This window comes from Citrobacter sp. S-77, assembly GCF_963864895.1.
Lineage (GTDB): Bacteria > Pseudomonadota > Gammaproteobacteria > Enterobacterales > Enterobacteriaceae > Citrobacter > Citrobacter murliniae.
The window spans coordinates 3,495,767-3,553,437 of record NZ_CAWLWU010000002.1; the positions used below are offsets into that span (position 1 = coordinate 3,495,767).

47 protein-coding genes and 1 pseudogene (2 of these 48 running past the window's edge) are annotated in these 57,671 nt (G+C 52.6%); 11 read left to right on the plus strand and 37 right to left on the minus strand.

The genetic code is table 11. The features are described 5' to 3' along the window. The 14 genes from sinH to AACS05_RS17360 form a co-directional block, all read right to left on the minus strand. On the minus strand, positions 1–1,784 hold the 5' portion of the coding sequence (sinH, locus tag AACS05_RS17295; RefSeq protein WP_045446111.1) for an intimin-like inverse autotransporter SinH. The gene continues 403 nt to the left of window position 1, outside the view; 1,784 of the gene's 2,187 nt are visible here — the first part of the coding sequence; the start codon lies at positions 1,782–1,784; its stop codon lies beyond the left edge, outside the window. Between the two features lie 218 nt (positions 1,785–2,002). Beyond that, the gene (locus AACS05_RS17300) at positions 2,003–2,218 is read right to left on the minus strand and encodes a zinc ribbon domain-containing protein (RefSeq protein ID WP_045446115.1); all 216 of its coding nucleotides are present in this window, start codon (positions 2,216–2,218) and stop codon (positions 2,003–2,005) included. A 51-nt stretch (positions 2,219–2,269) separates the two neighbouring features. Beyond that, positions 2,270–3,352, minus strand: a complete 1,083-nt coding sequence (locus AACS05_RS17305; protein WP_045446118.1) for a Gfo/Idh/MocA family oxidoreductase — start codon at positions 3,350–3,352, stop codon at positions 2,270–2,272. Positions 3,353–3,415: 63 nt separating this feature from the next. After that, positions 3,416–4,957, minus strand: a complete 1,542-nt coding sequence (locus AACS05_RS17310) for a peptide MFS transporter (protein ID WP_045446122.1) — start codon at positions 4,955–4,957, stop codon at positions 3,416–3,418. A gap of 298 nt (positions 4,958–5,255) precedes the next feature. Then, positions 5,256–6,728: a ribosome biogenesis GTPase Der gene (der, locus tag AACS05_RS17315; RefSeq protein ID WP_045449743.1), complete on the minus strand. Its 1,473-nt coding sequence runs from the start codon at positions 6,726–6,728 to the stop codon at positions 5,256–5,258. A 117-nt stretch (positions 6,729–6,845) separates the two neighbouring features. Then, positions 6,846–8,024, minus strand: a complete 1,179-nt coding sequence (gene bamB, locus AACS05_RS17320) for an outer membrane protein assembly factor BamB (RefSeq protein WP_045446125.1) — start codon at positions 8,022–8,024, stop codon at positions 6,846–6,848. Positions 8,025–8,034: 10 nt separating this feature from the next. Further along, positions 8,035–8,655 carry a YfgM family protein gene (locus AACS05_RS17325; RefSeq protein WP_045446128.1) on the minus strand — a complete coding sequence of 207 codons (621 nt, stop codon included), beginning with the start codon at positions 8,653–8,655 and terminating at the stop codon, positions 8,035–8,037. Positions 8,656–8,668: 13 nt separating this feature from the next. Then, complete coding sequence (hisS, locus tag AACS05_RS17330) at positions 8,669–9,943, minus strand: histidine--tRNA ligase (protein WP_045446131.1); 1,275 nt, start codon at positions 9,941–9,943, stop codon at positions 8,669–8,671. A gap of 110 nt (positions 9,944–10,053) precedes the next feature. Then, entirely contained in the window at positions 10,054–11,172 is a 1,119-nt protein-coding gene (ispG, locus tag AACS05_RS17335) for a flavodoxin-dependent (E)-4-hydroxy-3-methylbut-2-enyl-diphosphate synthase (protein ID WP_045446134.1), read from the minus strand. 26 nt (positions 11,173–11,198) lie between these two features. Then, a complete protein-coding gene (rodZ, locus tag AACS05_RS17340; protein ID WP_045446137.1) occupies positions 11,199–12,197 on the minus strand; it encodes a cytoskeleton protein RodZ in 999 nt (332 codons plus the stop codon). Positions 12,198–12,480: 283 nt separating this feature from the next. After that, positions 12,481–13,647, minus strand: a complete 1,167-nt coding sequence (locus AACS05_RS17345) for a bifunctional tRNA (adenosine(37)-C2)-methyltransferase TrmG/ribosomal RNA large subunit methyltransferase RlmN (protein WP_045446140.1) — start codon at positions 13,645–13,647, stop codon at positions 12,481–12,483. A gap of 169 nt (positions 13,648–13,816) precedes the next feature. Further along, positions 13,817–14,248, minus strand: coding sequence for a nucleoside-diphosphate kinase (gene ndk / locus AACS05_RS17350; protein WP_045446143.1), 432 nt, complete (start codon positions 14,246–14,248; stop codon positions 13,817–13,819). Positions 14,249–14,386: 138 nt separating this feature from the next. Then, positions 14,387–16,699 (minus strand): peptidoglycan glycosyltransferase PbpC, encoded by a 2,313-nt coding sequence (gene pbpC / locus AACS05_RS17355; protein ID WP_045446146.1) that lies wholly within the window; start codon positions 16,697–16,699, stop codon positions 14,387–14,389. Continuing rightward, a complete protein-coding gene (locus AACS05_RS17360; protein WP_045446148.1) occupies positions 16,700–21,631 on the minus strand; it encodes an alpha-2-macroglobulin family protein in 4,932 nt (1,643 codons plus the stop codon). A 206-nt stretch (positions 21,632–21,837) separates the two neighbouring features. Between AACS05_RS17360 and sseA the strand changes: the two genes are divergently transcribed. Then, the gene (gene sseA, locus AACS05_RS17365) at positions 21,838–22,680 is read left to right on the plus strand and encodes a 3-mercaptopyruvate sulfurtransferase (RefSeq protein WP_045446151.1); all 843 of its coding nucleotides are present in this window, start codon (positions 21,838–21,840) and stop codon (positions 22,678–22,680) included. Between the two features lie 44 nt (positions 22,681–22,724). Here sseA and sseB read toward each other — a convergent pair whose 3' ends face one another. The 11 genes from sseB to trmJ form a co-directional block, all read right to left on the minus strand. Next, the gene (sseB, locus tag AACS05_RS17370; protein WP_045449745.1) at positions 22,725–23,501 is read right to left on the minus strand and encodes an enhanced serine sensitivity protein SseB; all 777 of its coding nucleotides are present in this window, start codon (positions 23,499–23,501) and stop codon (positions 22,725–22,727) included. Positions 23,502–23,571: 70 nt separating this feature from the next. Beyond that, on the minus strand, positions 23,572–24,855 hold the full coding sequence (gene pepB, locus AACS05_RS17375) for an aminopeptidase PepB (RefSeq protein WP_045446154.1): 1,284 nt from the start codon (positions 24,853–24,855) through the stop codon (positions 23,572–23,574). Between the two features lie 53 nt (positions 24,856–24,908). Continuing rightward, the gene (iscX, locus tag AACS05_RS17380) at positions 24,909–25,109 is read right to left on the minus strand and encodes a Fe-S cluster assembly protein IscX (protein WP_045446157.1); all 201 of its coding nucleotides are present in this window, start codon (positions 25,107–25,109) and stop codon (positions 24,909–24,911) included. A gap of 11 nt (positions 25,110–25,120) precedes the next feature. Next, a complete protein-coding gene (gene fdx / locus AACS05_RS17385) occupies positions 25,121–25,456 on the minus strand; it encodes an ISC system 2Fe-2S type ferredoxin (RefSeq protein WP_042317595.1) in 336 nt (111 codons plus the stop codon). A gap of 1 nt (position 25,457) precedes the next feature. Continuing rightward, positions 25,458–27,308 carry a Fe-S protein assembly chaperone HscA gene (gene hscA / locus AACS05_RS17390; RefSeq protein ID WP_045446162.1) on the minus strand — a complete coding sequence of 617 codons (1,851 nt, stop codon included), beginning with the start codon at positions 27,306–27,308 and terminating at the stop codon, positions 25,458–25,460. Positions 27,309–27,322: 14 nt separating this feature from the next. Then, positions 27,323–27,838, minus strand: a complete 516-nt coding sequence (hscB, locus tag AACS05_RS17395; protein WP_045446165.1) for a co-chaperone HscB — start codon at positions 27,836–27,838, stop codon at positions 27,323–27,325. 108 nt (positions 27,839–27,946) lie between these two features. Then, the gene (iscA, locus tag AACS05_RS17400; protein ID WP_003037681.1) at positions 27,947–28,270 is read right to left on the minus strand and encodes an iron-sulfur cluster assembly protein IscA; all 324 of its coding nucleotides are present in this window, start codon (positions 28,268–28,270) and stop codon (positions 27,947–27,949) included. Positions 28,271–28,290: 20 nt separating this feature from the next. Continuing rightward, positions 28,291–28,677, minus strand: a complete 387-nt coding sequence (gene iscU, locus AACS05_RS17405; protein WP_002913991.1) for a Fe-S cluster assembly scaffold IscU — start codon at positions 28,675–28,677, stop codon at positions 28,291–28,293. 23 nt (positions 28,678–28,700) lie between these two features. Beyond that, the gene (gene iscS, locus AACS05_RS17410) at positions 28,701–29,915 is read right to left on the minus strand and encodes a cysteine desulfurase (RefSeq protein ID WP_045446170.1); all 1,215 of its coding nucleotides are present in this window, start codon (positions 29,913–29,915) and stop codon (positions 28,701–28,703) included. Between the two features lie 112 nt (positions 29,916–30,027). After that, entirely contained in the window at positions 30,028–30,519 is a 492-nt protein-coding gene (gene iscR / locus AACS05_RS17415) for a Fe-S cluster assembly transcriptional regulator IscR (RefSeq protein ID WP_003037674.1), read from the minus strand. Between the two features lie 194 nt (positions 30,520–30,713). After that, positions 30,714–31,445 carry a tRNA (cytosine(32)/uridine(32)-2'-O)-methyltransferase TrmJ gene (gene trmJ / locus AACS05_RS17420; protein ID WP_045446173.1) on the minus strand — a complete coding sequence of 244 codons (732 nt, stop codon included), beginning with the start codon at positions 31,443–31,445 and terminating at the stop codon, positions 30,714–30,716. Between the two features lie 118 nt (positions 31,446–31,563). Between trmJ and suhB the strand changes: the two genes are divergently transcribed. After that, a complete protein-coding gene (gene suhB, locus AACS05_RS17425; protein WP_045446176.1) occupies positions 31,564–32,367 on the plus strand; it encodes an inositol-1-monophosphatase in 804 nt (267 codons plus the stop codon). Positions 32,368–32,425: 58 nt separating this feature from the next. Here suhB and AACS05_RS17430 read toward each other — a convergent pair whose 3' ends face one another. Then, positions 32,426–33,406, minus strand: a complete 981-nt coding sequence (locus AACS05_RS17430; protein WP_045446179.1) for a nickel/cobalt transporter — start codon at positions 33,404–33,406, stop codon at positions 32,426–32,428. Next, positions 33,397–34,035 carry a DUF1007 family protein gene (locus AACS05_RS17435; RefSeq protein ID WP_045446182.1) on the minus strand — a complete coding sequence of 213 codons (639 nt, stop codon included), beginning with the start codon at positions 34,033–34,035 and terminating at the stop codon, positions 33,397–33,399. The genes AACS05_RS17430 and AACS05_RS17435 overlap by 10 nt, the downstream gene beginning before the upstream one ends. A gap of 422 nt (positions 34,036–34,457) precedes the next feature. Here AACS05_RS17435 and AACS05_RS17440 point away from each other — a divergent pair, with 422 nt between their 5' ends. The 7 genes from AACS05_RS17440 to csiE all read left to right on the plus strand — a co-directional run bounded on the left by AACS05_RS17440 (position 34,458) and on the right by csiE (position 42,765). Continuing rightward, positions 34,458–35,441: an autoinducer 2 ABC transporter substrate-binding protein gene (locus AACS05_RS17440; protein ID WP_045446184.1), complete on the plus strand. Its 984-nt coding sequence runs from the start codon at positions 34,458–34,460 to the stop codon at positions 35,439–35,441. A gap of 102 nt (positions 35,442–35,543) precedes the next feature. Continuing rightward, a complete protein-coding gene (locus AACS05_RS17445; RefSeq protein ID WP_045446187.1) occupies positions 35,544–37,052 on the plus strand; it encodes a sugar ABC transporter ATP-binding protein in 1,509 nt (502 codons plus the stop codon). Continuing rightward, positions 37,045–38,034, plus strand: a complete 990-nt coding sequence (locus AACS05_RS17450) for an ABC transporter permease (RefSeq protein WP_045446190.1) — start codon at positions 37,045–37,047, stop codon at positions 38,032–38,034. Before AACS05_RS17445 ends, AACS05_RS17450 begins: the two co-directional genes overlap by 8 nt. Before the next feature lies 1 nt (position 38,035). Beyond that, positions 38,036–38,989, plus strand: a complete 954-nt coding sequence (locus AACS05_RS17455; RefSeq protein WP_045446193.1) for an ABC transporter permease — start codon at positions 38,036–38,038, stop codon at positions 38,987–38,989. A 17-nt stretch (positions 38,990–39,006) separates the two neighbouring features. After that, the gene (locus AACS05_RS17460) at positions 39,007–40,644 is read left to right on the plus strand and encodes an FGGY-family carbohydrate kinase (RefSeq protein WP_045446196.1); all 1,638 of its coding nucleotides are present in this window, start codon (positions 39,007–39,009) and stop codon (positions 40,642–40,644) included. Then, positions 40,641–41,246 (plus strand): KpsF/GutQ family sugar-phosphate isomerase, encoded by a 606-nt coding sequence (locus AACS05_RS17465; RefSeq protein WP_045446199.1) that lies wholly within the window; start codon positions 40,641–40,643, stop codon positions 41,244–41,246. The genes AACS05_RS17460 and AACS05_RS17465 overlap by 4 nt, the downstream gene beginning before the upstream one ends. A gap of 241 nt (positions 41,247–41,487) precedes the next feature. Further along, positions 41,488–42,765 (plus strand): stationary phase inducible protein CsiE, encoded by a 1,278-nt coding sequence (gene csiE, locus AACS05_RS17470; RefSeq protein WP_045446202.1) that lies wholly within the window; start codon positions 41,488–41,490, stop codon positions 42,763–42,765. Here csiE and AACS05_RS17475 read toward each other — a convergent pair. The 4 genes from AACS05_RS17475 to AACS05_RS17490 form a co-directional block, all read right to left on the minus strand. Continuing rightward, the gene (locus AACS05_RS17475) at positions 42,760–43,908 is read right to left on the minus strand and encodes a 3-phenylpropionate MFS transporter (RefSeq protein WP_045446205.1); all 1,149 of its coding nucleotides are present in this window, start codon (positions 43,906–43,908) and stop codon (positions 42,760–42,762) included. The two genes, csiE and AACS05_RS17475, sit on opposite strands and share 6 nt — an antisense overlap. Before the next feature lie 88 nt (positions 43,909–43,996). Then, the gene (locus tag AACS05_RS17480; protein WP_045446208.1) at positions 43,997–44,839 is read right to left on the minus strand and encodes an aldose 1-epimerase; all 843 of its coding nucleotides are present in this window, start codon (positions 44,837–44,839) and stop codon (positions 43,997–43,999) included. Next, a complete protein-coding gene (locus tag AACS05_RS17485; RefSeq protein WP_045446211.1) occupies positions 44,839–46,278 on the minus strand; it encodes a sugar porter family MFS transporter in 1,440 nt (479 codons plus the stop codon). Before AACS05_RS17485 ends, AACS05_RS17480 begins: the two co-directional genes overlap by 1 nt. 72 nt (positions 46,279–46,350) lie before the next feature. Further along, a complete protein-coding gene (locus AACS05_RS17490; RefSeq protein ID WP_045446216.1) occupies positions 46,351–49,617 on the minus strand; it encodes a DUF5107 domain-containing protein in 3,267 nt (1,088 codons plus the stop codon). A 114-nt stretch (positions 49,618–49,731) separates the two neighbouring features. Between AACS05_RS17490 and AACS05_RS17495 the strand changes: the two genes are divergently transcribed. After that, a complete protein-coding gene (locus AACS05_RS17495) occupies positions 49,732–50,925 on the plus strand; it encodes an ROK family transcriptional regulator (protein WP_045446219.1) in 1,194 nt (397 codons plus the stop codon). Positions 50,926–50,994: 69 nt separating this feature from the next. Here the strand turns inward: AACS05_RS17495 and AACS05_RS17500 are convergent. Together AACS05_RS17500 and glyA are read right to left on the minus strand one after the other, a co-directional pair. Next, a pseudogene (locus AACS05_RS17500) lies at positions 50,995–51,210 on the minus strand (transcriptional regulator); the annotation flags it as partial. A 150-nt stretch (positions 51,211–51,360) separates the two neighbouring features. Further along, positions 51,361–52,614 (minus strand): serine hydroxymethyltransferase, encoded by a 1,254-nt coding sequence (gene glyA / locus AACS05_RS17505; RefSeq protein WP_045446222.1) that lies wholly within the window; start codon positions 52,612–52,614, stop codon positions 51,361–51,363. A gap of 326 nt (positions 52,615–52,940) precedes the next feature. Here glyA and hmpA point away from each other — a divergent pair, with 326 nt between their 5' ends. Further along, a complete protein-coding gene (gene hmpA, locus AACS05_RS17510) occupies positions 52,941–54,131 on the plus strand; it encodes an NO-inducible flavohemoprotein (protein WP_045446225.1) in 1,191 nt (396 codons plus the stop codon). 59 nt (positions 54,132–54,190) lie between these two features. Here the strand turns inward: hmpA and glnB are convergent, their stop codons facing one another. The 4 genes from glnB to qseE all read right to left on the minus strand — a co-directional run. Further along, positions 54,191–54,529 carry a nitrogen regulatory protein P-II gene (gene glnB / locus AACS05_RS17515; protein ID WP_002914032.1) on the minus strand — a complete coding sequence of 113 codons (339 nt, stop codon included), beginning with the start codon at positions 54,527–54,529 and terminating at the stop codon, positions 54,191–54,193. Between the two features lie 112 nt (positions 54,530–54,641). Then, positions 54,642–55,976, minus strand: coding sequence for a two-component system response regulator GlrR (gene glrR, locus AACS05_RS17520; RefSeq protein WP_304413159.1), 1,335 nt, complete (start codon positions 55,974–55,976; stop codon positions 54,642–54,644). After that, positions 55,976–56,719 (minus strand): two-component system QseEF-associated lipoprotein QseG, encoded by a 744-nt coding sequence (gene qseG / locus AACS05_RS17525; protein ID WP_045446231.1) that lies wholly within the window; start codon positions 56,717–56,719, stop codon positions 55,976–55,978. The genes glrR and qseG overlap by 1 nt, the downstream gene beginning before the upstream one ends. A 22-nt stretch (positions 56,720–56,741) precedes the next feature. Further along, a protein-coding gene (gene qseE / locus AACS05_RS17530; protein ID WP_045446234.1) for a two component system sensor histidine kinase QseE/GlrK crosses the window boundary here: on the minus strand, positions 56,742–57,671 show its 3' portion. Its footprint extends 501 nt past the window's final position; 930 of the gene's 1,431 nt are visible here — the last part of the coding sequence; its start codon lies off the right edge, out of view; the stop codon is at positions 56,742–56,744.

Sequence of the window (57,671 nt, forward strand, 5' to 3'; positions counted from 1 at the left end):
TAAGGCTGTGCTTTAACTTTCCAGCGGAAAGTACCCGCCAGCGTACTGGCCAGCGTGAGAGTACCTTTCTCTTTATCTTGTGCCGCAATAAATACACAGGGCGTTTCACCTGGACAGGATTTCTTCGCCAGGCTGATTTTTTTATCGTTCGCGTCATACAGTTCCGGACTAAGGTTATCATCCGGCAAAGGATTCCCCTTGCTGTCAGTGCCATCACCAAAACTGTCGGTAACGTCAAGATCAACCACTACGCCATCGACACCATCTGCCTGAGCACGGGCATCATGGTTGTGATTGTTCTCATCCGGTACGCTGGAAATGTTATTGACGATAAGTTCGATTTTGCGATCCTGTTGAACGGTTATGTCAACCACGCCGGAGTTTTGTCGGTTGCCCTTTTCATCTTCCAGCGTCAACCGTACTCGCCAGGTATTGATCCTCTGCTGTTCCGCTTCGTCAGAACTGTACTGCCAGGCAGGCAGCGTCAAATTCCAGTGGTTATTGTTACCTTCGGTGATCGCCTCTTCTTTAATGACTGGCATAACCAACGTACGCGCGGCGTTGTTTTTCGCTTGCCAGGATGCAGCTATGATTTTGTAGTGATGGTTAATAAGCGCGTTGATCGTCCATTTGCATTTCTCCAGCCCGATGGCCTCTTCCGGGGAATCCTTAATCACACACTCCGGATGCGCATTAGTTGCATCAGCTTTCAGCCATAACGTGACGTCTAGTGGTGCTTTCTCACGATATTCCAGCACAATAAAATTGTTACGTTCGACAAAATCATGACGGCTCCCCTTTAGCGAATGCGATGCTTTTACATTGTCTGCATTGAGTTGATCTTTTAGAGGCACGCCGAACTGGTAGCTCAGTGCAGCATTGATGGCGAGATCGTTGTTGTCACCCGTACCGGCTTTGTAATCCGTACTGATGGTCAGTAATGGAACAGGTTGATAGTTCAGGCCCAGCGTAATAGCCTGAGGATCCTTTTCTAAATTGTCGCTCCCGAAAAGGGCAACTTCATTACCGTAGTACTGCTCATAAATAATATTGCCGCCAAACTGAGGATACGCGGGCAGCCAGGCTTCTGCGCGAACATCCCAGCCACGCGCCGGTCGCTCTTCATAGAAATCCAAATCTTCAGAATCTTTCCAGTCTGAAAGCGGGTGATAATAATTTCCGGAGAGTTTTAAATAATCTGCCCATGCTTCTGCGCCTAAACCAAGTCGACGATGCCCACGGGTAAAATCATAATCATAAAATATATTTGCACCCAGCAGCCATTCATTTAAATCATGTCTTACACCAAACCCCATATTTCCAATAGTACGATCATCTTTTCGCTGGGTTGAAAATTGACTGAAATAAACAGTACGCCGGGTCTCATACCAGGGAACGAAATAATCGATTGAAGAACCGTCCAGATCACCGCCTTCTCCAACAGACAAATTGGTTCGCACCTTACCATAAGGAGACATCAGCCCCTCAAGAGAGGATTGAGCCGTTGAGGTTATCTGCCCTTGCAGATAGCTTCTGGCCTGCGACTCCAGCGCTTCAGGAGTAAGGTTCGTAAATCCCTGTGTCGCAGACCCCATGACATAGTCGGCACTTTGCTCTTTAAGTGAACTTTTTTTGTGTTCTTGTTCTTCCTGCGTGGATTCACTTGCCAAATCGGGAAATGAATTATCAGAAGAGGACTCACCCTTGTTCGCAGATGTCTCCGGTACTGCATATGCCGCACCAGAAATGAGCATAAAAATAATAAAGCGCATCCATTGCACCATAATATATCCCTATGAATTAAGGCTTCCATTATTAATATGAAATTAATCAGCCTCATTAATATTATATTATGGAACTACGAAAACATGCACTTCAGAAAACCTAAATTAATTCTTAAAAATAACTAAACACGTTTTTTAAGATTATATTCATCCTTGTCCCGAAATATTCATAAAATGAATATTTCGGGACATAATGACATCTGATTAAAATCATTCAGTCAACGTGCAATAAACTCCACACGTTTTTTAGAGATGAGCCCATGGCCATTCTGGCAAAAATAATCCACTGCACCGCAGGCTTTTAGTACCTGGAGTGGCTGATGGCACTCCGGGCAATGCGCCTCCAGTTGGACATCTTTATTGCAGCGCTCACAGTGTGCCACACCGTTTTGTGGTTCCAGTTGAGCATGACAATCCGGGCAGTTAATCGACATGGAGACTCCTTACAGGGAATTCATTATTGCTTTGATATTAACACGATACACTTAATGTGGCCCACGCAACTGTTGCTGCAACGTTAGCAAGTGCTCGACTTCTTCAAGCCTGCGTTGTGTCGTGTGCCCCACCTCTTGCGGGCTGCGTTCAAACAGACTTTGCGCCCCCAGAATGTGCTCTGCCAGGCAATGAGCGTAAATCGTACCTGGAAGACTCCAGCGCAGCACAGTGTCACCATCAATAAGTTCAAGTACATCTTCTGCGCCACGTCGGTCATAGCTGATGATTCGTCCATCACTTAAATGAAGTCGCAAACCTTTTTGTCCACCAGCCGGACCCGCGTATTTGTTTAGCCAGATATCCAGCGCAATACCGCTAATTTGCCCCTGGATATGAGCCTCTCCCTCTGCGGTGTGCAGATCGCCCAGGCTGATATCACGTCCAGGACGGTCTTTGGCCTTCATAACTTGCAACGTGATGTCGTCATTTCCCCCCAGGTAACGCACTGTTTCACGCAGCATCGCCAGCACATGCGTACCAATATCCAGTATCACGCCATCCGGATGGCGAAGTTCGCGTGTATCCGGCTCACCAGTAGCAAAGTTGAGCGCTATTGGCTCCCCTGTTGCGTTAAATCCACTCGGCTCCTGCAAAAAACCTTCGATTCTGACGATGTCGGAAAAACGAGAGATAAGAGCCTGCGGGCGGTTATCACCGCGCCACTGCGGATCGAGTTTCCCCAATGCCAGTTGCATCGCGCCGGTGCGTGCCATCCAGTGATCGAGCGCCAACACACGAGACGCGACGCCGGGCACCGCAAGTAACGTTTTCAGTTTTTCTATTTGAGGAAGCGTAGCGACAATCGGTTTTTCGACCACTATGCGTGATATGGGTGAGGCCAGCGCCAGTTCAAGAACGTCAAGATGGTGAAGGGATGCGGTCGTGACAAACAACGTATCAAGAGGCTGGGTTAAAAGTTCAGCGAGTGACGAGCAACGTGTCACACCTTCTGGCTGCTTTACAGGTTGCAGATCAAATCCGAGACAACTGGCTGAATTCCCGAAGAGGTTTCGTATTGCGGGCAAATATGCCGTTTCAACCACTGCGCCAAGCCCAACAAACCCTAACAGCATGTACTCACCTCATCGATTGAATTGCCGGGGCATAACACCTGCCCCGACAAAGTTGAGGTTTTATCAGGTGTTGGTTGCCGGTTTAGTCTGCACATTCTCCAGCATGCGGCGTACCGGAACAATGAGAACAATCAGTACTGCGGCACAGATAAGCAGCGCAATGGAGCAGCGCGCAAACAGATCCGGCAGCATATCTAGCTGATCGGCCTTCACGTGACCACCAATCAGGCCCGCCGCCAGGTTACCCAGCGCACTGGCGCAGAACCACAGTCCCATCATCTGACCACGCATTCTTTCTGGTGCCAGCAGCGTCATAGTAGCCAGACCAATCGGACTCAGGCACAGTTCGCCGAGAGTCAGCATCAGGATACTGCCCACCAGCCAGAAAGGTGAAACGCCCGCACCGCCGTTACTCAGCACGTTTTCCGCCGCCATCATCATCAGACCAAAGCCCGCCGCAGCACAGAGAATGCCAATAACGAATTTGGTGATACTGCTCGGGCGAATGTTCATGCTGGCCAGCTTCGGCCACGCCCAGCTGAACACGGGTGCCAGCAGGATGATAAACAGCGCATTGATCGACTGGAACCAGACTGCCGGGATTTCAAAATCGCCAATCATACGGTTAGTGTAGTCGTTGGCGAACAGGTTGAATGAGGTTGGCTTTTGCTCGAACGCCGACCAGAAGAATGCAGCAGAAATCAGCAGAATAAAGCAAACCAGCAGTCTGGCACGCTCTTTACGGTTCAATCCGGCAAAGAAGAACAGGTAGATAAAGTAGAGGGCAACGGATGCCGCAATCACGTACACCAGCATGCTGGCTACTGCGACCGGGTTAATCACAATCACGCCCTGGGCGATCAACGTAACAACAATTGCCACACCTGCTGCCAGTGCCAGCAACCACGCGCCCACACCTTTTCTCTTCACCACCGGACTGTTCCAGGTGGAATCCAGTCCGACTTCACTGTCGTAACGTGTCATTGCTGGCACAGCAAAGATACGGAAGATGAGCAATGCTACCAGCATCCCTATCCCGCCAATACCAAAGCCCCAGTGCCAGCCATGGCTTTTAATCAGCCAGCCGGAGATCAATGGAGCAATGAAGGAGCCTATGTTGATGCCCATGTAGAACAGTGAAAAACCGCCGTCACGTCGCGCATCGCCTTTTTTGTACAGCGTACCGACCATAACAGAGATACAGGTCTTGAACAGGCCGGAGCCGAGCACGATGAACATCAGGCCGATAAAGAACAGGTTGTCACCCATTACGGCTGAGAGCGCAATCGACAGGTGGCCAAGCGCAATCAGGATAGAACCATACCAGACTGCTTTCTGCTGACCGAGCCAGTTGTCCGCCAGCCACCCGCCAGGCAACGCGGCGAGATACATGGTGCCGGCAAAGATACCGACAATCGCTGAGGCATTTTCACGTGCCAGCCCCATGCCGCCATCATAAACGGTGGCGGCCATAAACAGGATCAGTAGCGGACGAATACCGTAAAACGAAAAACGTTCCCACATCTCAGTGAAGAACAGTGAGCCGAGCGGATAAGGATGACCGAGGAACGTTCGGCTTTCTTTTTGATTAACAGAGGATTGCATAATTCTCCCGAAAAGGTATGTCGTTGTGCTTATAAACACCGCGATGTACGCCAGCCAGTTACTTATCTGGCCGATTTTTTACATGCGGTGAAGAATAATTTAACCATTTGATAACCTGATGCTAGTTTTGTCTAGTACCAACCCCAGGACTTTAAGATGAAAATTCGACAATTGTCTACTTTCTTAGATTTAAACTTGGCGAATGAAGAATAGTGTTTGACATCGCGTAGACAAAAATACGCTTTAAAAAAACAAAAAAAAACCGCGACGAGCGCGGTTTTTTCGAACTCAGCAAATATTATTTGCTTTTCTTAATGTGCTTAATCAAACGCTTACGTTTACGCATCTGGGTTGGGGTCAGTGTATTACGTTTGTTCGCAAACGGGTTTTCCCCTTCTTTGAACTGAATACGGATCGGCGTCCCCATCACTTCCAGTGACTTACGGAAGTAGTTCATCAGATAGCGTTTGTAAGAATCTGGCAGATCTTTCACCTGGTTGCCATGAATCACCACAATCGGCGGGTTATAACCACCGGCGTGAGCATATTTCAGCTTCACACGACGTCCACGTACCAGAGGTGGCTGATGATCTTCTGCCGCCATGGTCATGATGCGAGTCAGCATTGCGGTACTGACGCGACGCGTTGAGCTGTCATACGCTTCACGTACGGATTCAAACAGGTTACCCACACCGCTACCGTGTAGCGCAGAGATGAAGTGTACGCGCGCAAAATCGATAAAACCCAGACGGAAGTCCAGCGTCTCTTTTACCTGCTCTTTCACTTCCTGCGTCAGGCCGTCCCATTTGTTGACGACAATGACAAGTGAGCGCCCACTATTGAGGATAAAGCCGAGCAGCGACAAGTCCTGGTCAGAGATACCTTCGCGTGCGTCAATCACCAACATCACTACGTTGGCGTCTTCAATCGCCTGCAGCGTCTTGATAACGGAGAACTTTTCTACCGCTTCAGTAATTTTACCGCGCTTACGAACACCCGCGGTGTCAATCAGCACATATTCACGACCATCACGTTCCATCGGGATATAAATACTGTCGCGCGTCGTTCCCGGCATGTCGTAAACCACAACGCGGTCTTCGCCCAGAATACGGTTAGTAAGTGTGGACTTACCTACGTTAGGACGGCCAACAATCGCCAGTTTAATCGGCAAATCTTGCGGGTTGAAATCATCTTCTGGCTCCTCTTCACCGTTTTCTTCAGCTTCGAGTTTTGCCCAGTACTCCGCATCTTCATCGACTTCTTCCTGAGGAGCTACGTCATCCATCCACGGCAGCAGAACATGTTCCAGCAGACTGAGAACACCACGACCATGGGAAGCCGCGATCGGGTGGATTTCACCCAGGCCCAGCGAATAGAAATCGACAACCGCCTGGTCCGGATCGAGCCCGTCAGTCTTATTGGCGACGAGGAAAGTGGGTTTCTGGCGGGAACGCAGATGTTTGGCAATGGCTTCGTCTGCCGGCATCAGTCCAGCACGAGCATCCACCATGAACAGCACAACGTCAGCTTCTTCAATGGCTAACAATGACTGTTCAGCCATTCGGGTTTCGACACCGTCTTCAGTGCCGTCAATACCGCCGGTATCAATACAGATAAACTCGCGGCCTTCAATTTCCGCACGACCGTACTTACGGTCACGAGTCAGACCCGGGAAATCCGCAACCAGCGCATCTCGGGTGCGAGTTAGACGGTTAAATAACGTGGATTTGCCAACGTTAGGGCGCCCGACAAGCGCGACCACAGGTACCATGTTTAAAGCCTCATTTAAAAAATCATCAGACAACGGACGCATTTTTGCGCCGTTGTTAAAAACAGTAAAACGGCCCCTGCACCAGGAGCCGTTTTTCAAAGCGAGCGGCCGGGACGATTAACGCGTAATGGAATACAGCGTACCGTCTTTCGCCTGGATGAGCAGTTTACCATCAGCCGAAACAGGTTCGGTCAGGAAGCCTGAGCTATCAACTTTCTGCTGGGCCACAAAACGACCGTCATCAACGTTAATCCAGTGCAGATAGCCTTCGCTATCACCCACGACTAAGTTGCCATTGTACAGCACCGGAGACGTCAGCAGACGGTGCAGCAGATCGCTTTGCGTCCACAGCGTTACGCCGCCGTCAGTAGTTAACGCCAGCACGCGGTCATTCTGATCAACCAGATAGATACGGTTTCCATCAACGATGAAGTCATTCACTGACCCCAGTTCGCGTTTCCACATAATCTGACCGCTGCGCAGATCAAGCGCCGTCAGGTTACCATTATAAGCCAGGGCGTAAACAACGCCATTGACGATAACCGGCGTGGTATCAACGTCACTCAGACGATCGATTTCAGTTGGACCCGTTGCCTGAGAAATACGCTGCTGCCAAATCATCTGACCTTGCTGCATCAGCACGGCACTCACACGACCGTTATCCCCACCCACAATGGCTGCGCCAAAAGCGGTTGCTGGGGCTGACTCGCCGCGTAAAGAAAGGGAAGGCATGTCCAGGTTAACGGTCCATTTAATGGCACCATCCGCTTCATTTAACGCCTGTAGCTGACCATTACTGGTATGAATCAGCACCACGCCATCGCTGACAACCGGACGAGACAGGGCTTCACCGGCGACTTTCGTCTGCCACGCCGTAGTACCATCGCTGGTATTCAATGCGTAAACCTGTGCTTTTTCGCTACCGATATAAACATGACCACCGGATACCGTCACACCACCGGAAAGCTGTGCTGACGTTCTGGAGAACCAGCCGTCTTTCTCCGCCAGATTGACGGACCAGACTTCTTTACCATCGGCCGCGTTCAATGCTTTAACTACACCAGTACGATCGGCAGCATAAACGACGTCATCCGCCAGCGCAGGATGAAGATTAGAATAGAAATCACCAATACCGTTGCCTACAGAGGTACTCCAGGCTGTAGACGGAGTAAACTGATTTTCGACCACCGGTAATGGGGACATCTTAACGACATCTTCTTCGCCACTAAACAGTGAACAGCCGCTCAATAGGGTAACGGAAAGCAGCCCTGGCAGAAGTAATTTACGCAATTGCATCGGGTCCCTCTCAGATGGACAAATTATTGATTTTCATCTGCATCATTTCGCTCAGAGCAGGAGAGGCATCGCTTTTCACGCCAGCTTCCCATGCGCTACGCGCACCTTGTTTATCGCCTTTGCTCAGCAACGCTTCACCACGCAGATCGGCCACGATAGCCACCCACCCTTCGCCTTTAACAGCATCGAGTGTTTTCAGCGCAGTATCGGCTTGTTTAAGCTGAACCTGCACGCGTGCAAGACGCAGATTAATCACCGCTTTGAGATTCTCATCGCTGGTGGCCGCCAGTCCTTGTTGCAACTGGGTAGCGGCTTTCTCAAGTTCATTTTGGTCAACAAACTGCTGCGCAAGTTCCATTGAAGCTAACGCGCCGTATGTATTTTTGTTCTCCGCGGCAAATTTCTCTGCTGCAGGAATACTATCCGGTTTACCTGCGCTTACCGCAGTCACCGTATTTTGATATGCCAGAGAAGCAGAGCGTGCGGACTCCGTCTGATGGCTGGTCCAGTAACGCCAGCCGACCAGCGCGCCAACCCCTAAAATTACCCCAACAGCCAGTGCTTTGCCGTTTTCAGCAAAGAAGCGTTTAACCGCATCAACCTGGTCGTTTTCGTTCTCGTAAATTTCCACGCTGTCCTTCTCCTTAGCCCAGTAAAGTGCGCAAATGCGTGGCAACGCTATCCTGCGCTACTGCCGTTTGCTCACCAGAGCGCAAATCCTTCACTACAACAGTACCGTCAGCCACCTCGGACTCACCCAGTACCAGTGCAACGCGGGCGCCCCACTTATCGGCGCGGGCAAACTGTTTCTTAAAGTTGCCGCCACCGTGGTTGGTCATCAGTTTCACACCGGGAACTTCATCACGCAGACGTTCAGCCAGCGTCATTGCCGCCGACTGTGTATCCACGCCCGAAGCGACCAGGTATATATCGACAACAGGGGAAGCAATAAATTCCGGATTAACTGCCTGAACTAACAAAACAAGTCGTTCCAGACCCATGGCAAAACCCACTGCCGGAGTCGCACGTCCGCCAAGTTGCTCTACCAGGCCATCATAACGTCCACCCGCACACACGGTACCCTGCGAACCCAGGCTGCTGGTTACCCATTCAAACACGGTGCGGTTGTAGTAGTCGAGGCCACGAACCAGGCGCTGGTTAACGGTGTAGGCAATTCCAGCAGATTCAAGCAGCTTGCACAGACCCGCGAAATGCTCGCGAGAGTCGTCATCCAGGTAGTCACCCAGTGCAGGAGCATCATTAAGCAGGGCCTGTACTTCAGGGTTTTTAGAGTCCAGCACGCGCAGCGGATTGGTATACATGCGACGCTTACAGTCTTCGTCCAGCTTTTCTTTATGCTGCTCCAGGTAGGCCACCAGTGCATCGCGGTAATTTGCACGCGCTTCGAGTGAACCGATAGAGTTCAGCTCCAGGCTAACATGCTCGGATATACCCAGCGCGCGCCACCAGCGAGCTGTCAGCATAATCAGCTCTGCATCGATGTCCGGACCTTGCAGGCCAAACACTTCGACACCCAACTGATGGAATTGGCGATAGCGTCCTTTTTGCGGACGTTCGTGACGGAACATCGGCCCGATGTACCACAGACGCTGTTCCTGATTGTACAGGAGACCATGTTCGATGCCGGCGCGTACGCAGCCCGCGGTTCCTTCAGGACGCAGAGTCAGGCTGTCGCCATTACGGTCCTCAAAGGTATACATCTCTTTTTCAACCACGTCGGTAACTTCACCGATCGCGCGTTTGAATAACGGGGTCTGCTCTACAATCGGCAAGCGGATTTCACTGTAACCGTAGCTACCGAGCACGTTTTTGAGTGTGCCTTCAATGCGCTGCCAGATGGCGGTTTCGCCAGGCAGATAATCGTTCATGCCGCGAATGGCTTGAATGTTTTTTGCCACGTTTATTCTCTTTATGAATATAAAAATGAACCCTCAACGCTAACCCGAATACTACGGGCGCCATGCGGGTTCAATCATACACGGGAAGCACGCCGCTTCCCATCACGTTATTATTTTTCAACCTGCTGCACATCAATTCGACGCGTTTCATCCAGAATGCAGGCTTTGGCACGAATGCGGGCTTCAAGCTGCGTAATCATATCGTCGTTATCGATACGATCCTTACGCACGCCGTCTTCATACAGGCCGCTTTTCTTGTTGCCGCCGGTCACGCCCAGCGTCGAAACCAGTGCTTCACCAGGTCCATTTACCACACAACCGATAATCGAAACATCCATTGGCGTGATGATATCTTCCAGACGTTGCTCCAGCGCGTTAACCGTACCAATGACGTCAAATTCCTGACGGGAACAGGTTGGACAGGCGATAAAGTTGATCCCGCGCGCGCGGATGCGCAGCGATTTCAGAATATCGAATCCCACTTTGATCTCTTCGACCGGATCGGCTGCCAGAGAGACTCGCAGCGTGTCGCCGATCCCTTCGGACAACAACAATCCAAGTCCGATCGCAGATTTAACCGAACCACTGCGCGCGCCACCGGCTTCGGTGATCCCAAGATGCAACGGCTGATCGATCTGTTTCGCCAGCAGACGATAGGATTCTACCGCGAGGAAAACGTCCGAAGCTTTAACGCTGACCTTGAACTGGTCGAAGTTCAGACGATCGAGATGATCCACATGACGCATAGCTGATTCCAGCAACGCCTGCGGCGTAGGTTCGCCGTATTTTTCCTGTAGATCTTTTTCCAGCGATCCGGCATTTACGCCAATACGGATAGGAATATTTTTATCACGAGCGCAATCCACCACCATGCGGATACGCTCTTCGTTACCAATATTGCCAGGGTTGATACGCAAGCAATCGACGCCGTATTCCGCCACCTTCAGCGCAATGCGATAGTCGAAGTGAATATCGGCAACCAGCGGGACAGATACCTGCTGTTTGATGAGCTTGAACGCTTCGGCGGCATCCATTGTCGGTACTGAGACACGAACAATGTCAGCGCCTACGCGTTCCAGCGCTTTGATTTGATTGACCGTCGCCGCCACATCAGTGGTGCGTGTGTTCGTCATAGACTGTACGGCGATGGGTGCGCCATCGCCAATCGGCACATTCCCAACGTAAATGCGTGTCGATTTTCTACGTTGAATTGGAGCCTGGTTATGCATTAAAAAATCTCCCGCATTGCCGTCTGTTACTGAGCCGGTGATTGTTCGGCATTAACGGTCAGACGCGCAACCTGGTTAGTTCTGATAAAACGACTCAGGTCGACAGGTTTACCCTGATACTGAATCTGCACTGCTGCCGGAGCACCAATTTTCAGTTTGTACGGTGCCTGGCCAGTAAGATTTAAATTGCCATCTTTACGCTGCATGCCGCTAAACAGTTTTTTACCGGTCGCGTCCGTAACTTCCAGCCAGCAGTCGGCGGTAAAGTTCATTACCAGGGCATTAGCATCAGCAGCAGGTGTTGTGACACCCGCCTGATCAGTAGGCAACGGCGCAGCTGTATCTGGCGCAGCAGGGGCTGTGGTCGCAGTATCAACATTCGCCTGAGAAGGTGCCACAACAGCATTTTGCGAAGCATCTGTAGCAGGTGCTGGTGTCGTAGCAGCATCAGGCGTTTGCGCTGAACCGGCTACTGCACTCTCTTCCTGAACCGGGGTATTATCCTGGCTTGCTGCTGCGCTGGTATCCAGCGGCACGCTTTGTGCATTATCTTTACCGGCATTCAACTCAGCAGAAGACTGATCGGCCATCGTGGTGATCTCTTCCTGCTGCGCTTTATGGTTCTGCCACCACCAGGCACCTGTCAGTCCTACAACGACGAACAGCACCAGCCAGGTAAAGGTCATTAACCAGCCGTCACGTTTTTTACGACGTTTACCCAGCGAAAAGCTTTGCATCGGGGCAACTTTGGCTGGGCGAATCGGAGCCTGTTTTTCCAGCCCTGGCAACAGTTCTTCTTCAGGAATATGCACCAGACGCGCATAGGAACGGATATATCCACGCAGGAATGTTGAAGCAAGATCGGCTGGCGCCTTATCTTCTTCAATATCACGTACCGTGGAAACCTTCAGGCAAAGTCGCTCCGCGACTGCCTGCTGGCTGAATCCGAGTTGTTCACGGGCATTGCGCAGACGAACGCCGGTGGTTAGTGCTTCATTTTTGTCGTGCGTGGCTTCAGTATTCATTCGCTACAGCTGCGTAAATTGGGGTTCTGATGCCGGTGAGTCACAATGCTCACCCACACCGCGAAACATCTGGTCAGTTAACCTTAGTCTGACAGTATAAAACGGTCTGACTATCAATGACAAAACAGCGTAAACCTGAGGGCTAAACTCTTGTTGCGCCGCTACATACTGCCTTAAAGTCGACAAAAACGCACCGTTATTATTGTCGAGGCAGCGACAACAAAGAACCTCATGTACTTATATCGCACTACGGCACATTAATTATACCGTAGTGCGCTCAACATCAAACGGTCTTGATATCGATAGACTCACCCTGCATACGCTTACGCAGAGTACGCTTGGTGCGGTCAATAACATCACCCGCCAGCTGACCACAGGCTGCATCAATGTCGTCACCACGTGTTTTACGCACAATGGTCGTGAAACCATAGCTCATCAACACTTTGGAGAAACGATCGATACGGCTATTGGAGCTACGGCCATACGGCGCGCCAGGGAACGGGTTCCATGGGATCAGGTTGATCTTACACGGCGTATCTTTCAGCAATTCGGCAAGCTGATGGGCATGTTCGGTACCATCGTTGATGTGATCCAACATCACATACTCAATCGTAACGCGCCCCTGGTTCGCATTGGATTTCTCCAGATAACGACGCACAGCCCCCAGGAACGTTTCAATATTGTATTTTTTGTTGATCGGCACAATCTCGTCACGAATTTCATCGTTCGGCGCATGCAAAGAGATCGCCAGTGCAACGTCAATCATATCACCCAGCTTATCCAGCGCAGGTACAACGCCTGAAGTAGACAGCGTCACGCGGCGTTTTGACAGGCCAAAACCGAAGTCATCAAGCATGATTTCCATTGCCGGTACCACGTTAGTCAGATTGAGCAGCGGTTCACCCATGCCCATCATCACTACGTTGGTAATCGGGCGCACGCCCGTCGCTTTCACCGCCCCGACGATCTTCGCCGCGCGCCAGACCTGACCAATGATTTCCGATACTCGCAGGTTGCGGTTAAAGCCCTGCTGAGCCGTAGAGCAGAATTTGCACTCTAACGCACAACCAACCTGTGAAGAAACACACAGGGTAGCGCGGTCATCTTCCGGGATGTAGACCGTTTCAACGCGCTGATCGCCAACCGCGATGGCCCATTTGATGGTGCCATCAGACGAACGTTGTTCTTCAACAACTTCAGGCGCACGAATTTCAGCCACTTCTTTCAGCTTGTTACGCAGCACTTTATTGATGTCAGTCATATCATCAAAGTTGTCGCTGCAATAGTGGTACATCCATTTCATGACCTGATCGGCACGAAACGGCTTTTCGCCCATCTCTTTGAAGAATTCGCGCATCTGCTGACGGTTCAGATCCAGCAGGTTAATTTTTCCATTTTTATTTGGAACCGCAGCAATGGCGACTTCAGAGGTGTTAACTAATTCAGACATAATATTTTCCGGCCTCGTTGTTACACGTTATGGCCCGTGGAGGGTTAAAAAGAAACGCCCCGGCAAGCGGTCTGCTCTTCCGGGGCGTTGCATTGTACAAAGTCTGGCGCAGGGATGCCACGTTTGCACGAAGCATTAGCGAAAATAATATGTAAACGAACCCGTTAAATTAACGAGTACGAGCGCACACTTCGCCTTCACCGAAGAAATAGGCGATTTCGCGCGCGGCAGATTCTACCGAGTCGGAACCGTGAGTGCCGTTCTCGGTGAAACTGTCAGCGTAGTCCGCACGCAGGGTACCCGCCAGCGCATTCGCCGGATTGGTAGCGCCCAGCAGATCACGATGACGCTGAACGGCGTTCTCGCTTTCCAGCACGGAAACAACAATTGGACCAGAGGTCATGAATTCAACCAGACCGTCAAAGAACGGCTTACCGTCGTGCTCGGCATAGAAACCACGAGCCTGCTCAACGGTCAGGTGCAGCATTTTAGTACCGACAATTTTGAACCCTGCAGCTTCAAAGCGCGCAAAGATGTTCCCAATAACGTTTTTTGCCACCGCATTTGGTTTGATGATGGAAAAAGTACGTTCAATAGCCATGATTACCTCTGAAAAAAGATGTTTTGTTGTGGTTTACCTGGCGCGGATTATAAAGAGCATCCCGGCGGTTGACTATTGACGAAGGTAACATTTCTTTAAAATAAGATGAATTTTAGCAACAACCGCTATCAAACGAATCTATTGCAAAGAAAATCTCACCGCCGTAACCTGCCCGGCATCATCCATGACCAGCAACTGATATTCCCCTTTAACCGCCAACCGCAAGGTAAGAGAGCGTCCTCGCTCCTCCAGTCGCTCGCCGTTAAGAAACCACCAGCGCTCACCTGCTCCACCGCTGATATACACCGGTACTGAGACCTCCGGTGAACCGGGTAAGCGCTTCACAATCGCGCCATCACGCACACCTGTCAACTGGAGCGGTAACAAAGCGTCCTGTCCCAGCGGAGGACAAATTGATGAAACTGGCGGTAGCCGCGCAGTACGGCGTTCAGAAGGTGGTAGCCAGGATTCCAGTGGTAAAGGCCAGACGATTAACGTTTGTTCATGCGCCTGTTCGCAATCCGCAGCCACTCGTTTTCCCGCCTCATCTAACCAGACTGGAAAACGGATACCACTGACCCCTTCCTGCTCAGGTAATAACAGCGTGGGCGGTTGGCTGCCATCCAGTAGCCAGGTGGCTAAACGACGACGACAGTTGCTATCACCGGCTGGAAGCGATTGCCCCCCAGGCCAGCACACCACACCACGGCTGACAGAATCTGGACGTGGATCTTCAGGCTGATTCGCCCCGCGCGCCAGCAGCAGATTATTAACCTGATTCAGCAAAGGCACTGCACTGGCAAAACCGAATTGCCCGACCACCGGAGTACCATCCGGTCTGCCAGTCCAGATACCCATCACATATCGCGCGTTAACACCAATCGCCCACGCATCGCGATAGCCGTAGCTGGTACCGGTTTTCCATGCCAGCGGCACAACTCTGCTCAGGGCATTATCCGGTAACGGCTGGGCTTCATCCGCCATAATCCGACGAATGATCCATGCCGCCCCCGGTGACATCAGCGGACGTTCCAGCAGTGGGTCGTCTGGTTGCAAGCGCAATGTCCCCGCTTTGCCATGCCGGGCAAATGCGCTGTACGCCGCCGCCATGTCATCAAGCCTTGCACCTGCACCTCCCAGGATCAACGAAAGATTCGGCACCGCTCCGGTTGGTAAGTACAACGGTAAACCGACGTTACGCAATTTAGCGGCAAATCGCTTCGGGCCATAGGCTTCAAGCACCTGGACAGCAGGTAAATTCAGCGAACGTACCAACGCCTCGCTCATGCTCACTGGGCCATGAAAACCGCTGTCAAAATTACCGGGACGATAATCCCCTGTACGTCGCGGTACGTCCTGCAACAGGGAAGCCGGATGAATCAGTCCCTCATCCAACGCCAGACCATAGACAAAGGGTTTAAGCACCGAGCCTGGCGAGCGAATCGCATTCACCATATCCACATGACCAAAGCGGGCGTCGTCATTCATATCCACTGACCCCACCCAGCCACGGACGCTCATATCGGTATGATCAACGACAATCATTGCCAGCGAACTGCGCGCCGGAAGCCGTCCTTTCCAGTTTTGCGCCAGTTCTTCCAGTTGGCGTTGCAGTCCTGCATCCAGCGTGGTCACAATTTTGTCACGCTGACTTTTGCCCAACATCATGCGCGAGAATAATGGTGCTAATTGCGGCATCTGTCTTGGTGCCAGCCAGACCGGTTCTTCACGGGATTCCTGCACCTGCTTAGCTGACCAGATACCCTGCGTCGCCATGCGCTCGAGCACTTTATTGCGCGCGGCTTCGGCACGATCCGGCCAACGATCGGGGCGCAGACGACTTGGTGCCTGTGGCAGAACAGCCAGTAAAGCAGCGTCGGAGTAACTCAGTTGCGCAGGTGATTTGCCAAGATACGCCCAGCTTGCCGCGCCGACCCCCTGAAGCGTGCCGCCAAACGGCGCACGGTTCAGATACAGTGTCAGAATGTCATTTTTGGAGAGATGCCACTCAAGCTGGAGTGCGCGCCAGAGTTGGCGAAACTTGCCGCCAAAGGTGCGCGGATGAGGATCGAGCAGCCTGGCCACCTGCATGGTGAGCGTGCTGCCACCAGAAATCACTCGCCCCGACGAGAGATCTTGCCAGGCAGCGCGGAGCACTGATAACGGATTGACGCCGGGATGTTTCCAGAACCAGCGATCTTCATAGTTGATCAACGCCTCAAGGTAACGGGGCGATACTTCATCAATGGTTACCGGATAACGCCAGATACCCTCAGCGTCGGCAAAGCGCCACAGCGGCGTACCGTCATGCGCCACCACCACGCGTGCCGGGTTGACCTCAGTGAGCGGCAGTGGCCAGATTTTGTCTGCACCCCAGACAACTGCCGCCATCAAAAGCGGTGCGGCTGCCAGCCAAAGCCAGCGGCCGCGTTTACCAACCCAGCGCATCATTTACGGTCTGACAATCAGTGGTCCCTCTGCCGTACCGGTGGCTCGCCATTGCGGAACATACATCGATTCCACCTGCGGGACGGGAACCTGATACGTTCCCGGCGTTACCGCTCGCGCCAAATACACCAACGTGACCGGTTGCCCTTCGTTGACAGCCACTGCAGCGACAAAGCGATCGTCACGGAATTCAACGTGCTGGATATCCGCCTGCTGCATCTGATTAAGCAGATTCTGCACTTCGCTTGCGCTGTCCTGCAGACTCGCGCTGCCGTTAGCCAGATTCTGGTTTTCCAGCTCCAGTCCGGCAGGCAGTAAATCAACCACCAGTGCATCCGGTACATTCTGGTTAGCTTTCACCGTCAGCCATACCAGCACCAGTTCCCCACTACGCAATGTCGAGAGTGATTTACTTTGTCCATCCGTACCCAGCACCTGACGCTCAATACTCAGCACATTGCTTGCCGGCAGCGGTGAAGTTTGCGGATAACCACTCACATCCAGGCGCAGCCACAGCGGCAGATTCCCCGTATTGGTTACCGTCAGGGTGGATAACTGGTCGGCATCCAGATTATGGGTTTTCGATTTTTCACCTGCCAACGGTTGTTCAGAGAGCGAGGTCTGCGCCTGCCAGGTTCCCGGCAGATCCTGTAGGGTACGCGCGGCCAGGAACAGCGCGTTATTTTCCTGAGTTGAGAGCCAACGCTGACCAAAGGCCTGTTCCGACAACGTATTCAACAACGTGTTCTGCACATCAGGTTTAAGCTTGTTCTCTTCCAGCAATGCCAGCATCAGTGCATTATCACGAAGCTGACTGCCGTAATCCGCCATCCACTGTTGTGCATCGCGACGCGGAGTATTCAGCGCCAGCGTCAACGCCTGTTCACTGCGATTCGCATCACCCATGTTTTTCAGCGCAATCCCCAGTTGCAGCAACGGTAAACCGGAAGCGGCCTGAGCACGACGCTCCCAAATCTCACGCAGTGCGCCAAGCGGTGCTTTTTGCTGACGAGCCAGTACCAGCGCGGCGTATGCCTGCACGGCAAATTTGCTTGCCGGTGTATCGTCGGTGTAGCGAATCGACATCATGCCCGGATCCTGCAAATAGCGCAGCAGTCGTTCGTTACCCCGGTTAATCACTTCTGCCGGAACGCTGTAGCCTTGTTCGTTAGCGCGAACGAGGAAATCCATCACATACGCGCTCAGCCAGTACTCTTCAGGACCGTTCTTGTCCCACAGAGCAAAACCTCCGTTGTCACGCTGCATTTGCAGTAACCGGGAAATACCAATCTCAACCGCTGCACGACGCTTCTCATCACTATCGCCAGCAATCCCTAACGCCTTCAGTTGCGCGGCATTGGTATACAAAGACGGGAATAATCCGCTTGCCGTTTGCTCCAGGCAACCGTACGGATAGGCTTTTAGTTCACGGATGTAGCGTGCCAGATTTAGCGGCGGCTTACCGCTGAACAGTAGTTGCCCCTGCATGGTTACAGGGGAAAAATTGATCAGTTCCTCCCCTGGGATCTGCCACGTTTCACCAGGTTGCAGCGCCACGCCATTATTGATGGTCTGCGCCGGGAATGCCGGACGAACACCAATCTTCCACTGCTTATGCTGAGCCGGGAGCGTTTCTCCTGGCAACACCAGACCACTGATAACCGCCTGAATATCGCCATCGCCAAACCCTTCCAGCGCCCGCACCGGGATAAACAACGTAGTACGCACTCCCGGGGCAAGATTCACCGGCGCAGGGGCCTGACCAATCAGCTCCAGTAATCCACTGGCGGTAAGCTTGATATTCAGCGTCTGCGGCCTGTCAGTCAGGTTAGTCACATCCAGCGTCAGGCGCGAACTATCCCCTCCGGCTAAAAAGCGCGGCATATTCAGTTCGGCAATGACCGGCGCGGCGACAATCACTTTACTTTCGCTACTGCCAAAATCATCCGCCGTCCAGGCCTGGGCCATCACCCGCAGTTCACCGTTAAAATCACCAATCGGCAACGTCACCGTGCCTTCACCCTGATCGTTGAGTATTACCGGCAACGCCTGTTGTGCCACGATATTTATGTGATTGACCGGCGGTTTACCGCCACGTTTTAACTCATCGCCATCGCCACCAAAACGCAGCGCCGCCAGACGGCCCTGCCCTTCGATCACCTGACCATAAATATCGTAAATATCCGCCCCATAGCGTTTCTGCCCGAAAAACGCCTGCCATGGATCCGGCGTGGTGTAGTCCGTAATATTCAACACTCCGCTGTCCACCGCAGAAACCAGTACGTTAACTTGTTTTGGCACTGCACCGTTTTTAACACTGGCCTTCACTTTAACGGTCAGAGGCTGATTTGGACGCATTTTGGCAGGGTTATCCAGCGTCAAATCAAGACGGCGGTTTTCATCACCCAACGGCAGATGCAGCAATCCGACTGCGCGTTTGGGTGTTGCAGAACGCGATTTGTCACCAGGACGAATTACCAGTGCACTGAGATAAAGGTCGTGTCGATTCCAGGTTTTATCGACCGGGATAGAGAGATCCAGTCCATCAGCAGGTACATCTATCTCTTGCCACCACAGTGGCCCCTCGCTGGATTCCACCATCGCGTAGCCTTTGCCAGCGGTTGGCGCAGCGATGTGTAACTTCATGGTATCGCCAGGACGATAGTTGGGTTTATCCAGTTTCAGCGTTACGCGATCGGGACGCACCGCACCGCTACCATCGCTGTTATCCTGCCAGCTGTATCCGGCCCAGAAGCGCACGCTGCTCACCGTATCGTTCGGCGCTTTGACCTCCAGACGGTAAGCCCCCCACTCAACCGGGAAGCTAACCTTACCGGTTTCATCGGCCTTAAGATCCAGCGTCTGTTCACCTTCAACCAGATCCTTTTGATCAAATTGTGATTGCCACCCCTCGCCTTCTGACCAGTTCCAGTAGTAATCCCGGCGTTCACGAATCAAACGAACCTGTAAACCTGAAACGGCTTTTTTCGATCCCTGGGCATCAGCATACACAACATCAAAAGCTGCATTGCTGTCTTCATCAACAATGGGCTGATTAACGGTGGTATCCGTACGGTAGTCATATACAGATTTCGCTGCGAATTGTGGCCTGATGCCCGGCAGAATATCGGCAGGCCAGACAGACTGTTCGACCCGGCGCGTCACCGGACGACCGCCCGACTCCAGCAAACTCGCCTGCAAAATAACCTGTAGAGGGGAGTGCGCTTCTTGCCACTGGCTATTCGTTACCACTTCACCACGACCGTTTTCATCCAGCGTGAGCTGAACTTCATCCAGGCTGCGGGAGAGGTTTTCTTCGGCAATATTACCAAACTGGAATCCTGGCAATGCCGGCACCGCCTCACGCAGTGGCCGCAGGAAAAGCTGTCCCTGCAAGGCATTGCCATTCGCTGGCGCACCGTACAGATAGTAACCAACAACCGAGAACTTCACGTCGTCAGTCGGCGCTATCGGCATCTTGCTGGCGGTGAGATTGAGCGCCATCCGCTCTGGCATAAAATCTTCGACGTGGAAATCCCACATCCGCGCATGGTTATCCCCGGTGTTTGCCCGGATATGCCACATTCCGGTTGGCGCGCTACTGTCCAGCGGCCAGCTCAGACGGTAAAGACCGTTCTCTGGCTGGCTGACTACGGTGCGTAACACCTGTCCATCGGGTTTTATCACTTCCAGTTTAATCGGTTGATCGGGCAACGTTTTGCCGTCGCTGTCGCGCAGCAATCCATTAAGTATCACCGTTTCACCAGGACGATAAAGATCGCGCGGGCCGAACATGAAGAACTGTTTGCTGTATCCCGGCGCGCCCGCAATATCAAATTCAGCCAAATCCAGAGCGGGCAACTTCAGATCCAACAGCGTGGTTTGCCCGTCTTTGCGCGCCAGCAGTAACGCCGCTTCTTTATCGGTCTCAAGCTTAACGTGTCCCTGTACATCAGTGGTCGCCTGCGCCAGCGTCTGCCCTTTCTCATTCAGCAAGGTGACATCAATTCCCTCCTGGGAAGCTCCATTTTCCAGGCTCTGGGTAAAGACATCCAATTGGTTGTGGTAACGGTGTGCGGAAACACCAATGTCGCTGAGGGTGAACAGCGTGGCGGCATTGCTGTAGTTGTAATGCCCGGCCCGATTCATCACCGCAACGTAAACGCCTGCCTGCTGCAACGGTTTGATATCGCCCAGCGGCAACAACAGTTTCTCACGGGTATTGCGCGCAGGATTGAGGTCAAAGCGCCCGGTATAGACCAGTTCGGCCATCTTCAGAAGATTGTCTGACTCCCAGTTGGACAGGGAGTTGCGGTATTCCCACTGGCTGATAAACGCACCGAGCGACTCCGGCTTCACGCGAAAGAAGTTCACGTCCACACTATCGACATTCAGCGCCATCACCGGCAGCCCTTCGATAACTTTACCCGGCAACAGAGAACCACGACTGGCAAATCCTACGCTCGGCTGGACGTCGCGCGTGGTGATGTTTTTTTCATAATCGATGCCAAATGTTGCCTTATTCAGCGCCAGCAAATTACGCTCAATGGTCACCACCAGTTCGCGGTTAGGTTCCAGATGACGTAAACGTAATTCTTTCAGATTTGGCGCCAGTTCCCAGGCACCATCTACTTTGCCGTTTTTCTTATCAACAACGTGCACGACACGGGAAAAATCCTGCTCTGGATCGAGCGGAATGGAGAAGGTCAGCACCAACGTCGCCGCACCGTCTAACTGAACTTCAGAGGCATCGAGCAGCGTCAGCGCCTTACCCTGACTTTGCTGCGTCAGTTTCTGTAACTGGGCCTTATCTTTTGCCGGGGCGGTTTGCGGGGCTGGTGCATCATTTTTCCCGTCCGTCGGCGGCTTATCGTTATTATCACACCCCACCAGCGCCAACATCAGCATACAGGCCGCTACGCGTATATATTTCATTTTTCATCCCTGGCCGTAGTGGCCTGTTAGCTACGTAGAACAACTATTATGCGTGAGATTTCAGGTTGTGGAAGCCAGTAACTCGTCCGCGTAGTCTAAATTTTCGTGATTAATGTGGATCCGCCTGACAAATCAGCCTCTTTTACTTGTCCCTTTCAGGTAAACATCCGACAATTTGCCGAAACCTGGTAAAAATGGAGATGCCTATGACCACCGCCTTCTTTGTCGCTGCCGACTGGCTTATCGAACATATTGACGATCCGGAAATACAAATTCTTGATGCCCGTATGGCACCGCCAGGACAGGAAGATCGCGATGTTGGCGAAGAGTATCGTTCTGGCCATATTCCCGGCGCGATCTTTTTTGATATCGAAGCACTCTCCGACCATACATCACCGTTACCGCATATGATGCCGCGCCCGGAAGCTTTCGCCGTCGCCATGCGCGAGTCTGGTATTCATCAGGATAAACATTTGGTGATCTACGACGAAGGCAATCTGTTCTCTGCCCCGCGCGCATGGTGGATGCTGAGGACATTTGGCGTAGAAAATGTCTCTATTCTGGCGGGCGGGCTGGCGGGCTGGCAGCGTGATGAGCTACCGCTGCAGGAAGGAATCGTTGATTTACCAGAGGGTGAGTTTGACGTGGCGTTTACACCAGAAGCTGTAGTTAAGGTGACCGATGTCCTGTTGGCCAGCCATGAAAAAACGGCACAGATCGTGGATGCCCGTCCGGCTGCACGTTTTAATGCACAGATTGACGAACCGCGTCCTGGCCTGAAGCGCGGCCATGTTCCCGGTGCACTGAACGTACCGTGGACAGAACTGGTTCGTGACGGGGAATTAAAAACAACCGACGAGCTGGATGCCATTTTCTTTAGCCACGGCGTCAGTTTCGACAGACCAATCATTGCCAGTTGTGGTTCCGGCGTTACGGCTGCCGTGGTGGTGCTGGCACTTGCCACGCTGGGTGTCCCCAACGTCGCATTGTATGACGGCGCGTGGAGCGAATGGGGAGCGCGCAACGATTTACCAGTAGAACCGGCATAACGTTTGAAATGCCGGATAACACTTCGCTTATCCGGCAACATCTTTTAGATAATTCGATTCTGTTTAAAATCGCGCAGGAAACCGCCCCAGCGGCGCTCGTAGAACGGCGCGATGTGCTCGGTAATAAAGTGGCTGACCCCTTTTTCACCTTTCACCACCTGGCAGATATCAATCGGTTCATCACCCGGTAACGTATCCGTTGCTACACTGCCTGTGGCATGAATAATCTCTTCAATATCACCATCGGCTTCAATGCCAATCAGCAGGTTCGGCTGAGCATCAGGACTCTCTTTAATCGAGCAGATAAATGCCCGTTTAACGGGTTTAATGGTTTTAAACAGCGTGGTCAGTGAGTCAATCATCTGCGCAGGAGGCTCCGCGACTTCAGAGAGGATCAGCGATTCACCGCCTTCCAGTACTTCCTGGGTACTCAGTGGATTGCCTTCCTCTCCCATCAACAAGCTGATCTCGCGCGGCATAAACTCTTTGCCGGTTGGCAGTTTGGCGTTGAGAAACAGCGTCTCGCCCAGCGTCATTTCAAACAGTGTACGCACCGGCATGACGACAAACGCCTGCTCATCTTCAACGGCCTGTTGCAGCGCTTCAAGGGAGGTGAAAAACGGGATTACAGTAGTGCCGTCTTCTTTTTCCCAGTGCTGCAAATCCAGCGCACTGTCTTCAACCACCGCCTCACCTTCTGCGGCTGTACCCGGTACCCAGACGGTAGACTCCAGCAAAGTGCGAAAAAATGCCGGACGATGCGCAGGCTCTGTCGCGGCTTTTTCCAGCAACGTTTCTAATTCGTTTTTTGTTTCAGACATAAGAACCACAAATTGGATGAATACGTGCAAGCCGGATGCGCGAAACGCCATCCGGCAATACAGTCATAAGTTACGCGGTTAACAGGTTAGCAATCGTGCGTACACCCAGCCCGGTCGCACCCGCGGACCACTGCTCAACGGGCGCTTTGCGATAGGTTGCAGAGCAGTCGATATGCAGCCAGCCTTGCTGATAGTTTTCCACGAAGTGTGACAGGAACCCCGCAGCGGTACTCGCACCTGCTGGATAGGCAGCACTACCGGTATTATTCAGTTCCGCAAAATTAGACGGCAACTGACTCCGGTGGAATTCCGCCAGCGGCAGACGCCAGAACGGTTCGTTTTCCTCAGCAGCGCTTGCCAGCAGGCGAGCCGCTAACTTGTCATCAAAGCTGAATAGCGCGTGATAATCATTACCTAACGCCGTTTTCGCTGCACCTGTCAGGGTAGCGGCATCAATAATCAGCTCCGGCTTCTGCGCACTGGCGTCAATTAAACCATCCGCCAGTACCAGACGCCCTTCAGCGTCAGTGTTCATCACTTCAACATTTTTGCCGTTGCGATAGCGAATGATATCGCCCAGCTTGAACGCGTTACCGCTAATCAGGTTATCCGCACAGCACAGGTACAGCTTCACACGTTTGTTCAGACCACGGGTGATTGCAAACGCCAGCGCGCCGGTCACCGTTGCCGCACCGCCCATGTCAGACTTCATGGAGTCCATAAACGCGCTTTGTTTGATGCTGTAACCACCGGAGTCAAAGGTAATCCCTTTGCCTACCAGGCAGGCATAGACAGGCGCTTCTTTATCGCCTGTCGGGTTGTAGTCCAGCGCCAGCAGTACCGGCGGGCGTTCAGAACCCCGGCCAACCGTATGTAGTCCCATATAATTCTGTTCGCGCAGATCTTCACCTTTGGTGATGCGATAAGAAACGTTATCACACGCCACGCTGCACAGCAGGTCAACAGCACGCTGCGCCAGTTGTTCCGGGCCAAGCTCTTCTGCCGGGGCATTGATGGTGTCTCGTACCCAGTCAATGATTTTCAGGCGGCTGTCCAGCTCTTTGCGCTGCGCCTCATCCAGGGTTGCCCATTCAACTTTGCGGCTGCCTTTAGGCCCTTTGTAGCCTTGCCAGAATGCCCAGCTACGCTCGATATCCCAGCCTTCGCCGTCAAGTTGGGCATGTTTGATACCCAGACCATCAATTTTACGCGCGGCACGCTGAATAAGCCCCAGATCATCTTTTCCATTAAGGTGCAGGGTAATGCCGTCATTATTAATACTGTATGTCGCCTTTTCACCCCAGCGAGCATCGGCCGGTTGCGTGGAAAGCGTAATTTTCATGGCTTCTGTCATTTTATTTATCCTTATTAGCAAACGGGCCGCCATATGGCAGCCCGTTATGTGACTTACTCTGCTTCATCTAACCAGACTAGCAGAATCGCCTCCAGAATTTTTTCATTGGATGCGCCAGGGTCGTCATCAAATTCCTCAAGATCGCAGATCCACTGATGAAGATCGGTGAAACGAACGGTCTTAGGATCGAGATCGGGGAACGCATCATACAGCGCCTCACCGATTTCGCGGCTATCGGTCCACTTCAGTCCCATACTACCCTCTGTTAATGCTCACGCGCATGATTGATTGTGTAACGTGGGATTTCGACCACTAAATCATCCCCGGTGACGCGCGCCTGACAGCTTAAACGGCTCTCCGGCTCCAGCCCCCAGGCTTTATCCAGCATGTCGTCTTCTTCTTCCGTACTTTCCGGTAAAGAGTCAAAACCTTCACGTACGATGCAGTGACAGGTAGTGCAGGCACAGGATTTTTCACAGGCGTGTTCAATCTCAATGCCGTTACGCAGGGCAACGTCGAGAATAGTTTCGCCGGTCTCAGCTTCCAGAACTGCGCCATCGGGACAGAGATCCTGATGAGGCAAAATAACAATCTTTGGCATATTAAACCTCGTCCACGGAATGGCCTTTCAGCGCGCTACGGACGGATTTATCCATACGGCGAGCGGCGAATTCCTGGGTTTGTTTGTCTACGTTTTTAATGGCTTGTTCGATAGCGTCAACATCGTCGCCCTGTGCAACCTCGCTCAAATGCGCGGCGGCGGCGTCGATAGCCTGACGTTCTGCGGCGCTTAACAGCGCGGCATCAGCAGCGAGCGCACCGGATAAACTTTCCAGCACACGTGCCGCTTCGACTTTTTGTTCTGCCAACATGCGGGCTTTGACATCCTGCTCGGCAAAACTCATCGAATCCTGAATCATTGAGGCGATTTCACCGTCGGTCAATCCGTAGGATGGTTTGACCTGGATGGAGGATTCCACTCCAGTGGATTTCTCCATGGCGGTCACGCTTAGCAGTCCGTCCGCATCGACCTGGAAGGTGACGCGGATATGCGCGCCGCCTGCTGGCAGCGCCGGAATACCACGCAGCGCAAAACGCGCCAGTGAACGGCAGTCCTGCACCAGCTCACGCTCGCCCTGCATCACGTGGATGGACATCGCGGTTTGACCGTCTTTAAAGGTGGTGAAATCCTGTGCGCGCGCCACCGGAATAGTGGTGTTACGCGGGATCACTTTTTCCACCAGACCGCCCATGGTTTCAAGCCCCAGGGACAGTGGGATAACGTCCAGCAACAGCATTTCGCTGTCTGGTTTATTCCCGACCAGAATATCAGCCTGGATTGCCGCGCCGATGGCGACCACTTTATCCGGATCAATAGAAGTCAGCGGCGTACGGCCAAAGAATTCACCCACGCGCTCACGCACCAGCGGTACGCGCGTTGAACCACCGACCATCACAACTTCCAGCACGTCCTGCGCCTCAACGCCGGCATCTTTCAGTGCGCGACGGCAGGCTAGCAGCGTGCGCTTAACCAGTGCGGAAATCAGTTCATTAAAGGTTTCGCGGGTGATTTCACCCTGCCAGCCCGCCACGTTGACCGTCACGGACCCGGCGTCGCTGAGCGCAATTTTAGCGGCAATGGCGGCATCCAGCAGTTCACGCTGCACGCGATTATCGCTGCGATCGGCAACGCCCGCCTGCTCGCGAATGTAATCAGCCAGCAGGTGGTCGAAGTCGTCGCCGCCGAGCGCGGAATCACCACCGGTCGCCAGTACTTCGAACACGCCACGGCTCAGACGCAGAATAGAAATATCAAAAGTACCGCCACCGAGGTCATAAACGGCAATCACACCTTCCATACCGGAATCCAGGCCATAGGCGATTGCCGCAGCTGTCGGTTCGTTCAACAGGCGCAGCACGTGCAAGCCAGCCAGGCGCGCGGCGTCTTTCGTCCCCTGACGCTGAGCATCATCAAAGTAAGCCGGAACAGTGATCACCACGCCATCCAGTTCGCCGGACAGCGCTTCGGTCGCCCGCGCGGCCAGCGCTTTCAGTATGTCGGCTGAGACGCGTACCGGATTGAGCAAACCGGCAGCGGTTTCGATCATCGGCAAGCCGTTTTCGCTCGCCTGGAACGAATAAGGTAGATGCGGGTAGCGCGCCTGGATATCCGCCAGCGAGCGGCCCATCATACGTTTTACCGAGCTAACAGTGTTTGCCGTATCAAGCGCAGCGTTGGCACGAGCATCGTAACCAACCGAATACCCCTGCTGCTGATAGTGAACCACTGACGGCAACAGGTGGCGACCTTCGTGGTCAGCCAGCGTTTCGGCCTGGCCGCTGCGTACGGTCGCGACCAGAGAGTTGGTGGTGCCTAAGTCGATGCCTGCCGCCAGACGACGCTGGTGTGGCGCAGCGCTCAGACCAGGCTCACTAATTTGTAATAAGGCCATTTTCGCTTCCGAAATTAAAAATCGAGCAGTTTTTCTTCGAGTTGTTCTGCACTGCTTCGCAGTTTATCGAGAAAACGCAGTTTACGCACGGTATCTGCCGCCACGTCCCACGCCTCGCTATCCAGCTGTTCCACCATCAGTTGATGACGAACGGTGTACATGTCATTGATGCGTTTCATCAATGCATCCAGACGTTCACTGTCTTTTGCCTGTTCAATTTCATCCAGCTCTTCGCGCAGTTCGAGCTGCTCCATCAGGAACGCGGTATCACGCACCGTATGCTGCTCGCTTTGGATATCAAAGCCGTGTAAAGACAGTAAATATTCGGCGCGCATCAAGGGATGGCGCAGCGTTTGCCAGGCCTGGTTGATAGTGGCGGACTGCGAAACAGCAGCGAGTTGTTCCGCCTGGGAACCGCTGGCGAATTTATCAGGATGATACTGACGTTGTAGATCCTGAAAACGTAGGCTCAGCGCCTGAGTATCGAGCTGATAACGGGCCGGTAAGCCAAAGAGGGTGAAGTAGTCCATAACATTCTCAGGGCATCGATTCTCTGTTGTTCGATGTGGCAAAACCAGAGAGTCAGGTAAAACAAACCCCACGCGCAGGCGACCACGGTGGGGTTATCGGTAAGCGCGTTACACGTGGAAGCTTTCGCCGCACCCACATTCGTCTTTCACGTTCGGGTTGGTGAACTTAAACCCTTCGTTCAGACCTTCTTTGACGAAGTCTAACTGCGTACCGTCGAGGAATTGCAGGCTCTTGCCGTCGACCACAACTTTAACGCCTTTGTCTTCAAACACGGTATCTTCAGCCGCCGGCTCGTCAACAAATTCCAGTACATAGGCCATACCTGAGCAGCCGGAGGTTCTCACGCCCAGACGCAGACCAAACCCTTTACCGCGGTTTGCCAGGAAGGTATTTACACGCGCTGCTGCACTGTCGCTTAAGGTAATCGACATAATAAAACCTCAACTCTTAATTATTTTGCTTCACGTTTGCTTTTGTAATCCGCAATCGCGGCTTTGATCGCGTCTTCAGCCAGAATAGAACAGTGAATTTTCACTGGTGGCAGTTCAAGCTCGTCAGCGATATCGGTATTTTTAATCGCCTGTGCTTCGTCCAGTGATTTCCCTTTCACCCATTCGGTGACCAGAGAACTGGAGGCAATCGCGGAACCGCAGCCATAAGTCTTGAAACGCGCGTCTTCAATGATACCCTCATTGTTGACTTTGATCTGCAACTTCATCACGTCGCCACAAGCAGGTGCACCCACCATGCCGCTGCCCACGTTCTCGTCGCTATTGTCAAAAGAGCCCACGTTACGTGGATTCTCGTAATGATCGATTACTTTTTCGCTGTAAGCCATGATGAATTCTCCTTATCTACCGATTAGTGATGTGACCATTCAATGCTGTTCAGGTCCACGCCCTGTTTGAACATTTCCCACAGCGGAGAAAGGTCACGCAGACGGCCGATGGAGTTGCGAACCAGATTGATGGTGTAGTCAATCTCTTCTTCGGTAGTAAAACGACCTAAAGAGAAACGGATTGAGCTGTGTGCCAGCTCGTCAGTCATACCCAGCGCACGCAGCACATAGGAAGGTTCCAGGCTTGCAGACGTACAGGCAGAACCGGAAGAAACAGCCAGATCTTTCAGCGCCATAATCAGCGATTCGCCTTCAACAAAGTTGAAGCTGACGTTGAGAATGTTCGGTGCGCCATGCTCGAGATCACCGTTGAGGTACACCTCTTCCATATCTTTAACGCCGTTCCACAGACGGTTACGCAGACCGCGCAGACGCGCCATCTCGGTTTCCATCTCTTCTTTCGCGATACGGTAAGCTTCGCCCATACCGACGATCTGATGAACAGGCAGAGTACCGGAACGCATGCCGCGCTCGTGACCACCACCGTGCATCTGTGCTTCGATACGGATACGCGGTTTACGACGAACGTACAGCGCACCGATACCTTTCGGACCATAGATTTTGTGGCCAGAGAAGGACATCAGATCCACTTTCAACTGACTCAGATCGATAGGCAGTTTGCCCACGCTCTGGGTCGCATCAACGTGATAGATGATGCCGCGCGCACGGCACATTTCGCCGATAGTCGCGATATCCTGTACCACACCGATTTCGTTGTTCACGTGCATGATAGAAACCAGAATGGTGTCATCGCGCATTGCCGCTTCGAGTTCTTTCAGATCGATAATGCCGTTACGTTGTGGGGCGAGGTAAGTCACTTCAAACCCTTCACGCTCCAGTTGACGACAGGTGTCCAGCACGGCTTTGTGTTCCGTTTTGCTGGTGATGATGTGCTTGCCTTTTTTCTGATAAAAGTTGGCAGCACCTTTAATCGCCAGGTTGTCGGATTCAGTCGCACCAGAGGTAAAGACGATTTCACGCGGATCGGCACCGACCAGATCAGCAATCTGATTACGGGCGATATCTACCGCTTCTTCTGCTTGCCAGCCGAAACGGTGTGAACGAGAGGCCGGGTTACCAAAGGTTCCGTCCAGGGTCAAAAACTGCATCATTTTCTCGGCAACACGCGGGTCCACCGGCGTGGTTGCGGAGTAATCGAGATAGATCGGTAATTTCATTGCTCTATAAACTCCGTACATCGCTTCAATGCAAGGAATCAGGCAACCGGCTGGATGTACGACCGAGTTAACGGGGTGTGCAACACCCCGGCCTGATTCTGAAATACTATTATTAAGCGCGTAACTTAACGTCGATCGCGTCTTGTGCACGGTTAGTGCGTGGAGCGTCATGCGTGTGCTGGCGACCAGACACATCCAGTACTTCCTGGTTATTCACCAGTTCACCTAAGGTTATGTTGTTGAGGAAACCGGTCAGACGGTCACTCAAATCACGCCACAGCGCATGTGTCAGGCACTTATCACCACCCTGACAACCACCTTTGCCCTGGCAACGAGTGGCGTCAACCGACTCGTCAACAGCGCTGATTACTTCACCTACTGCGATGCTACCTGCATCTTTACCCAGCAGATACCCGCCTCCTGGTCCACGTACGCTGGAAACCAGACCGTTTTTACGCAAACGGGAGAACAGCTGCTCCAGATATGACAGGGAAATTCCCTGACGTTCAGAAATATCAGCCAACGGTACCGGGCCCGTTTCGGAGTTGAGCGCAACGTCCAACATTGCGGTCACGGCATAACGCCCTTTTGATGTCAGTCTCATGTCTTACTTAGCCTCAAACTCGCCCCTGCCCGGGGTTTTTATTGTAAAATGGGGGTATTGCATAGCAGGGGCAAGTCTGACATTCCCGACTAAATCAGTCAACTATTTACTTGACTAATTTAGTCAAGTATTTAACTTTCAGTGCGCTATTCTTAGCGCCGGATAAGCGCAGCGCCATCCGGCATTAAAGCGGTCTATTTTCCTTTATTCTGCTGCTCAATAGATGCAAGCATTCCACGCAGAATATTCAGCTCCTGGCTCTCCGGGCGCGCACGGGTAAATAGACGGCGCAGTTTATTCATTACCTGCCCCGGATGGTTCTCACGAATAAAGCCCGTCGACAACAGCGTCTGTTCCAGATGACCGTAAAAACGTTCTAAATCATCCACCAACGGATACTGAGTTTCTTCATAGTCCGCAGCCTTACCGCTTTCCTGCGTTGCCAGCCAGGCCATACGCACTTCATAAGAAATGACCTGCACTGCCATCGCCAGATTAAGCGAACTGTATTCCGGGTTAGCAGCAATGGCGACGTGATAATGGCATTTCTGCAGTTCGTCGTTGGTCAACCCAACGCGCTCACGACCAAAGACCAGCGCCACAGGAGTATTCGCCGCTTCAGCGACGCTTTTTAATCCGCATTCGCGTGGGTCAAGCATCGGCCACGGTAATGTACGCGAACGCGCACTGGTACCGACAACCAGACTGCAACCGGCCAGCGCTTCATCAAGCGTGTCAACGATTTGCGCACTGCCAATCACGTCACTGGCACCGGCCGCCAGGGCGATGGCCTGGGAGTCCGGTTTTACCAGTGGATTTACCAGCCACAGATTGGTTAAACCCATGGTTTTCATGGCACGGGCGACAGAACCCATATTGCCAGTGTGAGAAGTCTCCACCAGCACAATTCGAATATTTTGCAGCATTGTATTTCTTCAGCTTAAGATTATTCGGCCATATTATCATAAAACGAAGACATATTCCGAACTCGCTGCTATACTCTGCGCCGTTTTCCCGTTCTTTAACATCCAGTGAGAGAGACCGATGCATCCGATGCTGACCATCGCCGTGCGCGCAGCGCGCAAGGCGGGTAATGTAATTGCCAAACACTACGAAACGCCTGACTCTGTAGAAACCAGCCAGAAAGGCAGCAATGATTTCGTGACTAACGTCGATAAAGCCGCAGAAGCGATTATTATCGAAACGATCCGCAAATCTTACCCACAGCACACCATCATCACCGAAGAAAGCGGTGAACATGTTGGTGAAGATCTGGATGTTCAATGGGTTATCGATCCACTGGATGGCACTACCAACTTCGTAAAACGTCTGCCGCACTTCGCGGTATCCATCGCAGTACGCATCAAAGGCCGTACTGAAGTCGCTGTTGTTTACGATCCAATGCGTAACGAACTCTTCACCGCAACTCGCGGTCAGGGCGCACAGCTGAATGGTTACCGTCTGCGTGGTAGCACCGCTCGCGATCTGGACGGCACTATCATCGCTACTGGTTTCCCGTTTAAAGCGAAGCAACACGCCGCCTCTTACATGAAGATCCTTGGCAAAATGTTTACCGAGTGCGCTGACTTCCGTCGCACCGGCTCTGCTGCGCTGGATCTGGCCTATGTTGCCGCCGCTCGTGTTGACGGTTACTTCGAAATCGGCCTTAAGCCGTGGGATTTTGCCGCAGGTGAACTGATTGCTCGTGAAGCAGGCGCACTGGTGTGCGACTTCACCGGTGGTCATAACTACATGTCAACCGGCAACATCGTTGCAGGCAATCCGCGCGTCGTTAAAGCTATGCTGGCGAACATGCGTGACGAACTGAGTGATGCGCTGAAGCGTTAATCTCAGCAGTGCCCGGTGGCGTTACCGCCTGCCGGGCCTGAAAACTATCCGGCACTTTTCAAAACGGTCTTAATCCCCTGCCAACCGGTACTGCACTTACCCACATCACCACGGCAGCAACAATCAACACCGCCCCCCCGGCTAATGCCAGCGTGCTCCAGCCGACCTGACGCCATAACACCGGTGCCTTATTTCTACTGAGCCTCACCGCCAGCGTACGGAAAAAGTGTACCAGTAATGCCAGAGAAGAAATGGTAAGGGATGTTCCCGCCGCCATTGCCAACGCCGATGCCATTCCCCAGCTAAATACACCAACCACTTTACTGAACAGCAACACCATAATCGCCCCGGAACACGGGCGCATACCCATTGAGAGAATAATCATCATCCGGGCGCGCCAGTCATCACCGCTCTGTATCTGTTCAGGGTCAGGTAAATGCTGATGCCCACAACCACAACCGTCGTGATGTACATGATGGGCCGTGAAGGAGGTAAATTTGGGGCGACGCAACAGCTTGCTTAATTTTTTCAGCGCCCGCCAGCACAGCAAAACGCCCAGTATGCCCACCAGCGCATAACTCCCCTTTTCCAGCCAGAAACTGCTCATGTGTAGCTGTCGAGCCGGCAATTGCAGAACTGTCAGCACCGCAACCACCAGCCCAATCGCTACCAGCCCCTGTAATAAGGAAGAGGCGAGCGTCAGTCCGATACTCGATTTAAGCTTAGAAGGGTGCGTCGCCAGCCAGGTGGTGATGACGATTTTTCCATGCCCCGGCCCCAGCGCGTGCAATACTCCATAAACAAAACTAAACAACAGCAACGAACCACCTGCCTGGGTGGGGCTGGCGGCGACGGCTTTAAGCAAGCCACTCATTTGCTGATTGACCTCACGCTGCCAGAGAATACTTTTCACCATGACCTGCGGCCAGGCATGCCATAACCACAGCCCACCGCCTGTCGCCAGCAGCAAAAACACGACCAGCGGCCACAGTGTCAGCCAGCGGCGGCCGGATATGCGTTGTTGCCAGATTACTGACATTCCACCGTTACCTTCTGTGCAAACTGTTTACCCAAATCCATATCCTCCGGCGGCGCATCTTCTTTATCCAGCGACTGCGCAAAACTCAGCGTTTCTTCATCAGGCGTTGGCGTGTGCACGCTAATCCGGCATTGCTTGCTTATGGCCGGCGCCAGGGTGGCATCGCTGTCTTTGTCGTAGCTCATATCCACGTAATAGGTTGGATCAAACGTGGATATGACATAGGCCTGTCCACCCAGCGGCTGCGGTTCGGCCAGCGGCAAAACAAACGTCAGCACCGCCTGGTGTTCCTTACGCTCCATGCCATATTCTGTCGGGCGATTTTTAAATTTTACCTTTTGCCCGGCATGCCACACTTCGGTGAAGTAGTGTTGTCCGAGTACATTCGCCATCACTTCTGCCGCCAGTTTTTTCCACACTTCATCTCCCGGTTTGGCATTGCCCGCGTCATATAGCAGGTCGGCCGAGGTGATTTCGTCCATTGTCCAGCGCATTTTCAACGCCACAAACTGGTTATTTTCGCTGACTATCTCGGTTTTCAGATGAATAAAGCTATGCGGATGCGCGCCAGCACTAAAGGACAGAACAGCGAGAAGCAACGTTATGACAATATGTTTAAAGCGTTGCATGAGTTCTCCACGATAAAAATACAGGCCGCCACAATCGCAATGATGACGTCTTTGGCGAAAGTGTGGTGAGCATACCATTGAACGGAAGAATATTTAGCCCCTCTTTGTGGTCTCGATTCAGTTCTCAATTTTGAAATTTTGTTTCCCGACGATAAAGGCAAAAATGCTTCCATGAGGCATTAACTTAAGGGAGATGATAATTAATTGTTAATTAATGGTTTCATTTTAATTGTTTATTAACAAACAATTGAAGTGCATGAATGCTCAACCATTCATATTTAACTAAAATTTAACCATTTTTTATCTAAAAAATCACAAAAACGGGCACAGATCACATTTACCAAACTTATGATTCATTCCCTCTTCCATTCGTTGTTAACTTCACGCCGTGACATGCCCTGCCCCCTACTAAAGGTACAACTATGAAATTCAAACTCGCATTACTCAGTGCAACCCTGGTTTCTGCATGCATGTTGTCCGGTACGTCCTTTGCGGCGGAAAAATATGAGATTGCTGTGGTTGCTAAAGTCACCGGTATTCCATGGTTTAACCGCATGGAAACCGGCGTCAATGAAGCAGCAAAAAAATTGGATGTAAATGCTTACCAGACCGGTCCTTCTACGCCGGATCCGGCTCAGCAAGTAAAAGTGATTGAAGATCTGATCGCCAAAAACGTCAACGCGATAATCGTAGTGCCGAATGACGCCAAGGTCCTTGAGCCTGTCCTGAAAAAAGCTCGCGAGAAAGGCATTGTCGTTCTGACCCACGAATCCCCGGACGAACAAATTGGTCAGTGGGATATCGAAACCATCGACAGTGAAAAATACGCACAGGCCAACGTCGATGAGCTGGCAAAAAATATGGGCGGCAAAGGCGGTTATGCCATCTATGTAGGCTCGCTGACGGTGCCGCTGCATAACGCATGGGCTGACTACGCGATTAAATATCAGAAAGAAAAATACCCTGAGATGTTTGAAGTCACTTCGCGCCTGCCAGTAGCGGAGAGTATCGATAAATCCTACTCCACTACGCTGGATCTGATGAAAACCTATCCGCAGATGAAAGGCATCATTGGTTTCGGCTCACTGGGTCCTATCGGAGCAGGTCAGGCCGTTCAGAAAAAACGCGCTAAAGACAAGATTGCCGTTGTTGGTATCGCCATGCCAGCACAGGCTGCACCTTACCTGATGCGCGGCGATATCAAAAAAGCGCTGCTGTGGGATCCGAAAGACGCTGGCTACGCACTGGTCACGGTTGCCGATCAACTGTTGCAGGGTAAAGAAGTCAACGCCGATCTAAGTATCGATAGTTTAGGGAAAGCCGATGTCGACATGGAGAAGAAAGTGATCCGCTTTAACAAGATCCTCGAAGTCACCAAAGATAACGCACAATCACTCGGTTTCTAAGGCCTTAGCCAACACCAGGGAACCTCACGCCGACCGCCTGGTCGGCGTTATCCACAAAACTAACACTCAGCGTCCAGCAGGACGCTCGCAGGGGTATTGTCCATGACAGACACCACCGCATTTATCACTCTTGAGAATATCAGCAAACAATTCCCGGGCGTGCTGGCGCTGGATAACGTGAATCTGACGCTGAAAAAAGGCGAAGTTCACTGTCTGGCAGGTCAGAACGGCTGTGGCAAAAGCACCATTATTAAAGTGATCTCCGGGGTTTATCATCCTGAAAAAGGTGCGCAGATTTTACTCGACGGCAAATTGTTCCACCACCTGACGCCACAGCTGTCTTCACATTACGGCATTCAGGTTATTTATCAGGACCTGTCGTTATTTCCAAATTTTAGCGTCGCGGAAAATATTGCGGTCAACCGCTACCTGCCGGGTGGTGATATCTGGGTGCGTCGCGGGTCCATGAAGCAACAGGCTCTGGCCGCAATGAAGCGTATCGGTGTGACCATCGATCCTGATAAAAAAGTCGAAAAACTCTCTATTGCCGATCGCCAGTTAGTGGCTATTTGTCGGGCAATTGCTGCCGACGCCCGTCTGGTGATCATGGATGAACCAACCGCCTCCCTGACCCGCCAGGAAGTGAATGGTCTGCTGCGGGTAGTCAACGAATTAAAAGCAGCCGGGATCTGCGTTGTCTTTGTCAGCCATCGCCTTGATGAAGTGATGGAAGTCGCAGACCGTATCAGCGTAATGCGCGACGGTAAGCTGGTGGGGACTTTCCCTGCCAGTGAACTTGACAGTCACGAACTGGCCTTCCTGATGACCGGGCAGCGCTTCCACTACAGCCCGTTGCCAGAGAAACCGCCCGTCGAACAGGAACCGTTACTGGAACTGCGCGATCTCAGTCGTAGAGGAAAATACCAAAATATCAATCTGTCTCTGCGTAGCGGTGAGATTGTTTCCATTGTCGGCCTGCTGGGAGCCGGGAGAACCGAGCTATGCCTGAGCCTGTTCGGCATGACGCATCCTGAAAGCGGTGAGATCCGTATTAACGGTCAGCCGGTTCAGCTTCGCAATAACCACGACGCTATTAAACACGGGATCGGCTATGTCTCGGAAGATCGCCTGACGCAAGGGCTGATCATGGAGCAGTCAATCTACGACAACACCATCGTCACCGTATTTGACCAACTGCACACTCGCAGCGGTCTGCTCGATCATCGCAAAGCGCAGAAGCTGGTCTCTGATTTGATCCGCGAGCTGAACATTAAAGTCTCCGATCCGCATCTGCCAGTGAAAACACTTTCCGGCGGCAATGCCCAGCGCATTGCCATTGCCAAATGGGTGGCGACTAATCCGCGCATCCTGATCCTTGACTCACCAACCGTTGGCGTGGACATCGCTAACAAAGAGGGCATTTACCAGATCGCCCGCGATCTGGCCGAACAGGGAATGGCTGTGCTAATGATTTGCGATGAAATTCCGGAAGCGTATTACAACAGCCACCGCGTGCTGGTGATGCGCCGCGGCAAGCTGGTGGCGGAATTTAATCCTCATCACTGTAGTGAAGAGGAGATTGCTGAAGTGGTTGAGGTAATCAATGAATAGTATGCGTATCTCCCGTTTGATCGGGCAACATGAGTTCTGGCTGGGGCTGCTGGTGGTTGCCCTTGCCGTCGGACTGAGCGTCAGCACCGATGAGTTCCTGTCACTGGGGAACCTGACGGACGTCGCCACCAGCTACGCCATTCTCGGCATCCTTGCCTGTGGGCTGTTTGTAGTACTGATTTCCGGCGGAATCGATATTTCATTCCCTGCTATGACCGCCATTGCCCAATACGCGATGGCCAGTTGGGTTATCGGCCACGGCGGCAACTTCGCGCTGGCGCTGGTTATCGCGATTGCTGTCGGTCTACTGCTCGGGCTTATCAACGGTTTTCTGGTCTACTGGCTGCGTGTTCCGGCGATCATCATTACCATTGCCACGCTGAACGTCTACTACGGTCTGCTGGTTTACACAACGAAGGGCACCTGGCTGTACGGTTTTCCAGACTGGTTTATGAACGGTATCAACTGGTTCTCGTTCACTGCTGCGGACGGTTACGACTACGGCCTTACTCTCCCTTTGTTGTGTCTGGCAGCAGTGATTATTTTTACTGCCGTGCTAATGAACTATACCCGCCTCGGTCGCCAGGTTTACGCCATGGGCGGCAACCGCGACGCGGCTTCACGCCTGGGGCTGAACCTACTGAAGCTGCATTTCTACGTGTATGGCTATATGGGTATTCTCGCAGGCATCGCCGCAGTGGTTCAGGCACAAATCACTCAATCGGTCGCCCCCAATTCACTGCTCGGCTTTGAGCTAACCGTTCTGGCGGCGGTCGTTCTCGGCGGAACCAGCATGAGCGGCGGGCGCGGTACGCTGACGGGAACTCTGCTCGGCGTTGTCCTGTTGGCTTTCTTACAAAATGGCCTGACGCTGCTGAGCGTCTCCTCTTACTGGCACACTGTTTTCAGCGGCGCCATTATCCTGGTCAGTATTAGCGCCACGGCCTGGAACGAAAAACGCAAACTGGCAAAGGAGCTTTGAGATGAAAACATTCGCCAGATTTTTACCCGGTGATGCCATCATTCGCCTGCAATGCGTCATTATTGTGGTCGTGGCGCTGGTTTTCTCGGCCCTGCTGGGTAGCCGCTTTTTCAGCGTCGCTAACTTCCAGTCTATTGGCTCACAATTACCGATCCTCGGGATGCTGGCGCTCGGGATGGGCATGACCATGCTGACTGGGGGCATTAACCTGTCGATTATTGCCGGTGCTAACGCCTGCTCGCTGGTAATGGCTGCGGTGATTGTCACCCACCCGGATAATCCACTATTTCTGGTTCTCGCTCTGCTGGCGGGCGCCGCGGTAGCAGTTGCCATTGGCACACTGAACGGCGCGCTGATCGCCTGGGTGGGCGTTTCACCGATTCTCGCCACCCTCGGCACGATGACGCTTATCTCAGGGCTGAATATTCTGCTCTCCAACGGGACGGTGATCTCCGGATTCCCGCCGGTCATTCAATATCTCGGTAATGCCACCATTGCCGGTATCCCCGTGGCGCTATTGCTCTTTTTCCTGGTTGCCATATTGCTGTGGGTACTGCTGGAGCACACCACGCTGGGACGCAGCCTGTATCTTGTCGGCTCCAATGAACAGGCTACCCGCTACAGCGGTGTGAATACCGTTCGCGTACAAATTTCCGTGTATGTCATATCTGCTCTGCTCGGCTGGGTAGCGGCCATTCTGATGATGGCGAAATTCAACTCGGCAAAAGCCGGATACGGTGAATCATACCTGCTGGTAACCATCCTCGCCTCCGTGCTTGGCGGTATCAATCCGGATGGTGGCTTTGGGCGCATTATCGGCCTGGTGCTGGCGCTCATTGTGCTGCAAATGCTGGAAAGCGGCCTTAACTTGCTGGGGATCAGTAGCTATCTGACGATGGCTCTCTGGGGCGCAGTACTGATCCTCTTTATCGCATTACAGAATCGTAAAGCCTGATTTCAGGAGAAAAAATTATGGCAAGTTACTTTATTGGTGTGGATGTCGGAACCGGAAGCGCCCGCGCAGGGGTATTTGATCTCAACGGCAGGATGGTCGGGCAGGCCAGTCGGGCCATTGAGCTCTACCGTCCGCAAGCTGATTTCGTTGAGCAGTCCTCTGATAATATCTGGCAGGCTGTGTGTAACGCGGTTCGCGACGCGATTAACCAGTCAGATATAAACCCTATCCAGGTTAAAGGTCTGGGTTTCGACGCTACCTGTTCACTGGTGGTTCTGGATAAAGAAGGTAAGCCGCTGACTATCAGCCCTTCCGGGCGCAGCGAGCAGAACATTATTGTGTGGATGGATCACCGGGCCATTACCCAGGCCGAGCGTATTAACGCCCTGCACCATCGGGTGCTGGACTACGTCGGAGGAATTATTTCTCCGGAAATGCAGACCCCAAAACTGCTATGGCTGAAACAGCATATGCCCAACACCTGGGCAAACGCGGGTTACTATTTTGATCTGCCTGATTTCCTGACCTGGCGCGCCACCGGAGATGACACGCGCTCACTGTGTTCAACCGTGTGTAAATGGACCTACATGGGTCATGAAGACAAATGGGACGCCAGCTATTTCCGCCAGATTGGGCTGGAAGATCTGCTGGAGCACGATGCCGCCAAAATTGGTCGTTACGTGAAAACCATGGGCGAACCGCTCGGGCACGGGCTGTCAGCACGTGCCGCCAGCGAACTAGGTCTGATCCCGGGGACTGCGGTCAGCGTATCAATTATCGATGCGCACGCTGGTACGCTCGGCACGCTTGGGGCCTGCGGCGTTTCTGGAGAAGTGGCTGATTTTGACCGCCGCGTTGCGCTAATTGGCGGCACATCTACCGGGCATATGGCGATTTCCAAAGAGCCGCGTTTTATCGGCGGCGTCTGGGGGCCTTACTACTCTGCTGTGCTGCCGGAATACTGGCTCAACGAAGGCGGGCAGTCTGCAACAGGAGCGTTAATCGACCACGTCATTCAGTCGCACCCATGCTACGAAACGCTGCTGGCACAGGCAAAATCTCAGGGACAGACTATTTACGAAGTACTGAATTCATTGCTACGTAAAATGGCTGGCGAACCGGAGGACATCGCGTTCCTGACCCGTGATATGCATATTCTTCCCTATTTCCACGGCAACCGCTCACCGCGCGCGAACCCGACACTCACCGGCGCTATCACCGGGCTGAAGCTGTCCCGCACGCCCGAGGATATGGCGTTGCAGTATCTGGCAACCATCCAGTCCATTGCCCTGGGAACGCGTCATATTATCGAAACGATGAATCAAAGCGGTTACAACATCGATACGATTATGGCCAGTGGCGGCGGCACGAAAAACCCAATCTTTGTTCAGGAACATGCCAATGCCACCGGCTGCGCCATGCTGCTGCCGGAAGAGAGCGAAGCCATGCTGCTGGGCAGCGCAATGATGGGAACTATCGCGGCAGGGGTATTCGAAACTTTCCCGGAAGCAATGTCTGCAATGAGCCGCATTGGTAAAACAGTCACGCCACAGACCAACCGGATTAAGCAGTACTACGACCGTAAATATCGCGTCTTCCACGAGATGTATCAGGATCATATGAAATACCGCAAGCTGATGCAGGAGGACGCATGAGTGATTCATGGTCTCAGGCCACCCACGTGTGGCATCTCTACAGCGATGCCCTCGCAGGTCTTCAACATCATTTGAATGAACAGGTCTGGCAAGATCTGCTGACAGAACTGCGCAGTTGCAAAGGTAAAATAGTGGTAACCGGCGTGGGTACTTCTGGCATTGCGGCGCGCAAAGTGGCGCATATGCTTGCCTGCGTTGAGCGTCCGGCGATATACCTCAATGCCACCGATGCAGCTCATGGCGACCTGGGTTTTTTGGATACTGGCGATCTGGTCATTATGCTGTCGCGCGGAGGCAACTCCGATGAACTCACCCGACTGCTGCCTGGGCTGGCAGCGAGAAAGGTACCGATTCTGAGCGTAACTGAAAACGCGAATTCAGCCATCGCCAGCGCTTCCAGACTGGTGATTTCCACGGGCGTGCAGCGCGAGGCCGATCCGCTGAATATGCTGGCAACCACATCTATTATTTTGGTTCTGGCTATCTTTGATGCCGCCTGTGCCTGTCTGATGAGCGAGAGTGGATACTCAAAAGAAACCCTGCTGGCGGTGCATCCAGGCGGTGATGTAGGATTAACGCTAAGTCAGAAGCAGAAAGTCTAAACCGCGCATTTCCGCTCACTTTTCCAACCCCGTCACCCGCTGGCGGGGTTTTTGTTGTTTAAACAAAGATAAAACAGCGAAAAAACAGGTTAACGCGCTGCGTTTAACTACGACCTTCTGTTCCTTACGTTAAAAATTCTGTGACGTCTCCCAGCATTCCTGGCGGAAAGGATTCCATTCTCCATTTCTATCAGCAAACTTTAGCTATTCTTATCAAAAATACTTTCGGGAGACCTTACAGATGATGTCAACGCTTGCCCCGCCATCTGTACTTTCTGCTCCCCAACGTCGCTGCCAGATGTTGCTGACGCTTTTTCTGCCGGGACAAAGCGCCACCGCGCAGACCTTCAGCAGTCTCAATGGCGTCGATGACAATATTGTCCGCGAGGATATCATTGGCGCGGGCCTCGAAATCCAGCGCTATCACCGGCTCGCGATTACCTCGACTCAAAACGGTCGCTATCAAATCGAAGGGACCCCGCTGAATCAACGCCTGTGCCTGTTACATTGGCTTCGACGTGGACTGCGCCTGTGTCCGACGTTTATCAACCAACAATTTACACCAGCATTAAAAATGGAGCTGAAACAACAGGGTATCGCACGCCAGCTGTATGACGATACTAATTTGCAGGCGCTCATCAACCTCTGTTCCCGTCGGTTGCAAAAACCATTTGAGTGTCGTGATATCCAGTTCCTGCGGCTTTTTTTGCAGTATTGCCTGCTGCAACACCATACAGGGATCACCCCGGAGTTTAATCCGGTACAGCAGGTCTGGGCGCAATCTTGCGCCGAGTATCCGCTCGCCGAAGAAATTGGCCGTCACTGGCAACGCCACGTAATGCAGACTGCCCCCCTGGGCGAGTCGCTGTTCATGGCGCTGCTATTTTCGATGATCCGTATTCCTGACCCTATTCGTGATAACCATCAGCAGGACCGCCGTCTGCGTCTGGCCATCGCCCGGCTGGTACTGCGTTTTCGCGAGTATGGCAACGTTCGCTTCAGCGACGAGCAAGGACTGAACGACCAGTTGTATATACACCTTGCTCAGGCGCTTAACCGAAGCTTATTTGCCATCGGTATTGATAACACCCTGCCGGAAGAGTTCAGCCGGCTTTATCCCCGACTGGTGCGCACCACACGCGAGGCATTAAACGGGTTCGAAGCGGAATACGATGTGCAGTTTTCAGAGGAAGAAGCGGGGCTGGTCGCGGTGATTTTCGGCGCATGGCTGATGCAGGAGAAGGATTTACACGAGAAGCAAATTATCCTGCTGACGGGCAATAATGAACGGCTTGAGACGCATATTGAACAACAGCTACGTGAGCTGACCCTGCTGCCGCTGAACGTAAAACATATGCCGATGCAGGATTTTCAGAAACAGGGTTCACCGCGTGGCGTGGCGCTGATTATCACACCGTACACCACGCCGCTACCGCTGTTTTCACCGCCGTTAATTCATGCGGACCTGGCGCTTACGCCTCATCAGCAACAACAGATCCGCAAAATACTGGAATCATAACGCCGGAGATTGCGCCTGCACTTTAGGTCGCAAGACGATGGCAGGCAGAGCAACCAGCGCCATCACCCAGAATACGCCGCTACCCAAATGCTGATACAGGAAGCCTGCGAACACTGTCATGATGGCGATACTCCCCCCCATCGCAATAGCAGAATAAACCGCCTGCAGGCGAATCACTTCACTGCCCTGGCGCGCAGCAATATAACGCATGGCCGCCAGGTGGCAGACGGTAAACGTACCGCAATGCAGGATCTGCACCACAATCAGCCACGGTAATTCTGTGCTCCAACCCATCAGTCCCCAACGTACAACGCCACAAACAGCAGAAAGCAGTAGCAGATCTCGAGCGCTAAAGCGGCGGAACAGCTTGTGGCTCAGTGCGAAGATAATCACTTCGGCAACCACGCCCAGCGACCATAAATAACCGACCGCCGAGGCGGAATACCCGGCGGACTGCCAATAAATTGCGCTAAAACCGTAATAGGCAGCATGTGCGCCTTGCAGCAGGCTCACACAGGCAAGAAAACGCCAACTCTGCGTGATCAGCAAACGCCAGGCAGGCCATCCGGCACTCTCCTGTTGGCGGTTTTCACCCTGCGGCTGCACGCTCGGTCGAATCATCATACCCAGCAGCATTGAAGCCATCCCAAGCGTCAGCAGCACCAGGATAACCCGGTAATCAAACAGGCTCACCAGTTTACCGGTTAGCGCCGAACCAATCACAAAGGCCACCGATCCCCACAAACGTACCCGACCATAATCCATGGTGATCTGTTTTTGCCAGGTGTTAGCCAGCGCATCCGTTAGCGGCACCAGCGGTGAGAAAAACAGGTTAAACCCGACCATCACCACCATCAGCCATGCCACATGCGTACCCGCCCAAAATGCCAGAGCAAACACCAGCGTCAGCAGCGCCAGAATACGTAAAGCGGTAATCAGACGAGAGGGATCACTCACGCGCGGCGCAATCAGCAAACTACCGAGAAAACGTGCAATCAGCCCCGCGCCCAGCAGCAAACCGATGGTTTCCGGCGTCAGCCCCAAACCTTTGAGCCAGACGCTCCAGAAAGGCAGAAAAATACCGTAGCTAAAAAAGTAGGTGAAATAACCGAGCGCCAGCCAGCGCGTGGAATGCAAAGCCATGATTCCCTCCCGTTTGGTGGCGATAGTCTGGCGATAAACACGGGCTGGCGCAAGAGAGCATTAACAGGCAGATAACATGATTCTTGCCCTACTCTACGCAAATTTGCATCGAAAAATGGCACTGTTCTCCCTGGCCTAATACCCTTAACCCCGGCAGTCCCTGCATGTTGTGGGCATTCACCGGATGCGTCTGCGGCTCAAGGCAAAGGAACTCGCCACCCGACATTCTGAACAGCATCAGCCAGGGAGTTTGCGCTAAAAGCGTGACCTTCATCACATCATGTTGGATAACAGCCCGTCCGCTCCAGCCGGAATATCCCACATTTAACCAGTCATCTTCGCCATATTGCGCGTGTATGAAATCTGCAGGCGGCGGAATATCACTTTGCCAGCTCAGTGGCAGGTGCTGCTCCCCCTCCGGCCAGTAACCACCGGCGGTAAACTGCGCCGTACTGTGCGAATCAAAGGCAAAAAACGGATGGAACCCACAGCCATAGATCATCGACTGCACGCCGCAATGGGTTATCATTAACGAGGCGTAAAGGCTTGACTCTTCCAACTGATAGCAAAGATCCGCTATATAGTCATAGCCACATGCGTGCTGGCTGCGCAACCGCAGTAAACAATGACTTTCGGTAGCAGCAACAACCTCCCAGCGTTTCAGCCAACCGTCACCATGTAAAAAGAAAACATCGTCCGCATCATGTTGGGGTAAAACCACCCGGTTTCCACACAGCAGAAAACGATTGTCCGCCACACGATTAGCAACAGGTAGCATAGGGAACAGGCCGCAATCACCAGGCTTCTTGCCTTGCCCTTCACGTAAGACAGGTTGTTGATGTTGTAACGAAACCAGACTCAGCAACGAACCGCCCTGAGGGTCAACGCACATCCGCAGATGTGCGTTTTGCAACGTCAGCGCGTCGTTCATTATCGGGCGCTTCGTTGTTGGGCTGATGCACTAACCTTCGTATGCTGCGCCGCCAGTTTTTCTTCCAGTGCCTCCAGCGTTACGCCTTTAGTTTCCGGCACATTGCGTAGCACATAAACATAACCCATGGCACAAATAACACCGTAGAGCAGGAAGCTTCCTGATGCGCCGAGACTCGCATTAAGCAACGGGAAAGTGTAAGTCAGCAGGAAACAGGCAATCCACAGCGCCAGTGTGCCCAGCGACATTGCCAGCCCACGCACACGGTTTGGGAAAATTTCTGACAGTAATACCCAGGTAACCGGAGCCAGCGTCAGGGCATAAATGGCAATCGCTGCCAGCACCAGGACCAGTACCGGCCAGCCGAGAATACCTAACCCATACGCACCGGCAATCAACACGTAGATGACCGTAAGTCCAGAGGCCCCAAACAGCATCAGTTTACGGCGACCAATTTTATCCACCAGCGGTAACGCGGCCAGGGTAAAGACCAGGTTAATAATCCCCGTCGCCACAATAGATTTTAGTGTCCCATTGATATCGAACCCGGCGGACGCAAAGATCTCCTGGGCATAGTTGAAGATAACGTTGATCCCACACCATTGCTGGAATACAGCCAGTACCATTCCAATAATGACGATCGGTTTGATCTGCGGTTGTAATAGCGTTGACCAGGCCACCCTATGATTATCTTTTTGCAGAGTATGTTCGATCTCTTGCAAAGTTTGTCCGGCATATTCGGCAGAACCAATCCGTTGCAACATAGCTCGCGCACGCTCGACCTTCCCAGCCTTCACCAGCCAGCGCGGTGATTCCGGTACAAAGAACATCAAAACCAGGAACACCACCGCAGGCACTAACTCGGCGCCAAACATCCAGCGCCAGCCCATCTGGCCATTCCAGCTTTCAACAATCGCCTGCTGCGTGGCGCCGGTTGCAACCGGTTCCGCAATCATCAGGTTGATCAGTTGTGCTGCCAGCACGCCAATTACGATGGTCAGTTGGTTGACCGCCACAAAGCGACCGCGCTTTTCAGCCGGGCTGACCTCGGCGATATAAAGTGGGCTGAGCGCCGACGCCAGACCAATCCCTACACCACCAACAATTCGATAGACAATAAACATGTCAAAGTTGCTGGCTACGGCGGTACCCCAGGCCGAAGCGCTGAAGAGTATCGCTGAGAGAATAAGCGGCATTTTGCGGCCGAACTTGTCGGCGCACCAACCGGAAATCAACGCACCAAAGATACAGCCCACCAGCGCCGAACTCATCGCCCAACCAGACTGTGCCGGATCGGTTATAGAGAAGTAAGCTTCATAGAAGGGTTTTGCCCCGCCAATCACCACCCAGTCATAGCCAAACAGTAAACCACCGCAAGCCGCAACCAGGCAGATAGTCCAGACATAGCCAATCTTTAAATGTGTCTGCGCGTTATTCATTATGATTCCTCTTTCAGGGAAACGCAGGGGACAGAAGGTTTCGGGTGGAGTCGCCCCCACCCGATCAGAGCGTTACAGGAATAGCTTTACGTTAATGGCGTGACGCAGCAGTTGCGCCTTGTCATGCGCCGGATTGAGTTGCAGAAGCGCATCCAGGAAGTGCCGGGAGTCAGGAATATTTCCCAGTCCCAGATGCCCAAGCGCATTGATGAACAGACAGTGTTGCTGGTGTTTCGCTTGTGCAGAGGTGTCCAGCACTACAAGATCGGGAAGCGATACTGCAAAGAAATCGACTTCAGGAACCTTGTCGTGTTGCGACTCGACCCATTGCAGGAAGCTGTGAAACAGGTTGTCTGCTTCTGCGTTATCGCTCAACGCTCTCAATGCCATACCCTGCCAGAAGAGATAATCCACCGGCTGATCGTTGTAATAGCGTCCGGCATCAAGCGAACTGCCACCGCGAGTTGCTCGCACAAAATACTGCCGGGCTTCTTCGATATATCCCTGCTGTTTGGTGCAATAACCCAGCAAATACCAGATGTCATTATCCGTTTGTCCGGGTAAACGTCCTTCCCCCAGGTTCTGCGGGTAGTGCAATGCCTGCTGCAACAAAATGATGGCAGTTTGGTAGTCGCCTGCCTGAATAGCAGCCAGCGCCCGATGTTGTTGATTAAGCAGATATTGTCCGGTGGCTTTGCCTTCACCACCTTCCCAGGGGTGAAATACGCGCTCACTCAGCACTGCCGCAGCAGCATCATAGTGCCCCAGCCCATTCCACAGACTGAGCAGTTCTACCGTCAGATCATCGCGATGGAATACCACGTCTTTACTGGCTTCAAGTTTTGCTAAACGCTGTTCAGCCGGTTGCGCCATCAGCTTATTGAGATAATCGAGTTCAAACAGGAAACGCGCATTTTGTGGCTCCAGCGCCACAGCCTGAGACAGATAGCGTTTCGCCAGCGATGCATCGTGCTGTTTGTTCCAGGCGTAAATCCCCAGTAATCGGTGCACCGGGGCAAAATCCGGCTCCTGCTCAAGGGTAAATTGCCAGCAAGAAACCGCTTCGGTATAACGCCGTTTGCTGTACCAGAAACACCCCAACAAGTAGCGGGCAAAGGCACTCTGCGCCAGCGTTTGCAGCATCTGCACTTCATCCAGCGTATTAGGGAAACGCACGCGTTTTTGCAGACACTTACGGGCACGGTCAATGAAAGGCTGCGGATCCTCGCTCAGTGAGGCTCGCCACAACATCGGTAATGTTTCCTGGCTGTCGAGCAGTTCCAGCACATCACGGGCGGCATCCTGCTGACCAAATGAGGTCAGCCATCCTGCCAGCTCGCAGGCATTCGTGCCACGTCGACCGGTAATGGAGATAAGCGCTTGTGCTGAGTCATCATCCTGGCTGATTGCCCAGCGCGCGTAGTGCAGGGTATAACTCAGCGGATAATCAACAAGCTGTTGGGTAATATAGTCCAGTGCTTTCGCAGGAAGATTCAGTTTCGCCAGCGCGAGGGCTTTCAACCCCATGGCGAGGTTATTACTACCGTTAAAACGCAGGCTCTGTTCTACCTTTTCCAGCGCACCGGCGTAGTCCTGGCGTTTCATCGCCAGGCGTGATAATGACCAGAACGCCGCATCGCGACAGTTGCCGCTCCAGCTTGCCTTATAGTAATTTTCCCAGGCGCTGTCATCGTCACCCTGACGCTCCAGCGCAGCGGCCAGCAACATGCTCGCTTCACCATCGCGCGGATTCTTATTAAGCTTATGCGCACGTTCCAGCGCCTTGCGCGCGCAACGTTCGGCCAGGATCCAGTCAGCACGGTTTAGTGCCAGCGTTCCCAGCGCCACATTATTGCGATAGTCCTGTGGGTCTACCTCGAGCGCACGGCGATAATAGTCCTCCGCATAGCGGCTGGCGTGGTTGTACTGTTCCAGATGCTGCCCAATAAAATAGAGTTCATCGGTATTGGACAATGCTTCTGGTTGCGCAGGGGCAACAGCCGCCTTAGGCAGTGGTAGCTCTTCGGCAATGTGCTCTTCATAATCCAGAAGCGTAACACCATCAGCCCGCGTCACGCTCATCATCACCCGAGTATGACCGCCATCAGACACGTCAACCAGCCAGCTTTGCCCCGGCGCCAGGGTCAGCGTATTTTCATAGAATGGTTCTCCCTTTGCAGAAAGCGTAACCTGCACATCCCGCAGCGGCGCAATGGCATAGACACCAATAGAGAGCTGGCTGCCATCACGCTCCAGACGAAGCGCCAGCTGCGTGCTGGCGTTTTGCACCATGCCAAGTTCACTGTAGGGCAGAAAATTTTGTACGAAGACTTTCTCTTCGTACGGAGCAAGCCAGGTAAAGTCAGGCTGGTTATCGGTAAAGACCCCTGTCATCAGTTCAATATACGGACCGTTGTCATCGGTGAGGTTACGATCCCAGGCGACGCCAAAATCACCGTATCCCCAGGTCCACTGCTTTTTCCCCGGTGAAACGTGGTGATCTGCAACGTGCAACAATCCTCCACGTTCCCCGTGATGCCATGCGCCGACAAAATCATAGTTTGATTTTTCAGCCATATAGGAGGTTGGAACCGGGACGTTTTTGTAGCGGGAGATATCCACGCCAGCGGAGTAATCCACTTTGTAGTAAGTACCGGTAGCGATAGGGAACGCAGACACATCGCGCTTACCATGATCGAAAACTGCGGTCACATCCGGCGGGAAAACGCTCTGGTGATCGTCACCGCCCTTCACTGCCGGATTCGCCCACCATAAAAAGTGGCGCGGAGTGGCATTGCCATTAAACACCTTACCGGTTATTTCAATCAGAGCGCGATCCGGGTACAGCGTGAATCCGGTCATGACCTGTAAACCACGCATGGGTTCAACTTCTCCCATCCACACGGTGTATTCACCCTGCTCACCTTGCTGTTGCGTAAAATCAACCGGCATAAACGTGGTTGGGCGGTGGTGCTGCGGCCAGTTAAATTCAATACCGCCAGAAATCCATGGCCCGAGCAGCCCTACCAGCGCAGGTTTGACCACTTCGTTGTAGTAAACGAAATCGCGCTGCTGCACTTTGTCATATGCACGGTGAATGCGCCCGCCCAGCTCCGGTAACAGCATAATGCGAATGAAATCATTCTCCATCCACACCGCCTGGTAATCGCGCATTTCACGCTTACCAGTCAGCGTATCAATCACGCCATAGGGATAAACCGCGCCTGAAGATCCCTGATAAACCCGTTTCTCCAGAAACATCGGGTTAGCGTCTTCCTCGCCCGCAGTCCATGTTGGAAGGGTGATCGTTTCCTGCCAAACCTTAACTGAACCGTACATGCCGCTCTCCACTCAATAAACAAAAGTAAAAACTTAACCTGATGCTATTCTGCGGCAGTTAAGTGGCGTTAAAATGCGCAATGCTCACGCAATACAGTTAAGGGAGTTAAGTGAATGCAGCGACCGGGATTCAATAACGCCAGAGTTCGCCAGGCGAATAAACAGATTTTTTTGTCGCATCTGTGGCGGGAAAAACAGCTCAGTAAGTCACAGCTGGCGCAGCTCACCAGTCTGTCGATCCCGGCGGTGAGCAACATCCTCGAAGAGTTAATGGATGAAGGGAGAATCAGCCACTCCCGGGAAACGTTAAGCCAGCGCGGTTTGAGCAGCGGCAGCTATCATTTGCCGGAAAAAGGCGCCTGGACGTTGTGTATTAACGTCACTCCCACCAGCATCATCAGCCAACTGGCGGACGCACGGTTGATGGCCGTCGGTGACTGGCGACATGAAGTTATCACTCCAGAGACGCCAAAAGCGTTACTGGCTGCATTAGCGACACACTGGCGGGAGTATCGTCGGCAGTATCCCGAGGTGACCATTAACCTCGCTCTGGGCGTTCACGGGCAGGTTGATCCTGTTACCGGTGCCTCCAAAACGATGCCGCAGGCACCGTGGAAAACACCGGTTGAAATAAAATATCTGCTGGAGGAAATGCTGGGCGTACAGGTACGTCTGGATAATGACTGTGTCATGCTGGCACTGGCTGAAAAGTGGCAGAATCCGGCAGCTAACGGCGACTTTTGTGTCATTAACGTCGATTACGGGATTGGTTCATCGTTCGTGATCAACGACAGTATCTGGCGTGGCAGTTTGTATGGCAGCGGCCAGATTGGTCATACCATCATTGATCCCGATGGGATTGCCTGTGACTGTGGGCGTTACGGTTGTCTGGAGACAGTGGCATCTCTTAGTGCACTGAAAAAACAGGCCAGAGTGTGGATGAAATCTCAACCGGCACCCCATTATGATCCGGAAACACTGACTACCGATCAACTAATTGATGCCTGGAAACACGGAGATGTGCGTATTCAGGCCTGGGCCGAACACGCAGCCAGTGCAATTGGACTAAGTCTGTATAACTTTCTGAATATATTGAATATTAATCAAATATGGCTGTACGGCCGTAGCTGCGCCTTTGGTGATAGTTGGTTACATACTCTGGTACAGCAAACCGGATTTAATCCGTTCGACCACGGCGATAATCCGCGCGCCAGAGCAACACAGATAAGCTTCGGTCAACTTAACCGCGCTCAGCAATTGATGGGAATTGGTTATCTGTATGTGGAATCACAGCTTAGCGAGCTGTAGTCATTACCCGTCATAGTCACTACCAAACATCCCTGTACCGTAGCGATAAAATCCGCCAGCGCAGATTTTATCGCCGACTTTTGGCCTGAAAACCACCAGCTCGGTATTAAAATTATTCATATAACCGGGCATCAAAGCCTCTCCTGTACCGGCCAGGCTCATGATCACCTGAATATTCGTAGAGACCTGAACAATAATGGGCTAACTTTGTTGCTGTTTAAACCACGCCTTCACAGCTATCGCTAACGAGCCGGAACAGGGCGGAGCAATACTGACATAGCTCAAAAATCAGGGGCGTAAAATGCAATTACTGAGGCAGTGGATTCAGGCAGAAAAAAAGCCGCAGATAGCGGCTTTATTAGATGAGTCAGTGACGCTTAAATCGATATAACTACCGGATGTGATGTTAAACCACCATCCGGCAATAAAAATGACTTACGCGTAAACAGGGAAGCGTGCGCAGATATCCAGGACTTTCGCTTTGACGCGCTCGATTACAGCTTCATCATTGATGTTGTCCAGAACATCGCACATCCAGCCAGCCAGCTCTTTCACTTCGGCTTCTTTGAAACCACGACGGGTCACAGCCGGGGAACCGATACGAATACCGGAAGTGACGAACGGGCTCTTCGGATCGTTCGGTACGCTGTTTTTGTTAACGGTGATGTTAGCACGGCCCAGCGCAGCGTCAGCTTCTTTACCGGTCAGGTTTTTGTCTACCAGATCCAGCAGGAACAGGTGGTTCTCAGTACCGCCAGAAACCACTTTGTAGCCACGGTTCAGGAACACTTCCACCATCGCTTTGGCGTTTTTCGCAACCTGCTGCTGGTAGACTTTGAACTCTGGCTCCATCGCTTCTTTCAGTGCCACCGCTTTCGCCGCGATAACGTGCATCAGTGGGCCGCCCTGCGCGCTAGGGAATACAGCAGAGTTCAGTTTTTTGTACAGCTCTTCGCTACCGTCTTTTGCCAGGATCAGGCCGCCGCGCGGACCCGCCAGGGTTTTGTGGGTAGTAGTGGTAACAACATGAGCATGCGGAACCGGGTTCGGGTACACGCCTGCGGCAATCAGACCGGCAACGTGCGCCATGTCGACGAACAGGTATGCGCCAATGCTGTCGGCGATTTCACGCATTTTTGCCCAATCAACAACTCCGGAGTAAGCAGAGAAGCCACCGATAATCATCTTCGGTTTGTGCTCCTGAGCCTGCTTCGCCATGTCTTCGTAGTCAATTTTACCAGACTCATCGATGCCGTAAGGGACGATGTTGTACAGTTTACCTGAGAAGTTTACCGGGGAACCGTGAGTCAGGTGACCGCCTTGCGCCAGGTTCATACCCAGAACGGTATCACCCGGTTGCAGAAGAGCAGTGTAGACAGCGAAGTTAGCCTGAGAACCGGAGTGCGGCTGGACGTTAGCGTAGTCTGCGCCAAACAGCTCTTTGGCGCGATCAATCGCCAGTTGCTCAACGATATCAACGTATTCACAACCACCGTAGTAACGCTTGCCCGGATAACCTTCAGCGTATTTGTTGGTCAGCTGAGACCCCTGCGCCTGCATCACGCGCGGGCTGGTGTAGTTTTCGGAGGCGATCAGTTCGATGTGCTCTTCCTGACGTACTTTTTCCTGCTCCATAGCCTGCCACAGTTCGGCATCATAATCGGCAATGTTCATTTCACGCTTTAACATCCGCATCTCCTGACTCAGCTAACAATAGAATTTCGGCCTAAAAAGGCAGTCCCGTTGGACTTCGGCCAACAGTATAACCGAATCATTCTTCGATAACAGGTCTTGACAAAGGATTTTACGCAAACGATTACCTTCAGAGCACGCAAGGCTTTGGAGAACAAAGGTCTGCTTAATTTCAACGGATTTCTTTTCAGGTTTGTGATGCAGATTTTTCACGTTGTAACCATTACAACGCAAAGTTACAAAGAACCATTTACAATGCAGGGGTATTTTTTATAAGATGCATTTGACATACATCATTAAAGTCTCAGATAAAGGAAGACAGTATGCTTGACGCACAAACCATCGCTACAGTGAAAGCCACCATTCCCCTGCTGGTTGAGACAGGCCCGAAGCTGACCGCCCATTTCTACGATCGCATGTTTACGCATAACCCCGAACTCAAAGAAATTTTCAACATGAGTAACCAGCGTAATGGCGATCAACGTGAAGCGTTATTTAACGCCATCGCCGCTTACGCCAGCAATATCGAAAACCTGGCGGCGTTGCTGCCTGCGGTTGAGAAAATAGCCCAGAAGCATACCAGCTTTCAGATTAAGCCCGAGCAGTACAACATCGTGGGCGGTCACCTGCTGGCAACGCTGGACGAAATGTTCAGTCCAGGTCAGGAAGTACTGGATGCCTGGGGCAAAGCGTATGGCGTGCTGGCTAACGTCTTCATCAACCGCGAAGCACAGATTTACAGTGAAAACGCCAACAAAAATGGCGGCTGGGAAGGTACTCGTCCGTTCCGTATCGTGGCAAAAACCCCGCGTAGCGCGTTAATCACCAGCTTTGAGTTTGAGCCGGTCGATGGCGGTGCGGTGGCAGAATACCATCCGGGGCAATATCTGGGCGTCTGGCTGAAGCCGGAAGGTTTCCCGCATCAGGAAATTCGTCAGTACTCTCTGACCCGCAAACCGGATGGTAAAGGCTATCGTATTGCCGTTAAACGCGAAGACGGCGGCCAGGTTTCTACCTGGTTGCATAACCACGCGAATATCGGTGACATCGTTCATTTAGCCGCACCAGCGGGCGATTTTTTCATGGATGTGGCAACCGATACGCCAGTATCTCTGATTTCTGCGGGTGTTGGTCAGACGCCGATGCTGGCCATGCTGGATACGCTGGCAAAATCCGGGCACACCGCACAGGTTAACTGGTTCCACGCGGCAGAAAACGGCGATGTGCATGCTTTTGCCGATGAAGTAAGTGAACTGGGTAAAACGCTGCCGCGCTTTACCGCACATACCTGGTATCGTGAGCCGAACGAAGCGGATCGCGAAAAAGGTGGATATGACAGCGAAGGACTGATGGATTTAAACAAGATGGAAGGTGCAATCAGCGACCCGTCAATGCAGTTTTATCTTTGCGGTCCGGTTGGCTTTATGCAGTTTGCCGCGAAGCAACTGGTCGGTCTGGGCGTGAAGAACGAAAACATTCACTACGAATGTTTCGGTCCACATAAAGTGCTGTAATTCGTTATAAAGCAGGCCTGATGGCGCTACGCCTGTCAGGCCTGCTAAGCAGACCCGACTTAAATTGCCGCGTCGTCTTCTTCACCGGTACGAATACGAATAACGCGTGCCACGTCAAAGACAAAAATCTTGCCGTCGCCAATTTTACCCGTTTGTGCAGTACGAATAATGGTATCGACGCAGGTATCAACAATATCGTCAGTTACCACAATTTCAATTTTCACCTTCGGCAGAAAATCCACCATATATTCCGCGCCGCGATACAGTTCGGTATGGCCTTTCTGACGGCCAAATCCTTTCACTTCCGTCACAGTCATACCGGTAATGCCGACTTCTGCCAGCGCTTCGCGGACGTCGTCCAGCTTGAAGGGTTTAATAATCGCATCAATCTTTTTCATGCTATTCCTTGAAAAGGTCGCCTGTCTTTTGATCGGATAAACCTAACACATTAAACGATTACACAAAATCATTCATGATGCCTGGCAGCAGCTTGAATGATGCAGTGTAAAATTATTCTTTGAAATCGTTCGCATCCAGTTCGTGTCGAGAGAGCAACTTATAGAACTCCGTCCGGTTGCGCCCCGCCATTCTCGCCGCATGAGTAACGTTGCCTTTGGTAATTTGCAACAACTTACGCAAGTAGTTGAGTTCAAACTGGTTACGCGCTTCGACAAAGGTTGGCAGCGCAGTATTTTCGCCTTCCAGCGCCTGCTCCACCAGCGCATCGCTGATTACCGGTGAAGAAGTTAGCGCCACACACTGTTCAATCACGTTGACCAACTGACGCACGTTTCCTGGCCAACTGGCTGTCATTAAACGTTTCATCGCGTCAGTCGAAAATGCACGCACGAACGGTTTGTGCCGCTCAGCAGACTGGCGTAGCAGATGGTTTGCCAGTAGTGGGATGTCTTCAGTACGCTCGGCCAGCGTCGGGATCTTCAAACTCACGACATTGAGGCGATAGAATAAATCTTCGCGAAACTCACCCCGCGCCATCGCTTTGGGCAGATCACGGTGCGTCGCAGAAACGATCCGCACATCAATGTCGATATCACGATTGCTGCCAAGGGGGCGGACTTTACGCTCTTGCAACACGCGCAATAATTTGACCTGTAATGGCGCGGGCATGTCACCTATCTCATCGAGAAACAGCGTCCCGCCTTCAGCGGCCTGAAATAACCCTTCACGGTTGCTCACCGCGCCGGTAAAGGCGCCGCGCGCATGACCAAACAGTTCAGACTCGAGCAGTTGTTCCGGCAACGCGCCGCAGTTAATCGCAATGAAAGGTTTGTGGCTTCGCGGGCTGGCGTTGTGAATAGCCTGAGCGAAAACCTCTTTCCCGGTACCGCTTTGACCGTTGATCAGTACGCTGACGTCTGATTGCGCCACCATCCGTGCCTGCTCCAACAAACGCAACATCAGAGGACTGCGGGTAACGATTGATTCACGCCAGCGGTCATCAGTGGCGGGCGCAGACTGTTCCAGCGCCCCGTCAATGGCATTGTATAACGCGTCTTTATCGACCGGCTTAGTGAGAAAACTGAAAACACCCTGCTGAGTAGCGGCAACAGCATCAGGAATAGAACCATGAGCCGTAAGAATAATAACCGGCATCCCAGGCTGGACTTTCTGGATTTCAGTAAACAGTTGCATACCGTCCATTTCATCCATGCGCAGATCGCTAATAACCAGATCCACCTTTTCACGGTTCAGGATCCGCAGTCCTTCCAGACCGCTTTCCGCCGTTACGACACTGTAACCTTCGCTGGTCAGTCGCATTCCGAGCAATTTCAACAACCCAGGATCGTCATCTACAAGCAGTAAATGCGCGGGTTTACGGCTTATCATGGCGTTACCTCATCAGATGACGACACCGCACCATCCCCGTTGTCAGGTGTGGTGAGTTTATCACTCCCATGCTGCGTATCGGGACTGTAGTTACCGGCAGGTTTGCGGGTAGAAAGCTGGCGTTCAATATCCGTCAGATTCTCCAGTTTGCGGGTAGTCAGATCGAGCTGGGCTTGCAAATGCTGTTGTTGTAAACGCAGCGTATCAAGATCGCTGTCTGATGCCTGCTGGAGTTTGCTATAGCGCATGCGTTCTTCTGCAAGCTGTAACTGCAGCGTTTGGCTGCTGCGCCAGACCTGATAAAGCGGTCGTACCTGAGCGGGGATTTGCGGGCTTAACGCATCAAGGCGCGTAATCGCGTCCCGCCGTTCTGGTGGGGTAATATTGGCACTGCCTAGCAGGATCCCACGTTTGAAAGCGCCCTGCCAGGTATCCGCCAGCAGGGCACTGGCTTCACTGCGCGCCTGAACCGCCATCATGCGATCGGCACAATCCATTGCCCGCAGCCAATACAGCGGATTAGATTCTGTGGACTGACCCTGTAGTGACCAGATATCCGCACATTCTGTTGAAAGGTAATCGGCCAATTGATGAGGAGGAATTTTCTCCTGCGAAGGATCACCGATAATATGATTCACCGCATTCGGTACACACCCTACCAGCGCCAGGCACGGCAGGCTCACCCATAAGGCGCGGCGGAAAAAATGTCGTTTAAGCATTCGGACAACAACGTGTGGCATACTCACCAGACTTAGGTTGATTTTAGTGTTTTTTCGTTGCAGATAGCGGCAGTTCTATGCGAAAGCAAACACCTTGCGCATTATCATCGACCAGATACAGTTTTCCCCGCATACGGCGGATGCAATCTCTGGCGATACTAAGCCCCAACCCGCTTCCTTTTACCGCCCCTTTCCGCTGATGACTCCCCTGGAAAAAAGGCTCGAAGATCATGGTCTTTTCTGCTTCTGGAATCGGTGTGCCGGTATTCACTATATCTATATATACCGTAGAGCCATGCAAACTGCTGCGGATACAAATGGTACCGGATTCAGCCCCATAGTGCACCGCATTGGAATAAAGATTGTCCAGCACGCTCATTAACAGCCCAGGCTCTGCCAGACAGGAACTCGCAGCCAGCGCAACATCAGTATGTATCATTTTTGAGCGAGCGGGCAGGCTATGTGCAGAAACAACGCCATCCACCAGCGGCGCTATCTCAACGTTCTTAAGCTCAATCACCTCATCAGCCAGTTTCCGGTTGTAATCCAGCAACTGCTCAATCAGTTTCTGCAGATTGCGGCTGCTGTCATCCAGAATACCGACAACCTCTTTCTGCTCCGCCGTCAGAGGACCAACCACCTGGTCTGCCAGCAGTTCTGTTCCCTCACGCATACTTGCCAGCGGTGTTTTCAGCTCGTGTGAAAGGTGGCGTAAAAACTGATGCCGCTGAGACTCCAGCCATGAAAGGCGCTCGCTCAGCCAGATAATTCGCTGACCAACCGAGCGCAGTTCCCGAGGGCCGGTGAACAGTACGCTATCACCCAGCGAGCGCCCTTCCCCCAGGCGGTTGATCATCCGTTCTATACCTTTGACTGGTCCGATAATCATCCGCGTGAACAGCAACACCATCGCCAGGCTGACGAGAAACAGCACCAGTGCCTGCCAGCCAAAGAACTGCCCACGCTCCGCTAT

What these genes read in the sequence shown, in the direction of transcription:
- AACS05_RS17445 (WP_045446187.1), top strand. Translation starts at nt 35,544, where the DNA reads ATGACAGACACCACCGCATTTATCACTCTTGAGAATATCAGCAAACAA.
- AACS05_RS17475 (WP_045446205.1), bottom strand. Translation starts at nt 43,908, where the DNA reads ATGGCTTTGCATTCCACGCGCTGGCTGGCGCTCGGTTATTTCACCTAC.
- AACS05_RS17485 (WP_045446211.1), bottom strand. Translation starts at nt 46,278, where the DNA reads ATGAATAACGCGCAGACACATTTAAAGATTGGCTATGTCTGGACTATC.
- AACS05_RS17305 (WP_045446118.1), bottom strand. Translation starts at nt 3,352, where the DNA reads ATGCTGTTAGGGTTTGTTGGGCTTGGCGCAGTGGTTGAAACGGCATAT.
- AACS05_RS17345 (WP_045446140.1), bottom strand. Translation starts at nt 13,647, where the DNA reads ATGTCTGAATTAGTTAACACCTCTGAAGTCGCCATTGCTGCGGTTCCA.
- AACS05_RS17440 (WP_045446184.1), top strand. Translation starts at nt 34,458, where the DNA reads ATGAAATTCAAACTCGCATTACTCAGTGCAACCCTGGTTTCTGCATGC.
- hmpA (WP_045446225.1), top strand. Translation starts at nt 52,941, where the DNA reads ATGCTTGACGCACAAACCATCGCTACAGTGAAAGCCACCATTCCCCTG.
- sseB (WP_045449745.1), bottom strand. Translation starts at nt 23,501, where the DNA reads ATGTCTGAAACAAAAAACGAATTAGAAACGTTGCTGGAAAAAGCCGCG.
- AACS05_RS17300 (WP_045446115.1), bottom strand. Translation starts at nt 2,218, where the DNA reads ATGTCGATTAACTGCCCGGATTGTCATGCTCAACTGGAACCACAAAAC.
- trmJ (WP_045446173.1), bottom strand. Translation starts at nt 31,445, where the DNA reads ATGCTGCAAAATATTCGAATTGTGCTGGTGGAGACTTCTCACACTGGC.
- csiE (WP_045446202.1), top strand. Translation starts at nt 41,488, where the DNA reads ATGATGTCAACGCTTGCCCCGCCATCTGTACTTTCTGCTCCCCAACGT.
- suhB (WP_045446176.1), top strand. Translation starts at nt 31,564, where the DNA reads ATGCATCCGATGCTGACCATCGCCGTGCGCGCAGCGCGCAAGGCGGGT.
- hscA (WP_045446162.1), bottom strand. Translation starts at nt 27,308, where the DNA reads ATGGCCTTATTACAAATTAGTGAGCCTGGTCTGAGCGCTGCGCCACAC.
- iscU (WP_002913991.1), bottom strand. Translation starts at nt 28,677, where the DNA reads ATGGCTTACAGCGAAAAAGTAATCGATCATTACGAGAATCCACGTAAC.
- AACS05_RS17455 (WP_045446193.1), top strand. Translation starts at nt 38,036, where the DNA reads ATGAAAACATTCGCCAGATTTTTACCCGGTGATGCCATCATTCGCCTG.
- AACS05_RS17490 (WP_045446216.1), bottom strand. Translation starts at nt 49,617, where the DNA reads ATGTACGGTTCAGTTAAGGTTTGGCAGGAAACGATCACCCTTCCAACA.
- hscB (WP_045446165.1), bottom strand. Translation starts at nt 27,838, where the DNA reads ATGGACTACTTCACCCTCTTTGGCTTACCGGCCCGTTATCAGCTCGAT.
- ndk (WP_045446143.1), bottom strand. Translation starts at nt 14,248, where the DNA reads ATGGCTATTGAACGTACTTTTTCCATCATCAAACCAAATGCGGTGGCA.
- qseG (WP_045446231.1), bottom strand. Translation starts at nt 56,719, where the DNA reads ATGCCACACGTTGTTGTCCGAATGCTTAAACGACATTTTTTCCGCCGC.
- pepB (WP_045446154.1), bottom strand. Translation starts at nt 24,855, where the DNA reads ATGACAGAAGCCATGAAAATTACGCTTTCCACGCAACCGGCCGATGCT.
- bamB (WP_045446125.1), bottom strand. Translation starts at nt 8,024, where the DNA reads ATGCAATTGCGTAAATTACTTCTGCCAGGGCTGCTTTCCGTTACCCTA.
- iscX (WP_045446157.1), bottom strand. Translation starts at nt 25,109, where the DNA reads ATGGGACTGAAGTGGACCGATAGCCGCGAAATCGGTGAGGCGCTGTAT.
- AACS05_RS17460 (WP_045446196.1), top strand. Translation starts at nt 39,007, where the DNA reads ATGGCAAGTTACTTTATTGGTGTGGATGTCGGAACCGGAAGCGCCCGC.
- sseA (WP_045446151.1), top strand. Translation starts at nt 21,838, where the DNA reads ATGACCACCGCCTTCTTTGTCGCTGCCGACTGGCTTATCGAACATATT.
- fdx (WP_042317595.1), bottom strand. Translation starts at nt 25,456, where the DNA reads ATGCCAAAGATTGTTATTTTGCCTCATCAGGATCTCTGTCCCGATGGC.
- AACS05_RS17450 (WP_045446190.1), top strand. Translation starts at nt 37,045, where the DNA reads ATGAATAGTATGCGTATCTCCCGTTTGATCGGGCAACATGAGTTCTGG.
- AACS05_RS17435 (WP_045446182.1), bottom strand. Translation starts at nt 34,035, where the DNA reads ATGCAACGCTTTAAACATATTGTCATAACGTTGCTTCTCGCTGTTCTG.
- AACS05_RS17430 (WP_045446179.1), bottom strand. Translation starts at nt 33,406, where the DNA reads ATGTCAGTAATCTGGCAACAACGCATATCCGGCCGCCGCTGGCTGACA.
- iscS (WP_045446170.1), bottom strand. Translation starts at nt 29,915, where the DNA reads ATGAAATTACCGATCTATCTCGATTACTCCGCAACCACGCCGGTGGAC.
- AACS05_RS17310 (WP_045446122.1), bottom strand. Translation starts at nt 4,957, where the DNA reads ATGCAATCCTCTGTTAATCAAAAAGAAAGCCGAACGTTCCTCGGTCAT.
- iscA (WP_003037681.1), bottom strand. Translation starts at nt 28,270, where the DNA reads ATGTCGATTACCTTAAGCGACAGTGCAGCAGCGCGTGTAAATACCTTC.
- AACS05_RS17480 (WP_045446208.1), bottom strand. Translation starts at nt 44,839, where the DNA reads ATGAACGACGCGCTGACGTTGCAAAACGCACATCTGCGGATGTGCGTT.
- AACS05_RS17495 (WP_045446219.1), top strand. Translation starts at nt 49,732, where the DNA reads ATGCAGCGACCGGGATTCAATAACGCCAGAGTTCGCCAGGCGAATAAA.
- glnB (WP_002914032.1), bottom strand. Translation starts at nt 54,529, where the DNA reads ATGAAAAAGATTGATGCGATTATTAAACCCTTCAAGCTGGACGACGTC.
- ispG (WP_045446134.1), bottom strand. Translation starts at nt 11,172, where the DNA reads ATGCATAACCAGGCTCCAATTCAACGTAGAAAATCGACACGCATTTAC.
- AACS05_RS17360 (WP_045446148.1), bottom strand. Translation starts at nt 21,631, where the DNA reads ATGAAATATATACGCGTAGCGGCCTGTATGCTGATGTTGGCGCTGGTG.
- rodZ (WP_045446137.1), bottom strand. Translation starts at nt 12,197, where the DNA reads ATGAATACTGAAGCCACGCACGACAAAAATGAAGCACTAACCACCGGC.
- pbpC (WP_045446146.1), bottom strand. Translation starts at nt 16,699, where the DNA reads ATGATGCGCTGGGTTGGTAAACGCGGCCGCTGGCTTTGGCTGGCAGCC.
- iscR (WP_003037674.1), bottom strand. Translation starts at nt 30,519, where the DNA reads ATGAGACTGACATCAAAAGGGCGTTATGCCGTGACCGCAATGTTGGAC.
- der (WP_045449743.1), bottom strand. Translation starts at nt 6,728, where the DNA reads ATGGTACCTGTGGTCGCGCTTGTCGGGCGCCCTAACGTTGGCAAATCC.
- AACS05_RS17465 (WP_045446199.1), top strand. Translation starts at nt 40,641, where the DNA reads ATGAGTGATTCATGGTCTCAGGCCACCCACGTGTGGCATCTCTACAGC.
- glyA (WP_045446222.1), bottom strand. Translation starts at nt 52,614, where the DNA reads ATGTTAAAGCGTGAAATGAACATTGCCGATTATGATGCCGAACTGTGG.